General features: G+C 42.0%; 39 protein-coding genes (1 of these 39 running past the window's edge). 16 read left to right on the top strand and 23 right to left on the bottom strand.

Going from position 1 to position 57,671, the window contains the following annotated elements; translation table 11 throughout:
* The 6 genes from LPH68_RS10620 to LPH68_RS10595 all read right to left on the bottom strand — a co-directional run.
* Positions 1-186: the 5' portion of a peptidylprolyl isomerase gene (locus LPH68_RS10620; RefSeq protein WP_004301881.1), read on the bottom strand. Its footprint begins 1,956 nt before the window's first position; only the first 186 of its 2,142 coding nucleotides appear in the window; its start codon is at positions 184-186; its stop codon lies off the left edge, out of view.
* Positions 187-305: 119 nt separating this feature from the next.
* Positions 306-1,562, bottom strand: coding sequence for a hemolysin family protein (locus LPH68_RS10615; RefSeq protein ID WP_049703277.1), 1,257 nt, complete (start codon positions 1,560-1,562; stop codon positions 306-308).
* 57 nt (positions 1,563-1,619) lie between these two features.
* Positions 1,620-2,237 carry an LPS export ABC transporter periplasmic protein LptC gene (gene lptC, locus LPH68_RS10610; RefSeq protein ID WP_151923571.1) on the bottom strand — a complete coding sequence of 206 codons (618 nt, stop codon included), beginning with the start codon at positions 2,235-2,237 and terminating at the stop codon, positions 1,620-1,622.
* 43 nt (positions 2,238-2,280) lie between these two features.
* The gene (locus LPH68_RS10605; RefSeq protein ID WP_008017009.1) at positions 2,281-3,606 is read right to left on the bottom strand and encodes a hypothetical protein; all 1,326 of its coding nucleotides are present in this window, start codon (positions 3,604-3,606) and stop codon (positions 2,281-2,283) included.
* Between the two features lie 65 nt (positions 3,607-3,671).
* Positions 3,672-4,949: an OmpP1/FadL family transporter gene (locus tag LPH68_RS10600; protein WP_009039713.1), complete on the bottom strand. Its 1,278-nt coding sequence runs from the start codon at positions 4,947-4,949 to the stop codon at positions 3,672-3,674.
* Positions 4,936-5,724: a type III pantothenate kinase gene (locus tag LPH68_RS10595; protein ID WP_008020984.1), complete on the bottom strand. Its 789-nt coding sequence runs from the start codon at positions 5,722-5,724 to the stop codon at positions 4,936-4,938. Before LPH68_RS10595 ends, LPH68_RS10600 begins: the two co-directional genes overlap by 14 nt.
* Positions 5,725-6,377: 653 nt before the next feature.
* Here LPH68_RS10595 and LPH68_RS10590 point away from each other — a divergent pair.
* From LPH68_RS10590 to LPH68_RS10570, 5 genes are all read left to right on the top strand, one after another.
* Positions 6,378-7,565 (top strand): DUF4105 domain-containing protein, encoded by a 1,188-nt coding sequence (locus LPH68_RS10590; protein ID WP_151923572.1) that lies wholly within the window; start codon positions 6,378-6,380, stop codon positions 7,563-7,565.
* Positions 7,565-9,139, top strand: coding sequence for an alkaline phosphatase family protein (locus LPH68_RS10585; protein WP_087318634.1), 1,575 nt, complete (start codon positions 7,565-7,567; stop codon positions 9,137-9,139). Before LPH68_RS10590 ends, LPH68_RS10585 begins: the two co-directional genes overlap by 1 nt.
* Positions 9,140-9,336: 197 nt before the next feature.
* Complete coding sequence (gene secA, locus LPH68_RS10580; RefSeq protein ID WP_008645335.1) at positions 9,337-12,654, top strand: preprotein translocase subunit SecA; 3,318 nt, start codon at positions 9,337-9,339, stop codon at positions 12,652-12,654.
* Between the two features lie 241 nt (positions 12,655-12,895).
* The gene (locus LPH68_RS10575) at positions 12,896-14,002 is read left to right on the top strand and encodes a DUF6340 family protein (RefSeq protein WP_151923573.1); all 1,107 of its coding nucleotides are present in this window, start codon (positions 12,896-12,898) and stop codon (positions 14,000-14,002) included.
* A gap of 61 nt (positions 14,003-14,063) precedes the next feature.
* Entirely contained in the window at positions 14,064-14,510 is a 447-nt protein-coding gene (locus LPH68_RS10570; RefSeq protein ID WP_009039707.1) for a hypothetical protein, read from the top strand.
* Between the two features lie 132 nt (positions 14,511-14,642).
* On the opposite strand, the gene LPH68_RS10565 is transcribed toward LPH68_RS10570, so the two are convergent.
* From LPH68_RS10565 to LPH68_RS10545, 5 genes are all read right to left on the bottom strand, one after another.
* The gene (locus tag LPH68_RS10565; RefSeq protein ID WP_008645338.1) at positions 14,643-16,655 is read right to left on the bottom strand and encodes a DUF5689 domain-containing protein; all 2,013 of its coding nucleotides are present in this window, start codon (positions 16,653-16,655) and stop codon (positions 14,643-14,645) included.
* Positions 16,655-17,923, bottom strand: coding sequence for a hypothetical protein (locus LPH68_RS10560; RefSeq protein WP_008645339.1), 1,269 nt, complete (start codon positions 17,921-17,923; stop codon positions 16,655-16,657). Before LPH68_RS10560 ends, LPH68_RS10565 begins: the two co-directional genes overlap by 1 nt.
* A 22-nt stretch (positions 17,924-17,945) precedes the next feature.
* Complete coding sequence (locus LPH68_RS10555) at positions 17,946-19,697, bottom strand: RagB/SusD family nutrient uptake outer membrane protein (protein WP_008645340.1); 1,752 nt, start codon at positions 19,695-19,697, stop codon at positions 17,946-17,948.
* Between the two features lie 31 nt (positions 19,698-19,728).
* Positions 19,729-22,905 carry a SusC/RagA family TonB-linked outer membrane protein gene (locus LPH68_RS10550; protein ID WP_120143670.1) on the bottom strand — a complete coding sequence of 1,059 codons (3,177 nt, stop codon included), beginning with the start codon at positions 22,903-22,905 and terminating at the stop codon, positions 19,729-19,731.
* A 247-nt stretch (positions 22,906-23,152) separates the two neighbouring features.
* Complete coding sequence (locus tag LPH68_RS10545; protein ID WP_151923574.1) at positions 23,153-24,175, bottom strand: FecR family protein; 1,023 nt, start codon at positions 24,173-24,175, stop codon at positions 23,153-23,155.
* Positions 24,176-24,309: 134 nt separating this feature from the next.
* On the opposite strand from LPH68_RS10545, the gene LPH68_RS10540 reads away from it, so the two are divergent.
* A complete protein-coding gene (locus LPH68_RS10540; protein ID WP_151923575.1) occupies positions 24,310-24,885 on the top strand; it encodes an RNA polymerase sigma-70 factor in 576 nt (191 codons plus the stop codon).
* 313 nt (positions 24,886-25,198) lie between these two features.
* Here LPH68_RS10540 and LPH68_RS10535 read toward each other — a convergent pair whose 3' ends face one another.
* The 3 genes from LPH68_RS10535 to LPH68_RS10525 all read right to left on the bottom strand — a co-directional run bounded on the left by LPH68_RS10535 (position 25,199) and on the right by LPH68_RS10525 (position 30,550).
* The gene (locus tag LPH68_RS10535; protein WP_117808968.1) at positions 25,199-27,094 is read right to left on the bottom strand and encodes an ATP-binding protein; all 1,896 of its coding nucleotides are present in this window, start codon (positions 27,092-27,094) and stop codon (positions 25,199-25,201) included.
* Positions 27,095-27,210: 116 nt separating this feature from the next.
* Positions 27,211-29,847: a valine--tRNA ligase gene (locus tag LPH68_RS10530; RefSeq protein WP_074909410.1), complete on the bottom strand. Its 2,637-nt coding sequence runs from the start codon at positions 29,845-29,847 to the stop codon at positions 27,211-27,213.
* 64 nt (positions 29,848-29,911) lie between these two features.
* Complete coding sequence (locus LPH68_RS10525) at positions 29,912-30,550, bottom strand: hypothetical protein (protein WP_004315854.1); 639 nt, start codon at positions 30,548-30,550, stop codon at positions 29,912-29,914.
* 140 nt (positions 30,551-30,690) lie between these two features.
* On the opposite strand from LPH68_RS10525, the gene LPH68_RS10520 reads away from it, so the two are divergent.
* The 9 genes from LPH68_RS10520 to mazG all read left to right on the top strand — a co-directional run bounded on the left by LPH68_RS10520 (position 30,691) and on the right by mazG (position 39,590).
* A complete protein-coding gene (locus LPH68_RS10520) occupies positions 30,691-31,743 on the top strand; it encodes a DUF3810 domain-containing protein (protein ID WP_015532482.1) in 1,053 nt (350 codons plus the stop codon).
* Positions 31,744-31,822: 79 nt separating this feature from the next.
* Positions 31,823-32,725, top strand: coding sequence for a YafY family protein (locus LPH68_RS10515; protein ID WP_004315852.1), 903 nt, complete (start codon positions 31,823-31,825; stop codon positions 32,723-32,725).
* A gap of 393 nt (positions 32,726-33,118) precedes the next feature.
* Positions 33,119-33,676, top strand: a complete 558-nt coding sequence (locus LPH68_RS10510) for a PD-(D/E)XK nuclease family protein (RefSeq protein ID WP_008645402.1) — start codon at positions 33,119-33,121, stop codon at positions 33,674-33,676.
* Between the two features lie 2 nt (positions 33,677-33,678).
* Entirely contained in the window at positions 33,679-34,797 is a 1,119-nt protein-coding gene (locus tag LPH68_RS10505; protein ID WP_151923577.1) for a hypothetical protein, read from the top strand.
* Between the two features lie 6 nt (positions 34,798-34,803).
* Entirely contained in the window at positions 34,804-36,078 is a 1,275-nt protein-coding gene (locus tag LPH68_RS10500) for a DUF805 domain-containing protein (RefSeq protein WP_004315850.1), read from the top strand.
* A gap of 11 nt (positions 36,079-36,089) precedes the next feature.
* Positions 36,090-36,677 (top strand): hypothetical protein, encoded by a 588-nt coding sequence (locus tag LPH68_RS10495; RefSeq protein ID WP_008771153.1) that lies wholly within the window; start codon positions 36,090-36,092, stop codon positions 36,675-36,677.
* An 11-nt stretch (positions 36,678-36,688) separates the two neighbouring features.
* The gene (locus LPH68_RS10490; protein WP_004315848.1) at positions 36,689-37,459 is read left to right on the top strand and encodes a zinc ribbon domain-containing protein; all 771 of its coding nucleotides are present in this window, start codon (positions 36,689-36,691) and stop codon (positions 37,457-37,459) included.
* A gap of 135 nt (positions 37,460-37,594) precedes the next feature.
* Positions 37,595-38,764: an ATP-binding protein gene (locus LPH68_RS10485; protein WP_008771152.1), complete on the top strand. Its 1,170-nt coding sequence runs from the start codon at positions 37,595-37,597 to the stop codon at positions 38,762-38,764.
* Positions 38,765-38,801: 37 nt separating this feature from the next.
* Positions 38,802-39,590, top strand: coding sequence for a nucleoside triphosphate pyrophosphohydrolase (gene mazG / locus LPH68_RS10480; protein WP_008020955.1), 789 nt, complete (start codon positions 38,802-38,804; stop codon positions 39,588-39,590).
* A 218-nt stretch (positions 39,591-39,808) separates the two neighbouring features.
* Here the strand turns inward: mazG and LPH68_RS10475 are convergent, their stop codons facing one another.
* From LPH68_RS10475 to rpsA, 6 genes are all read right to left on the bottom strand, one after another.
* Positions 39,809-40,276, bottom strand: coding sequence for a hypothetical protein (locus LPH68_RS10475; protein ID WP_004315845.1), 468 nt, complete (start codon positions 40,274-40,276; stop codon positions 39,809-39,811).
* A 27-nt stretch (positions 40,277-40,303) separates the two neighbouring features.
* A complete protein-coding gene (locus LPH68_RS10470) occupies positions 40,304-40,681 on the bottom strand; it encodes a hypothetical protein (protein ID WP_151923578.1) in 378 nt (125 codons plus the stop codon).
* Between the two features lie 47 nt (positions 40,682-40,728).
* A complete protein-coding gene (locus LPH68_RS10465; protein WP_008016827.1) occupies positions 40,729-41,280 on the bottom strand; it encodes an RNA polymerase sigma factor in 552 nt (183 codons plus the stop codon).
* Positions 41,281-41,304: 24 nt separating this feature from the next.
* Positions 41,305-42,846: a L,D-transpeptidase family protein gene (locus LPH68_RS10460; RefSeq protein ID WP_230296926.1), complete on the bottom strand. Its 1,542-nt coding sequence runs from the start codon at positions 42,844-42,846 to the stop codon at positions 41,305-41,307.
* Positions 42,836-43,774, bottom strand: coding sequence for a ribonuclease Z (locus LPH68_RS10455; RefSeq protein WP_049703294.1), 939 nt, complete (start codon positions 43,772-43,774; stop codon positions 42,836-42,838). The genes LPH68_RS10460 and LPH68_RS10455 overlap by 11 nt, the downstream gene beginning before the upstream one ends.
* Before the next feature lie 342 nt (positions 43,775-44,116).
* Positions 44,117-45,916, bottom strand: coding sequence for a 30S ribosomal protein S1 (gene rpsA, locus LPH68_RS10450; RefSeq protein WP_008645692.1), 1,800 nt, complete (start codon positions 45,914-45,916; stop codon positions 44,117-44,119).
* 96 nt (positions 45,917-46,012) lie between these two features.
* On the opposite strand from rpsA, the gene LPH68_RS10445 reads away from it, so the two are divergent.
* The gene (locus LPH68_RS10445) at positions 46,013-52,054 is read left to right on the top strand and encodes a DUF3320 domain-containing protein (protein ID WP_151923580.1); all 6,042 of its coding nucleotides are present in this window, start codon (positions 46,013-46,015) and stop codon (positions 52,052-52,054) included.
* Between the two features lie 50 nt (positions 52,055-52,104).
* Here the strand turns inward: LPH68_RS10445 and LPH68_RS10440 are convergent, their stop codons facing one another.
* From LPH68_RS10440 to LPH68_RS10430, 3 genes are all read right to left on the bottom strand, one after another.
* Positions 52,105-53,235, bottom strand: a complete 1,131-nt coding sequence (locus LPH68_RS10440) for a retron St85 family RNA-directed DNA polymerase (RefSeq protein WP_049703296.1) — start codon at positions 53,233-53,235, stop codon at positions 52,105-52,107.
* Between the two features lie 207 nt (positions 53,236-53,442).
* Positions 53,443-55,650: a DUF5686 family protein gene (locus tag LPH68_RS10435; protein WP_032811709.1), complete on the bottom strand. Its 2,208-nt coding sequence runs from the start codon at positions 55,648-55,650 to the stop codon at positions 53,443-53,445.
* A 168-nt stretch (positions 55,651-55,818) separates the two neighbouring features.
* Positions 55,819-56,643, bottom strand: a complete 825-nt coding sequence (locus LPH68_RS10430) for an Rpn family recombination-promoting nuclease/putative transposase (RefSeq protein ID WP_008645685.1) — start codon at positions 56,641-56,643, stop codon at positions 55,819-55,821.
* Between the last annotated feature and the right edge of the window lie 1,028 nt (positions 56,644-57,671).

The raw sequence follows: 57,671 nt of genomic DNA, 5'->3' as shown, positions 1-57,671 counted from the left end.
ATATTCTTCTACCAAATTCTGATACTCTTGAGCGGAAAGAGCGTCTCCGTTCACCTCACCTACGTCATGTGCCTGATGCGGCTGCATCACCTTCCATGCGTCACCCGCAATGAAAGCAAACAGCGCCAAGCCGATAACAATCACCAATAGAGGTCCTTTCGACCTAATGTTTTGTAACGTTGCCATTTTGATTAATACGATTTATGTTTATTATTATTTCTTTCTTTTGTCGTTTTAGCGCACGAAGATACAAAAAATGCTAATATGCATCTATTTATTGGCTAAAAATTTCTTGATTATCGTCATTATTCCAAGACTTTTAATCGCACGAGTTCTATTTTTGTCGCTGTGACCTTAATTATCTTGAATTGATAACGTCCTACCCGGACCACTTCATGCAACTTCGGGAAGCTCTGATATTGGTTCAGGATCAACCCTCCTACTGTCAGATAATCATCCGACTCGGGCAAGTCGAGTCCGTACGTCTCATTGACTTTTTCTATCTCCAGGCGGGCGGACAACACATACTCGCGTTCGTCGATCTGCTTGCTGATATAGGAAGTGTTATCGTGTTCGTCTTCTATATCTCCAAAGATTTCTTCAACGAGGTCTTCCAAAGACACGATGCCGGACGTACCGCCAAATTCATCCACCACTACGGCAATCGTTTTCTTTTGCTGCATGAAGAGTTTCATCAGTTTGTTGGCGGACATCGTTTCGGGCACAATCGGCACTTGTTTCACATTCTCATGCCAGTTTTTCGGGGCACGGAACATTTCCGACGAATGGATATAGCCGACTACGTTATCGATATTCCCGTCATACACGATTATCTTGGAGATTCCGGATTCTATAAAGCGGCTTTTCAGCTCGTCCAGCGAAGTAGTCAGATCGACAGCCACCACTTCGGTACGGGGAACGATGCAGTCGCGGATTTTTATGTTCGAGAAGTCGAGGGCGTTCTGGAAGATTTTCACTTCCGTGTCCAACTCTTCTTCATTTTCGGCATTATCAATGCTGCTTTGTACGAAGTAATCGAGGTCGACTTTTCCAAAAGCTCTGTCGGACGCATCCTTATTAACCTTCATTCCAAAGAGGCGAAGGAAGATACAAGACAAGCCGGAGGCTAATTTGGAGATGGGATAGAGAACCACATAACAAACAATAAGCGGAATGGCAAAAACATTCAAAACCAGATTGGGATTGATTTTGAAGATTGTTTTCGGCAAAAACTCTCCGGTCACCAGAATAATCAGGGTAGAAATAACGGTCTGCGCCAACACCATCAGGAAATGATTGTCAATGAATCCCGCCAGCAGATTGTCGCCGATAATCTGTGCCATCAGAATACCATAGATGACCAGTGCGATATTATTCCCCACCAGCATGGTAGAGATAAATTCATTCGGGTTCTTGAAGAAGATAGAAAGGATGCGGGACGTAATTCCCCCCTTGCGTTCCATCTCAAAACGCAGTTTGTCTACCGACACAAAGGCAATCTCCACTCCTGAAAAGAAAGCGGAAAAGACCATGGTGATAATTAGAGAGATATAAATATTCATAAGTTTTGATTTACGATCAGACGATTTACGAGGTACGGTACAATGAAATGACTTCGCCTATTTCGCAGAATCTTTATTCACTGAATCCGGCAGTGCTTTTGTCTCCGGTTGGGGCGGACCGCTACTCGCTTCCTCGTCCACATAGAAAATACCTTCAATATTACGAATGGTATATATAGTCATTTGCTGGTTCGAGTCGAAGCCGTGTCCTGTGATAATTCTGTCCGGTTGCTGGATACGTATAAACTTGTCGGAATACACTTTTTGAGTGGCCTCATTCCAGTAGAGCAGTTCGGTATTAAAACGCTCTCCTTTGCGGTTCTGTATATCCACATTCCCTATCAGCTTCCAAAGCCTTTCTTTGTCATAATAATAGGCAGTATCTGCTTTAATACTGGCTTCTACATTAAAGATAGAGTCGAACTGCTCCATATACACCCCTTTTTCAAACGCCCAATACGAAGGCTTTTTACGGTCGTACATCATCCACTCTTCCGTGTTCACCCTATAACGTGTCACTCCGGAATCGGAAATAAGGGTAGTAACTCCCAATGTGGTCATCACCGGAAGAGAATCACGTTCTGTGATAGCCTCTCCCATAGCTTTCTGTTTTCCGCCACAGGAAGATAATAAAAGAAGCATAACAACCACCCCGAAGGTGATTGTTATGCTCATGCTTTTATGCAACAAACGGTTTCTTCGTTTTCGCAACATACGGTTATCTAATCGTTGTAGTCTCTCCTATCCAACCGCCGATAGTGATGCGGTCGCCTTGCTTGTAACCTAACATAAACAGGTCTTTAGCTTGTGGAGTATGACCAGAATATCTACCGATCAAGCTGTTAGCTTCTTCAGCTACGCTCGGATCTACTTGTTTTGCACGTTGCAGTTTGTCGATTACTGCAAAGTAAGTACACTTGTTCAAAGCTGACTCGTCGCTCCAGTTAGGGCTCATTGCATACAGATTGGCAATCAGGATATATGGAGCACCATAGTTTTCGTTGAACCCGATAGCTTTCTGGCAATATGCTCTTGCTTGAGACAGTTTTTTAGCAGAAGCCAATACTGCTGCGGCAGCGTATGCTTTTTCAGCTTTCTTCACGTTGTCAGTTTCCAATCCAATGGCTTCGTCGAAGAATTTGACAGCACCGTCGATGTCACCTTTCTTAAATGCCTGGTAAGCACATCCGGTAGCGGCATCTGCACTAGGTTCTATTTTGTACACATAGAAAGCAGCCTGTTGATAAGCTTCGCTTTCCGTACATCTCATCATTTTCATGATGTCAATTACTTTTTTCAAGTAAGCCAGGTCTGTTTGGTTAGCTTCTACTTTCGGTCCATAGATGTTTTGCAGTGATTCGCAATCAGCCGTTCCGCTGTTTACAAACAAAGCAACCAGATTATCTTTGATACCTTGCAAGTTTTTCTTCTTTGCTTCGTTCGTTTCAGCGGCAATAGCAGCATCAGCATATTCAGAAGCAGCCAGATAATCCTGAATGAATTGTTCCTTATGGTTAGGATCTGTTTTCAGTTTATCCAAAGACATTTGCAGGAAATAGAAGATAGTAGCGGCAGCAGATTCAGCTTTTACTGCATTTACCGACTGGCTCAACCATTGATAAGCCTGATTAACATCAATTTTAGGAGCGAAAGCGATGTAATCTACTGCTTTGATACCCAGAGCTTCATCAGCAGAAGACACTTTTGTACCTTTAGCCAAGAACTCATCTGTGTATTTGATACGCAAATCATGCGTATTCATCAGTTCATCAAAATATTTCTGATATTCCGGATTATTCCTATCCTTGATTTGTCCCATCAAGCCTTTCAGAATTTTATATCCGTCAGTAAAAGTATAGAAACGAAGCGTCGGGCAGTTTTCCAACACAGCTTTCCAAGGAGTATACGCATCTTTAAAGTTACCTGCACGCACAGCTTCATGCGAGATACTACTGTTCGAGTTACAGTTAGTCGCATCCTGTGCTACCACAGTGGTTGCCCCTGCCGAAAGGAACAACATAGCCACAAGCGTTTTAATTTTCATTGTATCTAAATTTTAGTTGTTATTATTATAGTCGTCTATTCTTTCTCTTCTTACATTCATCTCAATTACTCTACTCTGCGCTTGAAGAACCAACGTTCGTTGAACGTCAATCCGATGCTAACGCGGAAGATATTTTCGTTTACAAAGGTCGATTCCTGTCCACTTACACGAACAAACTGTCCGCTGATGCTAAGGATGGAACGGGAACGAGGCACAGGCAGACCGAAACCGGCAGTTACGCCATATTCGCGGGCTGCGTCTTTACCGCCAATCTTATAATACGGAGTCGTATAATAAGCTCCCAAACGATATTTGATGTGGGATAAATAGGAACGTCCAATCAAATTGGGAATATATTCCGCACCCACTGATATTTTATGACGGTCGCAATACGTGTATGTTTCATCAAAATCTTCACGTACAGCATCATCCGATGTATTTACGCCAAACTTTGTTTTTGACCATTGTTGCAAACTGTAATCCAGACCGACAGTCAAACGTTTGTCATAGTTATATGTAAAGCCGACGCCAAAAGTATTAGGCACTTCAAGCGTAGCATCCCAATCCTGACTGACAGTTGAGCTAGCTTGCGTCGTTACTGTATAATCATTATTCAGTTTATGCTTCGGAGAATATACTGCTCCGATAGTGGCTGAATGTTTTTTGTTAAATTCTTGCGTATATTGCAATCCAAAATCCAGTTTATAATCCGACACTGACACAGCATTCTGCCTAATGTAAGAATAAGCAGAAGCGGTATTCGGATAAAGCTGCGTCAACGAGCGGGTTATGTCTCCCCAAAAATAAGAAGCATTCACACCAACAGACAGGTTTTTCAAGACTTTTACACCCGCACCAACATACAGTTGATGTAAACCTCCCTCACCAGTAAGGCTTTTCGTGCTATACGGTGAAGTTTCTGTAGCCTCATTGCTTTCCGATACAGAATATCCCACATTGGAAAATGGCAACAGACCGATACTCATCGCTACCCTCGGATGCAAACGAAATTGCATAGCCAAATAGTCGAAGCTAGAGTTTTTAGCGTTCAGTTTCACACCACCGCCACTAATATTCATATTTTGCAGACTAACGCCTCCTTCAAAAATAAACGTCAACGAGTCAATGGCTGTATACGAAGCAGGATTCAGCGGATTGATCTGTGCTCCATCCCGAAGTCCAAAAGCAATCCCCCCCATCGCCTTGCTATTTCCGAAACTCTGATCGGACAAGTCGCCATAGCCATATCGTGTATAAGGAGAGTTTGTATTATTTTGAGCGATTGCCATTCCGGTAACCATCGTGAGCAAAAGCGCACAAAGTGTGTGTTTAAATCCTACCATTATTATAGTTTAAAATTCTATTTAATCCTTTCAACACTAAAAATCTATCTGCAAAGATGATACTTTTTACGCTGCTATCAAAAGAAAAATCATCTCCGCCCGTTAAAAAAACCAAAAGTTCAGGATATTTATGCTTCATAGACTCAATATAACCTGAAATTTCGTATTCCATCCCTTTCATCACTCCGGCGCGTATAGCCGTTTCGGTGTCCCGTCCCATCGGGAGTTTGCGCCCGTTGGTGTCTACCAGGGGCAAACGTCCTGTAAACTGATGCAGTGCCTTGAAACGCATCTGCATACCGGGAGATATATTACCGCCATGATACTGGCCTTTTGAGTCGATAAACTCGTAAGTAATGCAAGTTCCCGCATCAATCACCAATATATCCCGATGAGGAAACTGCTCATTAGCACCCACTACGGCAGCCATACGATCATATCCCAATGTTTCGGGAGTTTCGTACAGGTTGACAACCGGAAGCGGAGTCTGATGATTGAGCCAGAGCAAAGGAAACGGCAAAGCGGCCAAATCAGCTAAAACCTTTTCGTTTAAATCAATGACAGTAGCCACAATCCCCTGCTCAACCGGATATTGAGAACAAAGAGCTTTCAAGCAACCTAGAGACTGATTGGATTCAGCTACTACATCCACCATTTCTCCGCCGTCGAAGAAAGCAATCTTTGCCTTTGTATTTCCTATGTCGATTATTAAATTCAAATCTTTTGGTTCTTTAGCGGGCGCAAAGGTAAAGTAAAAAAAGAAAAGTTGAAGCATAGAAGAGGAATTATCTTCTTTTTTCATTTTAGAAATCCCCCAAAACAAAAATATCGAACTATCTATTTTTAAATAGATCAATTATCTTTTATTGTTTATTATGTATTCCACTTTGCGTTCGGCAGTCCTTTTTCATTACATCATAAACAGCTAATAAGCAATAGATTACAAGAGAAAAACAGCGTTCCACAAAGCGTTCCGCTATTTTGTAATCAATTTTCCGTTCAAACAGAAACATTATTTCATCCAAACAGAGGCTCCGTTTTATCTCATCTAAAGGCAAATTTCCTGAATCATCTTCATTTTTTCATTCACAAAACACAGAAAAAGTGTGTTGAGCGAACTATATTATATAGATTATTATATTTTAGTATTTATATATGTTCGGTTGGTGGTTCGCCTACTTTTTTCCGAGCGTTGCAAACGCATGACAGACAAGCAGTTGAGCCACCTTCAGGGGGTGTTCGTTTGGCTGTTCGATTTTTTAGCCCCAAAATAGAGGCTCTATTTGAGGGAAACAGAGCCTCTGTTTAAGCCATATAGAGCCTCTGTTTGTATGAAATAGAGACTCTATTCCGATAAAACAGAACCACCGTTTTCCCGAATCCAACAATTCTTCCTATATTTGCCACCAAAATAAAACGAGCCTGCTAATGAAACGTTTTTTCTTATATACAATCCTCTCCTTCTTCCTGCTGCTTCCGTCCGCCGGACAAGCACCTGCCAACAGCAACGACTCCATCCGCTTGAGCTTGTTGACTTGCGCTCCCGGAGAAGAAATATATTCCCTGTTCGGACACACTGCCATCCGCTATGAAAACCCGTCACAAGGGATTGACGCTGTGTTCAATTACGGATTATTCAGTTTCAACACTCCTAACTTCATCTTCCGCTTCTCGCTCGGAGAAACCGACTACCAACTGGGAGTAACGGATTATGAGCATTTTGCGGCTGAATACGCATTCTACGGACGCAGCGTGTGGCAGCAAACACTGAACCTGACTGATGAAGAGAAAACAAAACTAATCCAGTTATTACAAGAAAATTATCGTCCGGAAAACCGGGTGTACCGCTATAATTTCTTTTACGACAATTGCGCCACCCGTCCCCGGGACAAGATAGAAGAAAGCATTGCAGGAAAGGTGGTTTATCCGACGGAACCGCAGGATGGTTCGCGCACTTTCCGCGACATCGTACATCAATATTGCAAAGGACATCCGTGGGCGCGTTTCGGCATCGACCTCTGCATCGGAAGCGAAGCCGACCAGCCCATCACACAACGGCAAATGATGTTTGCCCCCTTCTATCTGATGGATGCTTTCGACGGCGCACAGATTTCCACAGATACCTATTCCCGTCCGCTTGTCAAAACCAACAAGCTGATAATCGACGTCACTCCCGAACCGGATGAAAGCGGCTGGATGCCCACTCCTCTCCAATGCTCGTTACTCTTATTTATACTGACAGCCGCCGCCACGATCTATGGCATCCGCCGGAGAACCGGATTATGGGGGATCGACCTTGTTCTTTTTGGCATGGCAGGTATCGTGGGATGCGTCCTCGCTTTCCTCGCCCTCCTCTCCCAACACCCGGCAGTCAGCTCCAATTTCCTGTTATTGGTTTTCCATCCGGGACAACTTCTTTTCCTTCCCTACATCGTATATTGTGTCCGAAAAGGGAAGAAATGCTGGTACTTGACCTTAAATCTGGTCGTTTTAACACTTTTTATAGTGCTTTTTCCTGTAATTCCGCAAAGATTTGACTTTGCTGTTGTACCTTTGGCACTCGTTTTGCTGATACGTTCAGCAAGCAATCTGATTGTGACATCTAAAAAGAAATAATGAAAGGACTACTAACTTCCCTCATCACCGTACTGACTTTCACCGGGCTACAAGCCCAGTCACTGCCTTCCGCCCCTAAATTAGTGGTAGGGCTGACTATCGACCAATTGCGTACGGACTATCTGGAAGCGTTTTCGTCACTCTACGGCGAGAAAGGCTTCAAACGTCTTTGGAAAGAGGGAAGAGTGTTCCATAACGCCGAATATACCTTCTGCGGCGTAGACCGCGCTTCTGCCATCGCAGCTATTTACAGCGGCACGACGCCTTCCATGAACGGAATCATCTCCCAACGATGGATGGACGCCTCTACCCTTCGCCCCGTCAACAGTACGGACGATACCGAATTCATGGGATATTACACCGACCAAACCGCCGCACCCACCAAATTACTGACTTCCACCATTGCCGACGAGCTTAAAATAGCGACCCAAGGCAAAGGACTCGTATATGCCATCGCCCCCGATTGCGATGCCGCGCTTTTCGCAGCCGGACATGCCGGAAACGGTGCTTTCTGGCTCAATCCCAACACCGGAAAATGGAGCGGAACGACCTATTATGGAGAATTTCCGTGGTGGGCAAGCCAATACAATGACCGGCAGGCGATTGATTTCCGTATTGCGGGTATGACATGGGAACCGGTATTCCCCCGTGGCATGTACACTTTTCTGCCAGATTGGCGGGATATACTCTTCAAATATAAATTTGATGACGACCGTAACAATAAGTACAGACGCTTCATCGCCAGCCCTTTTGTGAATGACGAAGTGAACGCACTTGCCGAAGAGGCATTGAACAAAAGCTCCATCGGCATGGATGACATTACTGACTTATTGGCACTCACTTATTATGCAGGAAACTACGCACATAAATCCGTACAGGAATGTGCCATGGAAATACAAGACACCTACGTGCGTCTCGACCGCAGCATCGAAAACCTGCTCGAAGCGCTCGACAAGAAAGTAGGACTACAAAACGTGCTTATTTTCGTCACTTCCACCGGATATACGGACAGCGAATCGGCTGACTCGGGATTGTACAAGATTCCCGGCGGAGAGTTTTATCTCAACCGTTGTGCCGCCCTATTGAATATGTACCTGATGGCTACGTATGGCGAAGGAAAGTATGTGGAAGCTCACCACAACCAGCAGATTTATCTGAATCATAAATTGCTGGAAAAGAAGGAACTGAATCTGGCAGAGATCCAACAAAAGTCAGCAGAATTCCTGATGCAGTTCAGCGGAGTGAACGAAGCATATTCAGCCAACCGACTGTTGCTGGGTTCATGGACACCGGAAATTCATAAAATACGCAACGGCTACCACCGTAAACGTTCGGGCGACCTCGTAATCGACGTCCTTCCCGGATGGACCATCGTCAACGAGAACGGCGGCGAAAACAAAGTGGTACGTCATTCTTATATCCCTTCACCGCTGATTTTCATGGGACATTCCGTAAAACCGGCCATTATCCAGACACCTGTAACCATTGAACATATTGCGCCCACACTGGCACATTTCATGCGCATCCGGGCTCCCAATGCCTGTACTTCTGCTCCTATTACCGACCTACGGTAAAAATTTACTCACAAAAACAGGGAGCAAAACATAAATAAATCAGCATTTTAATGTAACTTTGCGGAGATTATTCGCCACAAATCCCACAGATTCACACAGATTAAAAAGAAAGATCCGTGTTCTATATGAAAAAATCTGTGTAAATCCGTGGAATCTGTGGTGCAGAAAAAGATAAATAATAAACTAAATAATATAACATGGGATTTAATGAATTTTTAAGCTCGATTTTCGGAAACAAATCCACACGAGACATGAAAGAAATCAAGCCCTGGGTGGAAAAGATCAAAGCTGCCTACCCGGAGGTTGAGAAACTGGACAACGACGCCCTCCGTGCCAAAACGGAAGAACTCAAAAAATATATCCATGAATCGGCTACTGCCGAACGTGCGAAAGTGGAAGAGTTGAAGGCAAGCATCGAGACACTGGAACTGGAAGACCGCGAAGAAGTCTTCGCACAAATCGATAAGACAGAAAAAGAAATTCTGGAGAAATATGAAAAAGCACTGGACGAAGTACTGCCCGTTGCTTTTTCTATCGTGAAAGCTACTGCCAAACGTTTCACAGAAAATGAAGAAATCGTTGTTACCGCTACGGATTTTGACCGCCAACTGGCTGCAACGAAAGATTTTGTACGCATCGAAGGCGACAAGGCCATCTATCAGAATCACTGGATAGCCGGTGGTAACGATACGGTATGGAACATGGTTCACTACGATGTACAGCTCTTCGGTGGTGTCGTTCTGCACAAAGGTAAGATTGCGGAAATGGCAACCGGTGAAGGTAAAACATTGGTGGCTACCCTCCCGGTATTCCTCAACGCACTAACCGGAAACGGTGTGCACGTGGTTACCGTGAATGATTACCTCGCCAAACGTGACTCCGAATGGATGGGACCTCTTTATATGTTCCACGGCTTGAGCGTGGATTGTATCGACCGCCATCAACCGAACTCCGACGCGCGCCGTCAGGCATACCTGGCAGACATCACGTTCGGTACAAACAACGAATTCGGTTTCGACTACCTGCGTGACAACATGGCTATCAGCCCGAAAGACCTTGTACAACGTCAGCACAACTATGCCATCGTCGATGAGGTCGACTCGGTATTGATTGACGACGCCCGTACTCCGTTGATTATCTCCGGTCCTGTACCGAAAGGCGACGACCAATTGTTCGAGCAACTCCGTCCGTTAGTAGAACGTCTGGTAGAAGCACAGAAAGTATTGGCTACCAAATATCTCTCCGAAGCAAAGAAACTGATCGCATCCAACGATAAGAAAGAGGTGGAAGAAGGATTCCTCGCTTTATACCGCAGCCACAAGGCATTGCCGAAAAACAAGGCTTTGATTAAGTTCCTTAGTGAACAGGGGATCAAGGCAGGTATGCTCAAAACGGAAGAGATCTACATGGAACAGAACAACAAGCGTATGCATGAAGTTACTGATCCGCTGTATTTCGTGATCGACGAGAAACTGAATAGTGTAGACCTGACAGACAAGGGTGTAGACCTGATTACCGGTAACTCTGAAGACCCGACATTGTTCGTTCTTCCGGACATCGCCGGACAACTTTCGGAACTGGAAAACCAACATCTGACTAACGAACAACTGCTTGAAAAGAAAGATGAACTTCTGACAAACTATGCCATCAAATCGGAACGTGTACACACCATCAACCAGTTGTTGAAGGCTTACACCATGTTCGAGAAAGATGATGAATATGTAGTGATCGACGGACAGGTGAAGATCGTAGACGAGCAGACAGGCCGTATCATGGAAGGTCGCCGCTACTCTGACGGATTGCACCAGGCTATCGAAGCCAAGGAACGTGTGAAAGTGGAAGCTGCTACGCAGACCTTTGCAACGATTACTTTGCAGAACTACTTCCGTATGTATCACAAACTGTCCGGTATGACCGGTACTGCTGAAACGGAAGCAGGCGAACTTTGGGACATCTACAAATTGGACGTAGTCGTGATCCCGACCAACCGTCCGATTGCAAGAAAGGATATGAACGACCGCGTTTACAAGACGAAACGCGAAAAGTATAAAGCTGTTATCGAGGAAATCGAAAAATTGGTTCAGGCAGGACGTCCGGTATTGGTGGGTACTACTTCGGTAGAAATCTCCGAAATGTTGAGCAAGATGCTTGCCATGCGCCATATCGAGCACAAGGTATTGAACGCCAAACTGCACCAGAAAGAAGCGGACATCGTTGCTACTGCCGGTTTGAGCGGAACAGTAACCATTGCTACCAATATGGCTGGTCGTGGTACCGACATCAAGTTAAGTCCGGAAGTAAAGGCTGCGGGCGGTTTGGCAATTATCGGTACGGAACGTCACGAATCCCGTCGTGTAGACCGCCAGTTGCGTGGTCGTGCAGGACGTCAGGGTGACCCGGGTTCTTCTGTATTCTTTGTGTCACTGGAAGATGATTTGATGCGTCTGTTCTCCTCCGACCGTATCGCCAGCGTAATGGACAAACTTGGTTTCCAGGAAGGCGAAATGATCGAACACAAGATGATTTCCAATTCTATCGAACGTGCCCAAAAGAAGGTGGAAGAAAACAACTTCGGTATTCGTAAACGTCTGTTGGAATATGACGACGTGATGAACAAGCAGCGTACAGTGGTTTACACCAAACGCCGCCACGCTTTGATGGGTGAACGTATCGGTATGGACATCGTGAACATGATTTGGGACCGTTGTGCCAATGCTATCGAAAACAATGATTATGAAGGTTGCCAAATGGAACTGCTTCAGACATTAGCGATGGAAACTCCGTTCACTGAAGAAGAATTCCGTAACGAGAAGAAAGAAAAGTTGGCCGAAAAGACTTTCAACATTGCGATGGATAACTTCAAACGCAAAACTGAACGTCTGGCACAGATCGCTAATCCGGTTATCAAACAGGTATATGAAAATCAGGGACACATGTACGAAAACATCCTGATTCCTATTACAGACGGTAAACGAATGTATAATATCTCTTGTAACCTGAAAGCGGCTTACGAATCGGAATCTAAAGAAGTGGTGAAATCGTTCGAGAAATCAATCCTGCTCCACGTTATCGACGAAGCATGGAAAGAAAACCTCCGCGAACTGGACGAACTGAAACATTCCGTACAGAACGCAAGCTACGAACAGAAAGACCCGCTGTTGATTTATAAACTGGAATCTGTGACTTTATTCGACGCCATGGTGAACAAGATCAACAACCAGACTATATCTATCTTGATGCGCGGACAAATTCCTGTACAGGAAGCTCCGGACGAACAGGCTGCCCGTCGTGTGGAAGTGCGTCAGGCTGCTCCTGAACAACGTCAGGATATGAGCAAGTATCGCGAAAACAAGCAGGACTTGAGTGATCCGAATCAGCAGGCTGCTGCCAGCCAGGATACTCGTGAACAGCAGAAACGTGAACCCATCCGTGCAGAAAAGACTGTAGGACGTAACGATCCTTGTCCATGCGGAAGCGGCAAGAAGTATAAGAACTGTCACGGTAAAAACCTTTAAGAAGTTGAGAAGGGAGAGTTGAGAGTTGAGAGTTAAAAGTTGGGTAAGTAGGAGTTTCTATTTCTTTGCGCTCATTTTTGAATCAGCTTCGCTCAAAAGCCTTATTTAATTTTTAACATTAAGGTATAATCTCAAGTTTCAATACACAAAAGAAAGTCTCAAACGGTTAAAAACTGTTTGAGACTTTCTTTTATTCCTCCAAAATTGTACTTTTGTTCAAATTACTAAATAGAACAAAACTATGGCAAAATCTTATTCACTGGCTTTCGTCACTATCTTCCTGCTGACACTGGGTAGTTGTCAGAGTTTGGAACAGATTTCCATTGATTATCTGCAACCTGCCGACTTGAGCTTTCCTCCGCAACTCCGGAAAGTAGCTATCGTGAATAACACCAGCAATATCCCGGATAACAAACTAATAGCAACGACTGAAAAGATCAAAGAAGGTACACCGCTGGTAAGTCGTGCAACGGCATACGCCAACGGAGATCCCAAGATTGCCACCGAGTCACTGGCTGAAGAAATCGCACATCAGAATTATTTTGAAGAAGTAGTCATCTGTGACTCTGCTTTGCGGGCAAATGATAAACTGGCCCGCGAAAGTACGTTGAGCCAGGAGGAAGTCCGTCAGTTAGCCTCTAGTTTGGGAGTGGATTTTATCATTGCACTGGAAAATCTGCAACTCAAAGCAACTAAATCTGTCCGTTTTCTGAATGAGTTCAACTGTTTTCAAGGAGCAGTAGACGTAAAAGTATATCCCACGGTGAAAGTGTATCTTCCCGAACGTAGTCGGCCGATGACTACGCTCCATCCTAATGATAGCATCTTTTGGGAAGAGTTTGGAGGTACTGCCGTAGAAGCTGCCACCCGCATGATTCGCGACAAACAAATGCTGGAGGAAGCGGCGGTATTTGCAGGGACAGTTCCGGTGAAATATCTCGTCCCTATGTGGAAAAAAGGAACACGGTATCTGTATACCGGAGGTTCGGTTCCCATGCGTGATGCTGCCATCTATGTACGCGAAAATTCATGGGACGACGCATACGAACTTTGGAACCAGGCTTTCGAAGGTACCAAGAACCAAAAGAAGAAGATGCGGGCAGCTCTCAACATAGCTGTTTATTATGAAATGAAAGATAGTCTCGCTAAAGCGGAAGAATGGGCGGAAAAAGCACAGCAACTAGCCAAGAAAATTGATAAAAAGAATATCACAGATAGTGTTCAGGCCAGCATTGACGATGTGCCGAATTATTATCTTACGTCCTTGTATTTAGCCGAATTGAAGGAGAGAAACGCTCAATTACCTAAGTTAAAATTACAAATGAGCCGATTTAATGATGATTTTTAAGGAAATTGTGTATCAAATCTTATTTTTTTTATACCTTTGAACTTATAAAAAGAAGGAACCCATGAAACTAAGCCAACAATCACTATCCATTATCGAATCGGCTATCCAAAAGGCAGTCGCTAAATATACATGTAACTGTGAACAAACAGTTGTAACCGATATCCATCTCCAACCGGACCAGACATCGGGACAACTTAATATTTACAATGATGATGATGAAGAACTGGCAAACATCATGATCGAAGAATGGGCTACGTATGAAGGGGATGATTTCCTTGAAAGTGTGGAACCTTCTCTACGCAACATTCTTTGCAGAATGAAAGATGCCGGAGACTTCGACAAGGTGACTATCCTGAAGCCTTACTCTTTCGTTCTGGTGGATGAAGAGAAAGAGACCATAGCGGAATTGTTACTGGTGGACGATGATACGATCCTGGTGAACGATGAATTGCTGAAAGGGTTGGATAAGGAATTGGACGAGTTCTTAAAAGAGTTGTTGGAAAAATAAAATACAGCATTTTTAGGATAGAGTTCGTTCAGGATTAATATAAATATCCGAAATCATTATATAAAGAGAATCGGAAGCAAACAGGGTATTTCCTGTTGCTTCCGATTATTTTTATAGATACTTCCCTATTGGTTATTTATTATATTTGATCGAGATATTAGCAAGTCGAAGCGGCATGAAGCTCGATACGCCGGACGGAAGTCGAACAGGTCGCAATCTGATACAGATATTATCGCGGTTCAATAAGGCATCCGGCAACTTAAAGTCATAGACTTTATAACCAGGAATGTTCTTCTCCGTCTGTCCACCTGCAGCAGTTCTGTCAAACTGTCCCAGAATGGTAAACTCTGAATTATCTACTTTCACCCATTCACCACTCATCGAATAAGCATATTCAACTACTGCAACAGGGCCACCTCCCCAACTTGCATTCATTTCAACCTGAAGAGACAGGGATGTAGAAATACCTACTGTCGATATTTTGTCTACGTAAAAATATGAACTTGTAGACCACGGTTTACTATTGAAGGCTCCTCCTCGCATACGCCCATAATATCCATCTGTGGTATTAAGATTCATATCTCCCCGGAAATCATCCTGGAAACCTAATATGTAATCTGCATAGGTTTGCTGGAAATGCTTATTCCCGTCTTTATTAAGAATAGCATTTGACTGCGATGCTTCTCCGCCTGTCGGATGATACTCCGTAAATGTAGAAGCACCTATTTCTTTCCAATCGGGCACATTACAATCCCACTCCACGAGCACCGAAGTGATCTCGTTCATATCACCGATATTGATATCCTCTCTATGAAGCGGAAGAATACACAACCGGCTTTCGGAGATGTCAAAATTGGTAAGCTTGACTTTCGCTACGATTCCGGTGATGGTTCCTGAACCTTTAGGAAGTGTCTCATGCGCATAAGGAGCATCGAGCGAAGTAAGCATATATGTATTAGAGCCGTTTTTATCTCTGATGCAGGTTGGATAGTATCTGTAGTATGCCGGGAATCTCTCCACCCAATAATTTTTATTCGCCTTACGGTCGGCAGCCCCCGGATCGGTAGTCTTGAAATTAGTAAATGCACCTACCGGAGAGGCAATCTCGACATCTTTTAAGGTCACAAGGCTGAATACCATATTATCCGTTAGTTCTGCGATTGTTTTTTCAGGAATCGTGAAGGTGGAAAGTTCCGAACTGATTACATGGGCGGCAGTGATACCGCTAATCAGTCTGTAGGTAAAGCTGCCCTCTGATTCTTCCTTTATCGTTCCATCTTTCAAACACAATGAGACTTTGGCAAATTGCGCAAATGTAATCAGAGACTCTGATTCAAATACCACTGTCTCCCCGGTCTCATTCTGAATGACATAACGATTGTTCGGGAAGTTTTTCGATGTACCAGTAGCAACGATCGTTCCTTCAATATATACATTGTTAGTAATTCCACCGACAGGATAACCATAAACGGTTGGATAGCTGACAAGTTCTGCATTCGCATATTCAGAATATGCTTGCGACAGGTTGATTGTAGTCGTGGCTTTACGTTGGTATTGATCGTCATAACTCAATACGATACTTCCTGTGCGGGGTGATTGAGAATTTGTTTCCGTATTGAAATAAAGTTTTCCGTCACTTATCCGATACTCTTTCACCCATTCCACTGTCGGCGTAATCACAATATCCGTTTCAGGCACATTGGTCGAAATATCCATATTATATTCGCCTCCTTTGGTAAAGAGTTCCATATTATCACTGGCAGGAACTATAAATGGATAACGGGATAGTTGTTTTATCTTGATTACATCCGAAGTCTTCCCATCTTTTGTAAACACACGAATATCACAGAAACGTTCGGAATCACTGATATTTTCATCATAAGTCACTGTGAAATAAGTTCTTGATGACTGGGCTCCACGTATATCTGTAGAAAACCAGGTTGATTCTGCAAAGTCTATGCGCCACTCGGTATTGGATTTCACTTCAACCTGAACCGGAGCACCTTCAGCCTGAAGAATAATCTCATTATTTGTTATTTCCAATATGCCGGCTTCATTTTCGTCAGAGCATGACGGAAACATGATAATTGCCATCACAGCCCCAAAAGCTGCCCAGGCTATTGAATCTTTAATTTTCATATTCATCAATTATTAGATTTAATTTCACCTGTTTTATATAGTATCTCATAAGCTTCATTTCGATCATTCAACACAAAGATCTGAAACTTCTCTCCTCCCGGATAAACACGTGTAACAACATGTCCGGCGGGTTTTATCTTCAAACCGTCTTCACCCAGCCTGCTCCTGTTACTGTCTACCATACCGGCGGCAAAAACCGACCGTTCACCGGCATAAAGGCTTTGAGACAGCATCCGGCTTAGCGGAGCCGGTTGAGGATGATAGTAATCCCACACGGGAATCACGTAGGCTTGCGCTTTCACTTGGGAAATGTAGGTATCACACATAGCGTCAGAGTATGCATGATGATTGGCCACTACCACATCTGTTTCGCCCAGCAATGTAGCTACAGGTGTTTCTATGTCAAACCATTCCGGCGCTTTTTCCACTCCAAGGATATCTCCGCCCGAGAAGTAATCGAAATTACCGTATGTGATACGTATTCCGCAACTGCAACGGTTCTCGTTCAACTGTTCGCTCGAAGAAGCGGTAGATGGCACAAGCTCTTTGGAAGTCGTTCCGCTGCCTGTCCAAATTTTACCGTTACCCACAATATTACGTACTTCGAATGTAGGATAGGAACCCGGAGCTTTTAATAGTTTGATTTGTGTGTTACTTCCTGTCACAAACCCTTCATTCTTTTTACCTTCCCGGTCACGAGCGGCAACATATAATTTATAGTTTGAGATATGGGCACCCGTAACTTTAGCCGCTGTCGGATAATCGTATGTAGGGTAGCCACGATCTATCAATGTGGAAATATCCAGAAGATTACCCACATGAGTTATTCCGGTAAGTTTGTAGTCCAGCCCTACTTTTTCGATTGCCAGTTTTCCATTCTGTCCGATATGGTCTGTATCGAAGTGAGTGAGCAAGGCATAATCAATAGCACCGTTATTTTTCAACGGCAATGAGAAATGTTTTATATATTGGGCAATCCATTCAGCAGGCCGTTTAGAGTCATTAGGAACTGCTTTCATAATCTCCTGGGTACCGGTGTGTACTCCCAAATCTCCTGCATCCAGCAACATGGTAGTCCCGTCCGGGAAAATAAGATAGGCTGCATTCCCTCTTCCCGTGCTAATCTGATGAATGTCCAAATAACCAGCCTGCCACTCCGGAAGGTATTCATACACTTTATCTACAGCATCATCCGGAAAAGGCTTTTCCTGTTGGCAACTAGCGAATGTAGGCAGCATCATAACGGCTCCTAGAAATAATATCTTACTATTCATTGTTTTATTCTTTAATGTTCTATTAATCAATTTGTTTAACACTGTATATACCGGCTTCCTCTTTCGTCATTTCATTGCCGCCTCCATATCCCGGATTCTGTCTCAAGACGTTGCTGACGGAAATTGATTTTTCCGGAATAGGAAAGAGTTCATAATGATCGTCATTAGTAGCTTTGTGATCCCACCAGGTGCCTGTTGTATATAAGCCCCAGCGACGAAGATCGGTACGACGACGCTGCTCGCCAAGAAATTCGACCATCCACTCATCGAGAATCCGATACTTGTCAATATTCGTTTCAGTCACCGGATCAGGGTCTACTTCATTCTCAAAGTTGCGTTTACGCACTTCGTTGAAAAGATTGGCTGCTTCTTTCTTATATCCGCTTCTGTATTTACATTCGGCAAGCATATAATAGATTTCTGCAAAACGAAGAACCGGATAGTCAGGATTAAAAGCAAGTGTCTTGTCTGTATTGTCCGGCACCGGCAGTTTGCACAAACGTATTCCCGAATTCTCTTCTCCGGTACTTATATTGGAAGGAAGTTCATTTACGGAAGAATATTCTCCGTCTTTCACTTTCTTAAATTGTGCTACCTGGTCAACAAATTCAAGAACCTCACCCGGGTATTCATACAGTCCCGTACATTTCACCTCTGTTCCACTTCTTGATATACGTTGTAATTTTCCGTAAAGAAACATTCCTTCGTATTTGCCATTTCCTTTATATACATACAATTTCTTACGAAGGTCTTTCGCATGAAACTTGGCAAAAGGACGTCCGAGTTTGTCCGTATAGGGATCACCATTGGGTTTCAGAGATGGTTGAAGATGCATACCGTTCGTAGAGGAATAGCCACTAAGATCGAAATAGTTCTTCGCATTATAATGATTATAACGTTCGAACTGCCACTGAAACAGAGTTCCTTTTGCATATTGCGACTGAACGGACCACATCACTTCTTTCGACTTGTTATTTTCGAAGGTGAAAGGACCGAACCAGTCTTCTTCCAACTCGTAATAGCCGTATTTACCGTCTAGTAAATCCTGACAAATCTGCGCACATTCAGCAAAGCGACTTTCCCCTGTATAGACTTCTGCATTAAAATATAATTGAGCAAGTAGAGCAGCCGCGGTTCCCTGGCGTAAGTAACCTTCTTCCAGCATATCTGCTGTTTTTTTCTCTAGTTTGGGGATGGCGGCAAGCAGGAGTTCTTCCACATAATTAAAGGTTTCCCGTGCTGTGGAACGTGGAGATTCCTCTGTGGTAGAACGTCGGTAAATAGGCATACCGCCATAGAAATCAAGTCCTCTCAAATAGAAATAGGCCACTAATGTCTGGAGCTGCATCTGATGATCTGCCTTCAGTTCTTCCGTCATACCTAATGAAACATAGTCTACACCAGCTAAGTCTTCTTTACAGGCTAAAGCCATGGCTACTCCCATACCTACTCCACGCCATGTTTCTTCGTTGTTGGGGTGAAGTGGTGTCCAGTCATGGTGTTGCAGCTGGGCGTATCGGACATCATTGTAATGTATTCCTTTTTGTGTGACACACATCTCGTCTGTTGTACATTCCTGAAGAATGGCACGGTCGAATCCGTGAAACCAACGCCAGTGCGTGAAAGAGCGTACCAGAAAAGAGTAGACAGTTTCCTTAGATGTGAAATAAGTATCCGGAGTTACTTCGGAATACCACTTCTCATCCAGATTAGTACAACCGGAGGCCACCAGAAGGGTGAGGAAAGAGATTATAATTAGAATATTTCGTCTCATATCATTATATTAGTTTATAGGTACTTTACTATTAGAATTGGATTTTCATACCAAAGGTATATCTACGAGTTTCAGGATAAATATTATTAAACCATTCATAACCGGGATCCAAACCGTTCACATTCACTTCCGGATTCAATCCTGAATATTTTGTAAAACAGGCAACGTTACGGACGGTCAGGTAAAGATCAATCTTATCTATATACTTTTGCCATTTTTTCATGTTAAGAGAATACCCCAGGCTAATGGCATCAATCTTCAAGAATGTACCATCCTCAAGCCAGTAATCGCAAAGTTGCTTTACTTCTTTGATGTGCCGGTTATCAATGTATGCGTTGCGAAGAACATTCTGGCCTGCCACTTCAGAAAGTCCATAGTACATATTTATGGTATTGAACACATCGAAATCGATCCAGCTACGCAGGTTGATGCCTAAAGAGAGATTTTTGTAAGTGAAGGTATGATCCCATGATACCATCAATGCAGGAATGGCATTGCCGATATATCGTTTGTCGTCATATGTTTTTTTATCGCTAAGGATTACATTGTCATTCTTATCATACAGAAGCCACCTGCCATTGTCCGTGATACCGGCATATTTCCAGATGTAATAGCTTCCGATTTTTGTTCCGGCCTCAATTCTACCGGCTGATCCGTTTGTACCCGGTGACGGAAATCCTACACGATCCTGATAGGTATTATTGCCCCACAAAGAGGTAATTTTGGAGGAAGAGTGTGATAGGCGCATAGTAGTTGTCCAATTAAAGTTTCTGGTTTTGACGGGTACTCCTCCTATCTCGAACTCCCATCCGGTATTCTCAAGATTACCGTAATTCATGGTGGTTGTTTCATAAACAGCGGGAGGATTGGGAACGTTGATATTATATAACATTCCGGAAACTCTTCTCTTATAGATATCAAACTTACCAAAAAGACGGTTATTCAGAAATGCATAATCCAAGCCGATGTTAAGCTCTGCTTTCTTTTCCCAGTGCAAGTCATAATTGACGTTACGGGCCGGTCCATAAGAGGTGATCCATGTACCGTTATAAGGCCACATTGAATTGGAAGAATACATGGCAGTGGATGCTCCTGCAGAGAAATTGTTATTTCCCGTTACACCGTAACCAACGCGTACTTTAAGGTCATCGAGAAAACTGACGTCACGCAGAAATGCCTCATTGGATATACGCCATCCGCCTGATACTGCCCAAAATGTTCCCCAACGATGATTCTTTCCGAATTTTGACGAGCCCTCGTGGCGAACACTTCCTGTAAGCATATAGCGGTCTTTATAGCTATAATTCGCCCGGCCAAAGAATGAAATAAGACGTTCACGGGGATATTTGTGGGAAGACATTGCCGCCTTTCCGTCCGAAAGCCAGCTACCTGTCCCCATATCCCAAGCCCCTACTCCATCCACAGGAAAATCGTAGTTAGTCATATTAAAGTTTTCAGAGTTATTTTCCCAATAACTATATCCGGCTACCGCACTAACCGTATGGTCGTCTGCAAAAACACGCATGAAATTGATGGTAGGTTCAAAAGAGACATTGACTGTTTTGCTATATGCATGAAATCCTCTTCCTTTATAACTTCCATTTAAAGAGGTTCTGTGTAACGCGGACGTATAATGTGTCTGCTGATACTGGCGATCTTCCCAGCCAAGAGTGGCTTGTGCCGAGAATCCGGCAGGCAAATTGAGCTTTACCGTCGCATCCGCCTTCAGCCATTTATCAACATTATCTGCCTGTTTCAACATTACTTCTGCTAAAGGATTGTAATATTCACTACCACCAACCAATACATTATATCCTGTTTCACTAGTGCTGTCATATACATGTTCCGTCGGATTCATCTTCAATGCCATGTCGAAATAGGAACTACTGCTCCGCTGATCCCGGTGTGCTTCCCGGTATTCTGTGTGCAAGCCTATTTCCAGCAAATCATCGAGAAGGTTAAAATTTGCATTGATGCGCCCCGAATAGTCTTTACGGTTGTCACCAATTGCGATACCTTTTTGATCCTGTGCCATAATAGTAGCATATATTTTAGCTGTATGGCCGCCGCCCGAGAGGTTGACAACATGGCGTTGGGAGAGTGCTCCTTCATTCAAAAGTTCACCGTACCAGTCGGTGGATGCACCTAAATCTGTTCCTACTCCGAACCTAACGAAAGCATCACGATCAAGGACCTGCGGTCTCCTGGAAACTTGCTCGGTAGAGAGTTCGCCCGTATATGATAAGGTTATGGGACCTTCTTTTGCTTTCTTGGTAGTCACTAAGATGACACCACCGGCTGCTCTTGTTCCGTAAATAGCACCTGCAGAGGCATCTTTCAAAACATCAATAGACTGAATATCTTCCTGACTGATAGAACGTAAATCACCTCCGGGAATTCCGTCTATCACAATCAAAGGAGAAGAAGAAGCATTGATGGACGCTACTCCACGCAGCTGGAAACTGGCAGAAGCATTCGGACTGGAAGTCTCGGAAACATTCATACCGGAGATTTTACCCTTTAAAGCTGTCGCAATAGTGGAGCCTCCCATTCCAGTCACTAAATCTTTGGATGATATGGAAGTGATGGAACTGGTCACTGCACGTTTCTCCATCGTTCCATAACCGATAACGACTACCTCATCCAGCAACTGATGATCTTCTTTCAATACCACTGACAAGTTTGTACGGTTTCCCACCTTTACTTCAAGAGACTGAAAGCCAATGTATGAAATCACCAATATGGCATCGGATGCAACCGTCAACTTAAATTTTCCATCCAAATCGGAAACTGTACCTTTCCCGACTACTCCTTTTTCCTGAATACTGGCACCTATTACCGGCTCTCCCTGTACATCCGATATGATACCAGATACAATCATTTTCTTTTCCTGTTGCGGTGACTGTACCTCAACAGACAGTATAATCTTCTTGTCTAGCACTGAATATCGCACATTAGTGCCAGCAAAAACTTCCTTAAGCACACTAAATATATTACTTCTATCAACTGATATAGATACGCGGCGATTCAAATCCACATGTTTGTTATTGAAAAAGAAATCAAAATCAGACTGCTCTTCAATCTCTTTTAAAATATCCTCCACCCGCTGATTGTGTACATCAATACTGATTAAAGTTTTTTGTGCATAACTATCGGACGCATAACATAGCCCGATAGAGCATACCAAGAATAAAATCAAAAGTCTCATAGATAATGGGATTTTGTTAGAAACTCGCCAAAGCGACTTTACCACCCATAAAAATTGGATGCTAAAATAATTTTGCATAAATTTGTGATGACTTAAAGTTAATAAAAAGTTTATCTAAGCTTGTCGCCAAACAAGCATCAAAAAGATTTACCGATTTCCATACGGGAAGATACGCCAATATCATCCCGTATGTTTTTTAATTAAGGGGCTCTGTCTTTCATTGCATTTTTGTTTTAAGGTTAATCAATCAGTATATTTCTATTTTGCTCTTTTCATCCTTCATATCCGGCGAATCAAGATACCGCCAACGGATTTGAGAAGAAAGCCGAAAATATTCCAAAATACGTTCCAAACGCTGATTAGTGAATGTTCCCGTAAACGAATCTCCTTTCAAACGATTGTTTTTAATAATGAATTCCACATTATACCGTTTTTCCAACATTCGCAGGCCTTCTTCCAAAGGAGTATTTCTGAATATAATCTTACCTTCTTTCCAGGCAATCTCCGATTCTCCGGAAGTGGCATAAAGCTGAACCTTATTATCTTTTGAATCATAGACCAATTTCTGTCCCGGATCCATCAACACTTTTTTCGAGACATCATTTGATTTATAAATAAAACCGATCTTTCCTTCTACCAATGTCGCTGAAATCCGAGCTTCTTTTTCGTATGCCTCTACATTAAAATGAGTTCCCAGTACTTCTATTTGTGATTGATGGAAAGTGGAAACTATAAATTTCTTTTCCGGATTCTTAGCCACTTCAAAATAAGCTTCTCCCTGTAAAGTCACATTTCTTGTATCATTATCGAAACGTGAAGGATAACTTAGTGTTGATTCCGAATTCAGATAAACAAGTGTACCGTCGGGCAGGGTCAATGAGGTCATCATCCCAGGATTTGTTTTCACTTCTATGATTTGTGCCAATTCCTGTTCGTTTCCTCCCCAATATTGGAGCATCAATGTAACGAGAAGTGGAATGAACAAAATTGCTGCCGCACGTTGTGCCCATTGCCACCACATCGTTCCCTTGTGTCTGTTACCCGACATTCTACTTTTCACCTTCAACAATGCTTTCTCCGTATCGACTTTCTTCATAACATTAACTGTATCCGTGGCAAGATAAAGAGCATGTATCTGTTTTGCCATCCGTCGATTTTCGTCCGATTCGCTCATCCACATCTCAACTTGCAGACGTTCTTCTTCCGTTGCCACCCCTTCACAATAACGTGGAAGCAGTTCTTCTATCGTATTTCTATCTGTTTTATCCATATCTTTTTTTATTGCCTTTTACTATAAGACAAGGGAGAATAGGAAGACTCCTAAACTAAAAACCATTTTTTTTAGAAAAATCTTTGTTTCTATCTAAAAAAGCTATATTTGCAGTTAAATTATGGAGCTAATACATGAAAGAAACTTATCAATCAGACAATGATTTTCTATTATCAGCCGTTCAACACGGAGATCAAAAAGCGTTCGATACACTGTTTCGGAGATATTATCCGATGCTGTGCGCGTATGGTCACCGGTTTGTCGAGTTGGAAGATGCAGAAGAGATTGTAGAGGATTCTCTTTTATGGATTTGGGAAAATCGGGAAACACTGGTTATCGAGTCTTCTCTTAATTCTTATCTTTTTAAGATGGTGTATCGCAGGGCTTTGAACAAGCTTGCACATATCGATGCCACCCAACGGGCAGATACCCGCTTTTATGAAGAAATGCAGGAAATGCTGCAAGATACGGACTATTATCAGATTGAAGAACTTGCAAAACGGATTGAAGATGCTGTCGCGGCACTGCCCGAAAGTTATCGGGAAGCTTTTGTGATGCACCGATTCCGGGATATGAGTTACAAGGAGATTGCAGAAACACTGGGGGTATCGCCCAAAACAATAGATTACCGTATTCAACAAGCGTTAAAGCAACTGCGCGTGGATTTGAAAGATTACCTCCCGTTACTACTACCTCTCTTATTTCCCTAGAGAGACGAAACATATAAGTAACCACCAATATTATTCCATTTGGCTATTACCTGTCAGCTAAAGTATTAATAGACAACTTACGTTGTATTAAAGATAAACTTACGTTCCTCTAAGGCAAAAGTTCCCTTTGACCTGAAACAAACTATAAACGAAAGTTCCAATTATATAAATGCAACCTTCATTTTTATAAATGCAAGTTTCATTTATAAAAACAAAGCTTCCGTTTATAGATTTCTCTTAGACAAAAACAACTTTGGCAGTAAGGAAAAGGAAGTTTGCAATAAGGAGACAGTAACTTATCTATTAACTAACTTCATCTCTTTCTATAAGGAAGTGTAAACCAGAAAGTAGATCCTTTACCTTCTTCTGAATCTACTCCTATTTTTCCCCCGAGACGCTCAACAATCGTACGACAAATGGAAAGTCCTAAGCCGGTACCTTGAATGAATGGGTTATATTTTACGAATCGTTCGAAAACATGTTCACACTGTTCGTTTGACATACCACAGCCGGTATCTGATACATAAAAATAAATAGTATCGGTGTCTGTCATACGATACCCCATACAGATAGTGCCTGTTTGAGTAAATTTGATAGCGTTATTGACAAAGTTGGCAAGCAATTGTATCAGTCGATTCTTATCAATATAAAAAAGACAACCCGGCAAGCGTTCGGTAAATGCAAGGGTAACATCACTGTTTTTCAAACGTAACCGCATACTTTGTTCGATTTCCTCCATTGTCTGATTAACATCGATCGAGGAAGGATAGAAATCAAATGTTCCGGCTTCAATCTTCGACAAATCCAGAATATCATTAATTAATTGGAGCAATAAGTCGGTATTTGTTTCGATGATATCTGCGTACTCGCGCATTTCGACAGGATCTTCTGTATGGGGAAGCATATTTGAAAAGCCCACGATTGCGTTCAAAGGAGTACGTATTTCATGGCTCATGTTCGCCAAAAAGGCAGATTTCAATTGATTAGCCTGCTCCGCTTTCTCCACCGCTTCACTCAAACGGCTATACGCTTTCCGAAGAATACGAATATAATAGACAATAGCAGCTATCAAAAGTAATAGAAAAACAGAACTAGCAATAATCTTAACATAGTGTTGCTGAAAAAAAGTTTGAGGTTTATCAATATATACTGCATCGTCGGGATAACGACTTGACGGAATATTATAAGACTTTAATACAGGATAACAAAGATAGGAATTTCCTTCCCCTCCCACTCCACCCGGGATATTGCGGGCTTGTTCTCCATTCAATATGCGATTCAGGATTTCCAGCAAAGAATCGCAAAAAGACTCCGTCGATACATAATATCCTCCTGCGAAAGTATTGTTCGATAAATTTTCGGGAGATAGCAAAAACAGAGGTGAGGGAGTAAAATTGGTTATAATTTCCTGTATGTGGTCGAAAAGGTAGTTGTTATCATTTTCATTATGAGACTCAAACCAGGAATAGTAAATAATCCCTGTATTAGGTTTATAACTATGCAGGGTATCCAGCAACATTTCTGTCGATAATTGAGTGGTAGAAAGCAGATCCAGACGTAAATCCGGAAAATTCTCTTCGACGGCTTCCTTTACATCTCTACGGGTTTCTTCACTAATATATCTGTCGTCCGAAATAAATGCCAGACGTTGCATATCCGGTATTAGTTTATAAATCAGTTCCACTGTTTCCTTCACATAATAATGCTGCTTTAAAAGTGTCAGATTATAGCCTCTTCTCCATTCTTCACCGGGAACGCTATTGGTTTCTGTTAGTGGAGCATGAGACAGCAAAACGTCGAGAGAAGCAGGCAGGCGGTCGCGGGCATTTGTCACTATTACCGGAACATCTTTCCATACGTCATCAAACAGTTCACGGCCAACAATCCATCCCGGATCTCCAATCAAGACGATGGCAGCGGGAGCTACCGGGTATTTCTCCCGTAAATGGGTGACTACGGCATCTGCTTCCATCTTATTAGCCAAAGCTGGTACGGAAAGAGATTCCGCTTTGGCAGATATCCCCTGCTTCTGAAGAGCATCGTGTATACACCAATAGAAATTTTTAGCCCAAGGCAGATTAAAATTAATGGAATTCAAAACCAGTACTTCTTTATTTGTTGTTTCAGTTCGGGCTGACACAGATAATAAGAATCCTTCTATAAAAAGGAATAAGCCTAAGAATGAGATGGTTCGGAGTACTTGTTTCATTTGTGATGTTCTATAATAGCTACGGCAAAGGTAGTATTTATTTCCATTTCGCAAAAAAAAGGCATCTCAAAATTAATTGAGATGCCTTATATTATATAAAACCAGGTATCAAAGAGTTATTTCTTCAACAAGATAGTAAGGCTTTCTTTCAAAGAACGAATGATACTTTCCGCATCCGCCTGTTTCTTGCGTTCAAGTTCTATGACGGCTGCCGGAGCATTGTTCACGAATTTCTCGTTGCTCAATTTCTTCACGATGCCTTGCAGGAAGCTTTCCTTATGTTTAAGTTCGGCCAACAGACGAGTGATTTCCGCATCTATATCAATCATGTCAATCAATGGTACGGCAAATTCTGTCGTTCCAACCATGAAAGAAGCAGCACCTTCTGCTTTTTTGAATACTACATTAATAGCAGAAAGGTTACACATCTTGATAATCACCGGATTCATTTTTTCTACCGGATGACTATCCACAACCTGCAATTCGAGTTGTTCCTTCAAAGCAATATTCTTCTGCAAACGAATGCTGCGAACATTGCTGATAATTTCCTTAGCCAATTCAAATTCTTGCAGGAATTTCTCGTTTACCTCAAGAGGCTCCTTCATGAGAGTAACCATCAAACTTGCACCCGGTTCGCGCTCACGCAGTTGTTGCCACAGTTCTTCTGTGATAAACGGCATGAAAGGATGCAGCAACTCAAGCAGACGTTCGAAAGAACTAAGCACCATACTATAAATAAAGCCATTAATGGGCTGTCCATAAGCAGGTTTCACAATTTCCAGCAACCAAGAAGAGAACTCATCCCAGAACAGTTTGTAAACCAACATCAATGCTTCGCTCAAACGATATTTAGAGAACAAATCGGCAACTTCAACCGCAGCTGCATCCAGTCTCTGGTCGAACCATTGAACAGCCAGATGAGCCTCGGGTGGAACCGGAATGGAACCTTTGCCATTAGTCCATCCTTTAATCAGACGGAAAGCATTCCATATCTTGTTGCAGAAGTTACGTCCCTGTTCGCAAAGGGCGTCGTCGAAAAGAATGTCGTTTCCGGCGGGAGCTGAAAGCATCATACCCATACGTACACCGTCGGCACCATACTTTTCAATCAGTTCCAATGGATCGGGAGAGTTACCGAGCGATTTAGACATCTTACGTCCCTGTTTATCACGAACGATTCCTGTGAAGTATACGTTCTTAAACGGCATCTGTCCCTCGTATTCGTAGCCTGCCATAATCATACGGGCTACCCAGAAGAAGATAATGTCCGGTCCTGTCACAAGGTCGCTTGTTGGATAGTAGTATTTGATTTCTTCGTTGCCCGGGTTGTTGATTCCGTCGAACAAAGAGATAGGCCACAACCAGGAAGAGAACCAAGTGTCCAGGCAATCTTCATCCTGACGAAGGTCTTCCATTGTCAGAGCGGCATTACCCGTCTTTTCTTTTGCTTTTGCCAGAGCTTCCTCGGGAGTAGCGGCTACTACATAGCCACCTTCCGGCAGGAAGTATGCAGGAATACGATGTCCCCACCACAACTGACGGCTGATACACCAGTCTTTGATGTTTTCCATCCAGTGACGGTAGGTATTCTTGTATTTTGCAGGGTAGAATTTCAGATCGTCGTTCATTACCGGAGGCAATGCCATATCTGCGAAATGTTGCATCTTGAGGAACCATTGCATAGACAATTTCGGTTCGATCACAACGTTGGTACGTTCCGAATATCCTACCTTATTAGTATAGGCTTCTATTTTTTCGAGCAATCCGGCAGCTTCGAGGTCTTTCTCTATTTGTTTACGAACATCGAAACGGTCCATACCGATATACATACCGGCAGCTTCGCTCAATGTACCGTTGTCATTGAAAATATCGATACTAGGCAAGTTGTATTTTTCACCCAGCATATAGTCGTTTACATCATGGGCCGGGGTTACTTTCAGACAACCCGTACCGAATTCGATGTCTACATAATCATCCTCAATCACAGGAATGACACGGTTTACCAGCGGAACGATCACTTTCTTTCCTTTCAGCCATTCGTTCTTCGGGTCGTTCGGATTGATACACATAGCCGTATCACCCATAATTGTTTCAGGACGGGTTGTTGCAACAACCGCGTAGCGACCTTCCGGATCACCTTCTACTTTATAGCGAAGGTAATACAATTTTCCGTGTTCTTCCTTGTAGATTACTTCTTCGTCAGAAAGGGCAGTCAAGGCTTTCGGGTCCCAGTTTACCATGCGGACGCCCCGGTAGATCAATCCTTTATCGAACAGATCGACAAATACCTTGATTACACTTTCACTACGTTTCTCATCCATAGTGAAAGCAGTACGATCCCAATCGCAGGATGCGCCGAGTTTACGGAGTTGTTTCAGGATAATACCACCGTGCTCGTCTGTCCATTCCCAGGCATGTTTCAAGAATTCGTCACGAGATAGATCGGTTTTCTTGATACCTTGAGAAGCGAGTTTGTTTACAACTTTAGCTTCGGTAGCAATAGAAGCGTGGTCAGTTCCCGGCACCCAGCAAGCATTCTTGCCTTCCATACGGGCACGACGAACTAAAATATCCTGGATGGTATTATTAAGCATGTGTCCCATGTGTAACACACCGGTGACGTTCGGGGGCGGGATGACGATGGTGTAAGGTTCACGGCCATCGGGTTTTGAACTGAATAATTTGTGGTCCAGCCAATACTGGTACCACTTTCCCTCCACGTCAGCGGGATTGTACTTACTTGCTAATTCCATATTGTTTTATGTATATGATAATGTATATTCTAAAAATAACGGGTGCAAAATTAATAATTTAAATTCAAATCTTACCACCCTCGGGGTGTTTCTGTGCACGGAAAGAGAATTTATATCCCTCATAAAGAGCGAATCCGTAGAACAGGGCAGTCATCGACATTACATTTTTCAACAGAATAGAGAATATCTCTCCATAGTCTACACCTGCCAGGACTTGAAAATAGCCCATTTCATAATCTTGGGAGATATACCCGATAATAGACAAGAAATCACCTAAGATGCAACTAACCAGAGATAATGCCGCACCGGTAATTCCGAAAATGGGACGTATTCCCTTGCCCTGCCGCATCGCAAAACCTACCATGAATCCGATAGCAATGGGCATAAATCCTATCTGACGACCTGTAGAAACGGAGATCAGCCCCCATGCCACCGCACCAACGATGCATGCGACAACTGCACACAATATTCCTTTGGGCAGATTCTCTTCGGCAAGCATTTCCTCTTCTGTCATGAATACCGGAAAGTCTTCCGGCTTGGGAGGCGCTAATCTTTCCAGTTCCTTATCTTGCTCAAAACTGTCACATTCTTCTTCAAAAGCGGGAAGTTCTCCGGTACGTTTACAAACGAGTCCTTTTCCGTTCACAAAATCACGTGACACGCAATTCCTGCAATACTTTTCTATTTCTTCTGATGTAGCCATCTTATCCGGTTTATGTTGAATAACTTTCTCTGATTACGCAGGTACACAAAGTCACTGTTAACAGATTTTTTGCAAATATAGAGGTATTTTTTCGCGCGACGTTTATTAAATGCATATTTTTGTTGACTGATTTTATACAAATGATGAAAAATAAGCCAAATGTAAGATATGTAGCCTTAGGAGCATTATTAATCCTGGTGTGGCTAACGCAATGGATTCCTGCTCTGGCAACGATCTATTCTCAAACAATCTATCCCCTTATCTCCTACGTCCTGTCGTTTTTTTCCGGTTTATTTCCTTTTGCCATAGGGGATTTATTTATTTTCCTTAGCATCACAGGCGTGATTGTTTATCCCTTTTATGCCCGTCTCCGCAAGAAGTTGCCTTGGAAGAAAATCTTATTGCGCGACGGGGAATACTTATTATGGATTTATGTATGGTTCTATCTGGCATGGGGACTGAACTACTCGCAGAAAAATTTCTATCAACGAACAGAAATCCCGTATACCGCCTATACTCCCGAGATTTTCCAAGAATTCGTAGATGATTATATTACTCAACTGAACCGTTCGTATACTCCTGTCAATAGTATCAATCAAGATTTGATACGAGAGGAAACTGTGCGAATCTATCATCAGTTAAGTGATAGCCTGGGCGTAAATCGCCCTCCACACGAGCATCCGAGGGTAAAAACAATGTTATTCACTCCCTTCATTTCGATGGTAGGGGTAACGGGTAGCATGGGGCCTTTCTTCTGCGAGTTTACACTCAACGGAGATTTGCTTCCCGTTAATTATCCGGCCACTTATGCTCACGAACTAGCCCATTTATTAGGTATCACCAGCGAAGCGGAAGCTAATTTCTATGCTTATCAGATTTGCACCCGTTCAGAAGCGATGGGAATCCGTTTTTCCGGATATTTTTCTATATTGGGACATGTATTGGGAAATGCGCAAAGATTACTCCCGGAAGAAAAATACACCCGACTGTTTAAACGCATCCGACCGGAAATTATCGAATTGGCTAAGAATAACCAGGCGTATTGGGCTGCCAAGTATAGCCCTGTAGTTGGTGCTGTGCAGGATTGGATATACGATCTTTATCTGAAAGGGAATAAGATAGAAAGCGGACGGCAGAACTACTCGGAAGTAGTGGGGCTGCTGATTTCCTATCAGGAGTGGAAAAAGAAATAAGTATAGATTGTGCCTTGTTTTGGCACATAGTTTCACGATATTTGCAGCACTAATATAAAACGGATAAACTGATTTCTTTATGGCAAAAGATCTCTTTAATAGATATCTCTGGTTAGTAGACACAATCTATCGGGCTGGAACAATAACACTGGATGAAATTAATCGTAAATGGCTGCAGTGTGAAATGAGTAATGGAGAGGAAATCCCCAATCGGACTTTTCATAATCACCGGAAAGCTATTGAGGAACTATTCGACATTAACATAGAATGCGATAGACATAACGGATGTAATTATTACATAGAAAACACTGAAGAACTTAAAAAGGAAGGACTCAGAAAATGGCTCTTGAATACATTTGCAGTCAATACAACCCTCAATAAAAGCCACAAATTAAAGGATAAAATTCTACTAGAAGACTATCCCTCAGGAGAACAATATCTGATACCAGCCATTGAAGCTATTCATAATTGTATAACGTTGGAAATAACATATCAAAGTTATTGGCAGGACAAATCATATACATTTCAAATTGAACCTTATTGTATAAAAGCCTTCAAACAGCGTTGGTATATCGCAGCACGAAGTCCGTATTACAACAAAGTGTTGATCTACTCCCTCGAGCGAATACTCGAAATGGAACAAACAGATTTATCATTTGAGTGTCCTCAAACGTTCAATCCTAAAGTCTACTTCGACAACAGTTTCGGAGTTATTGTCGATGAAGAATATGATGTAGAAAAAATCAGAATAAAAGTCTACGGAAACCAATGTAAGTATTTCCGTTCCCTCCCGTTACACCATTCTCAAAAAGAAAGTGAAACACATAGTAACTATTCCATTTTCGATTATTCATTACGTCCTACCTATGATTTCTGTCAAGCTATACTATCGCATGGAAATCTTGTAGAAGTTCTAGAACCTCAATGGTTCAGAATTCAAATCGGAACAATGATTCAAAAAATGAATCAACTATATCAATGAATATTATCATAAATGTAATGAAGTGAGTATTCATTAGTAAATAATAAAGCAGTCCGGTCATCTTTTCTGATAAAATTCTTTTAATTCTAAAAAATGTTTCTTAGTTTTGTGATGTATAATCATTAAAAAGAAGTAGTAAGAAACAGAGAACTAAAATTTTCAGACATATTGATTGAACGTTAAGACGTATTATTTCGATTAGGTAAATCTGGTAAATTTATTCAATGATCCGAAATAATAAGTTGAAGTGACGTTCACACCCGAATAGGGCGTGGACTGCTTTTACTTATTTGGATCATAAGGTTTACCAGAACCTACCTAATCAAATAAGCTAAAAGTTAGTTTTACGCTCTTTTTTTTGTACCCATACATTCATTTTAAATTATATAAAACATGGAAAAAGTATCATTACTAATGAAAGATTCTTCCGAAGGAGATTCTCAAAAAGAAACCATGATAGACTTTATTCTTTCATGGACATTACGTAGATCTATACAGCAATACAGTGAAGAGAAACCTATCCTTTATCAATATTGTAGAAAGATTCTCGGCAAACTGATTGGCATCGAAATGACAGACGACGTGCAAGTCACTTCTGTTGAAACTTGGAAACAATGGAAATATATTGACCTATGGGCAAACATACGGATTACATGCAATGGAAAAGAAGAATTTCATGCTGTTTTGATTGAGAACAAAGCGTATACACCAACTCACCATAATCAATTAGCAAGATACAAGGCCATTTTCGACCAAGTATGTGAAGAGTATATGCCTAATACTAAAAGGCATTATATACTAATCACCGCCTTGGATGAAATGCCGGCTATGCTGGCAAACGAATGTAAAGAGAACGGATATATTCCATTCTGCTTGGGAGATTTAAATGATTATGAACAGCAAGATTCGGAAAGCGATTTGTTTAACGAGTTTTGGTTAAGATATTGGTAACTATGGGAAAATTTCTATTAATATGCCTATTCCTCTGTACAGGAATATGTAAGACAAGTGCACAAATAGTAGACTTATCAAAATTCGTTAAGGCAAAGAAAAGCAAGACAGAAGTATTCTCTCAAAAATTACAAAATACGAGAGATTCACTTCTAAGAATCTGCAAAATATATAAATTAGAAGATTTCAAATATAAATTTCCAACTATTTACTTAGGTGAATCAATGGAAAGTTTAAAAGCTAAATCAAAAGAATTCGAAAAAAGCAAAGTAGAAATAGAAAATGCTATTAGCAAGAAAGAGTTAGAACAAAAAAGAGTAGACTCCATCCAAAAGGTCAATGATGCCGAAAGAATAGTACAAGAAAGAATAGCTGATTCTTTATATTTAATTCGGGCCGCCCAAACATGGGAATGGTTACATGATAAGAAAGGAAAATGGGAAACAATAGACCGTTCATATCCTAAAGAAGAGCATTACCAAGTAAATTCACTATTTCCCCAATATCAAGTAATAGACCAAAATGCCTATCTGAATGGAAAATTAGTAGGAGTATGCCATCCGGCTAAAAACAATAAAAACAATAGCGAAAAAGAACGTTGTTTTCGCATAGACGTGATGACTTTTTTATGCCAACAAGATTTTCTGAATAACAAATATGAGATACAAAAAGAATCACCTAAAACCCAAGAATACATAAAACAGAAATTAGGACTTAAAAAACAGCTGGAGCCGACTGACAGTCCTGTATATAAAGAAATGATAGCCAATGCAAGCAAACTCCGTATAGCACAAGAAAGGCTACGCAAAGGAGAAATTGATTTGAACACCTACAATAGAATTAAAACAAAATTGGGTGCCAAATTCACCGGAACGGTATATCAAGAAATGGCGGATAGCAACAGTCCGGAAATAAATGCAGGGAAAAGATATCTGGAACAATTACGTACTGATAACAAATCATTAATTGGGGAATATACCATTCAAAGAATAGATGGAACCAACTTCACCTATCAATTCCGTAATAATGAAGGAAAAAAAACGTTTAGCGTGAAAGTTTCATTCTTTGTCAATGAGAAAAAAAATGTTTTATATACAATTTCTTCACTTCAAAAGAAATAAGATACTATGGAAAAAGAAACAAAAAAATGCCCTTTTTGCGGAGAAGAGATTTTGGCTGTAGCCAAAAAATGCAAATACTGTGGTGAATGGTTAGAAGAAAAGCAAACGGTAACTAAGAAAATGGTTGCCTGCCCTGTTTGCACCGAACAAAGAGAAGAAGATGCCACAAGCTGCGAGAACAAAGAGACCCCACAGCCCTCTTTCTTATCCCACTATTTCATCCGTGTCATATGCAAGCAATATGCCGACTTTAACGGAATGGCCACAAGAAAGCAATATTGGCTTTACATCCTATTCTACAACATCATAGCTATTGCCGCATCATGCATAGATATATTATCGGGAATCGACTTCCAACTATTTGGAGAAAGCCTCGGCTATGGTTGGCTATTCACAATCGTCTCACTGACTCTCACCATTCCTTCACTCGCCATCGGTATACGTCGCTTGCACGACATTGGAAAAAGCGGATGGTGGTTTCTGATTGTCCTCCTCCCCTTAGTCGGTATCTTTTGGCTACTCTTCCTGCTGTGCAAGAAAGGAAATGCAGCTAACGCCTCCACTCCTTTAACCATTACCGACAAAATTGTGCTCAATGCGTCGATAGTAGTTGTAGCCATTCTGGTTGTACTCACCTATTTCAAATCTGCCAACCATCTCCAAATGCCTCAACTTCAACACAGCGATTGGACTCTTGACGGAGACACCGCAGGAGTGGATACATTGGGCAATATAGGTTATTCAAAAAACAGGCAAAGCATCAATAGCGGAAACAATGCGGAAATAAAAAAACGCATTATACACGATTTCTCTTGCTATTATGCCATTTATACCTTCTGCTACAACATGAAACAAGCCATAACTAAAGGATACAAAGGAGAAGGTTTGCTAACCCTCACCGAAGAACTTGTAGAAAATGACGATTTACTTGTCATCTCCAATACCGAATTTAAATGGTTATTGCAACAATTCGATTTCTCAAACTTCTCTCGACTATTACAGGCATACGCAAGTGGCAACAGGAGCTTCAGGAGTGATTTCACCGAGAGTGACTTGGGGCATACAGCAATAGAATGTCTTAAAAAACGCAAAGTTGTTTTCAACAGCCAATGGTTTGAGATATTCGACAACTATTTGCCCCATGACGAAGTACAAATAGAAGAGTTTCATAATTTGGGAAATAAAGAGTATCAGGTTGTATTCGATGGTTTTCACAACATATCTCCCAATTTCGTATATAACGTCAGCTATGCCAACGGACTTACCATTACAACGAATTAAATTTTACCATCATGAAACATAACAACTTACTTACATCATTCACTCTATTATCTCTTTTGTGTATCTTCTGCACCTCATGCAACGATATGGAAATGGCAAAAAAAGCGTGCGGCACATGGGAAAGCATCCGCATAGTCGAAGAAGACGGATGCAAAGAGAAAACCTATTATGATTTCGGTTCTGTGAAAGGGAGTATTCCTGGAGGAGACTTAAAAGAAACAACCTACTTCACCGAATGTGGAGAAGTTGAAGACGGACAAGAATATAATATGCAATGCAAAAGTATCATTGAAGGTACATGGAAGATAGAAGTCGGTGACATCTATTTCACTTACGACCTGTCGACTCTGAAAGTCACTTTTGAGGGGATTAGTTTCCCGGGCGCAGATAGATTATCCGAATCTCTTGCACAAAGTTTTATTAAAAACTATGGGCAATCACTCATTCAAGAATCAATAGAAGAATTGAAAGAACATCTCTATAATTGGTATTCAGAAAACGAAAACAACGAAGACTGTTACCAGAATGTGAATATTAAAGGAGACAATATGTCGTTCGATGCAACAGATGGAGTTATTAAACTGATAAGAATAAAATAAAACTTGAAAACATGATAAACAATACCAAACAATGCCCTTTCTGTGGCGAAGAGATACAAGCAACTGCAAAGAAATGCAGGCACTGCGGAGAATGGTTGGAAGACTCAGTTTCCAATACAAAAAATCAAGCCACTACAGAAGTGTCCTTTCAAAGGGATTCAAATAATCATAAAACAGAAGTGAATCATTTAAAAACTCCCATTTCTGACTTTGTCCTAATCCTATTTTGGACAGGAGTCATTGCGACATTCATTTCAATGTCACATCAAAGTGGAGTATGCCACCTTACCAATCCACACAAATGGCTACAAATCATGCAGTGGGCAACCTATATTCCAGAATGGGTGGCTGACTTATTGTCTGGCTTGGTCGATATAATATTCGCTTACGCCTTATATATAGGGATGAAACAACAAACCAAACCCATGAGCGGCTTATTAATTACCAATATTATAATCACTGTAGTAGTATCTTTTTTGATTTTATGTATGGATTTAATCTCTATTGCAGACGAAGATTACATTGGAATACTTATCTCTCTTTTTGTTATATTAGGTATGCTTATTACATCAACCATAATTGGAGTCCAATTTATCCGACACTTCAACGGACTATTAAATAAATTAGGATGGGGAATGTTGGCATCTCTAATCATAGTTATATCTGCCGCCGCTCTAATATCAGAAGATGAATTTAGTATGACTAATACAATTATTTCTTTTATTGAGTTTTGGATAATCAGCTATATTCTATATATACAAGCGGAATTATTAACGGATTGAGCCAACTAAATCCCTCAAGAAGACATTTTCATTTGATTAGCCTTACCAATTGCACAACAAAAGTGCAGAAAATTATAGTTTTCTGCACTTTTGTTGTGCAATTGACGTATATTTGCATATAAATATATACCAACCATGGACAGATTATACGAAAACTTCAATAAACTCCTTAAAGCTACAAGTACCGATTTCATCCGATACAAGTATACTGAAATAAACTGGGATAGCCATATGCTCGGACTTGTTGGGCCACGCGGGGTAGGTAAAACCACCATGTTCCTTCAACATATCAAGCAGAACATGAATCCGAAAGACACATTGTATGTTTCAGCAGACAATATGTACTTTGCCGATAATTCCCTGATTGACCTAACAGACAAATTCAGCAAACGAGGTGGCAAGCACCTATTTATTGATGAAATACACAAATACCCTAACTGGTCTCGTGAATTGAAGCAGATATTCGATTCTTATCCTGATATGCAAGTTCTTTTCACCGGTTCCTCTATTTTGGATATTTATAAAGGAACGGCAGATTTAAGCAGACGTGCCCCCATCTATGAAATGCAAGGGCTGTCTTTCAGAGAATATTTAAGTATGTTCCATCAAATTCATGTACCAGTCTACACATTAGAAGAGATACTGGAACATAAAGTTGAAATTCCGGGAATAGCACATCCACTTCCGCTATTCGCTGAATATATACAACACGGCTATTACCCGTTTAGCAAAGATATCACTTTTGAAATCGAGTTGAACCAAGTAATCAACCAGACTATGGAAAATGACATACCTCAATATGCTAATATGAATGTCTCCACAGGACGTAAATTGAAACAACTGTTGATGATTATTGCCAAAAGCGTTCCATTTAAGCCTGTCATGCAAAAACTTGCTGACATCATTGGAGTTAGTCGTAATTATTTAAGCGATTACTTACTTTATATCGAGAAAGCGGGGATGATAGCTCAAGTTCGCGATGACACAGGCGGGGTCAGAGGTCTGGGCAAAGTAGAAAAAATATATCTTGATAATACTAATCTCATTTATGCATTAGGAAGAGAGAATTCCAATATCGGTAATATCCGCGAAACATTTTTTTATAACCAAATGCGAGTTAAACAGGATATTATATCTTCCAAAATCTCAGATTTCCAAATAGGAGAAAGAACATTTGAAATAGGCGGAAAAAACAAAGGACAACAACAAATAACCGGAGCCAAAGAAGGATACATTGTAAAAGATGATATAGAAACCGGATACGGGAATATTATTCCACTTTGGAATTTCGGAATGAATTATTAATAATAGCCTTATAACAATTTTAATACAAAATATATTTATGTCACATACCAGACAAGAACAGATGGAAGCCTTCGGACGCTTCCTGGACATTCTCGACGAACTGCGTGTTAAATGTCCCTGGGACCGCAAACAGACCAATGAAAGTCTGCGTCCCAACACCATAGAAGAGACTTACGAACTTTGCGACGCCCTGATGAGGGATGACAAGAAAGAAATCTGCAAGGAATTGGGTGACGTATTATTGCACGTTGCTTTCTATGCCAAGATAGGCTCGGAAACAGGAGATTTTGACATCAAAGATGTTTGCGACAAACTGTGTGATAAACTGATTTTCCGTCACCCGCATGTATTCGGAGAGGTAAAAGCAGAGACAGCAGGACAAGTTTCCGAAAATTGGGAACAGTTGAAGCTAAAGGAGAAAGACGGCAATAAGAGTGTATTGAGCGGTGTACCCGCTGCCCTCCCCTCGCTCATCAAGGCTTATCGTATTCAAGACAAAGCCCGCAATGTAGGTTTCGACTGGGAAGAGCGTGAACAGGTATGGGATAAAGTGAAGGAAGAAATCGGAGAGTTTCAAGATGAAGTGGCTAATATGGATAAGGACAAGGCGGAAGCTGAATTCGGTGACGTCATGTTTAGCCTTATCAATGCAGCGCGTCTCTACAAGATCAATCCTGATAACGCTTTGGAACTTACCAATCAAAAGTTTATCCGTCGCTTCAATTATTTGGAGGAACATACTATCAAAGAAGGAAAAAGCCTGAAGGATATGTCTCTTGAAGAGATGGATGCTATTTGGAATGAAGCAAAGAAAAAAGGACTGTAAGACCCATGAGTAACATTGATTTAAATGCCATCATCGAAAGATGATTTGGAGTTCATAACACATGCCAAACAGGATATTCCACTATTGATTGCAGAAATAGAATACTTAAAATCAATGCTGTCTAAATAAAAAAATAGAGGCTCTATTCCGTGCGAGTAGAGCCTCTATTTTACTCAAACAGAGCGTCTATTCATACAAATTAGACGCTCTATTTTTCTTTATTTCTTCTTCGAATCGTTTCCTTTATCCTTGCCACGATTCATTCCTTTTATCATCTCCCGGTGGAAGCGCATTTCCGCACGCTGCACGAGAAATATCTTCTTACTGGAAAGAATCTTTTTGAACTTACCCAGATAAGTCTTATCAAGCTGATCGGCAGCAATACGATTGTTGGCTATCTTATCGTTGATTTCTGCATATTGAGCTTCCGTCGTCTTATCATCTTTACCTTTGCGCATCAAATCCCACGATTCATCATTCAGCTTCTTCTTCTTATCCTGGAGTTCAAAATAGACGGGAAAGAACTTGGCTGCCTCCTTTTTACTCAATCCTGCCTGTTCGGTAATGAATTCCTTTTGTTTTGCCCTGAACTCCTCCCGGGATAAATGCTGATCACATCCGTCAGCAGCCCAAAGAACAGGCATAAAGCCACACAACAAAACAACCCATGCGATTAGTTTTCTCATTTTCTGTATTCAATCAGTTTTAATAAATCATTCTACACTTGCGTCACTCAAATAAACATATAACGAATAATCATCCAGCATAGCGCGGTCTAGTGCCACATCCAGCATTTCGTCCGATACAACTTCAGTATCCACCTCCGTCACCGCCACTTCATCGATCGCAGCAGGTTTGTGATCTGTCGACGCTACCCGGATAATCAGGGCCGCACCCACAAACATAGCAGCGAGATAGAGCAATGGTTTCAGTCTTGTCCATGTGCTGACAGATTCTTCCTTGAAAACAACTTTTTCTTTTTCAGGAAGTTTATTCATTACCTCCGAAGTCAGGTTTTCAAAGTAACCATCAGGCACTTTGAAGGAATTTTCCTTACCAAGCTTCTTCAATAGGATATCTTCTTCTTTCATACGTTTTTCTCCTCTCTTTTACTTAGACAACGTCCAATTTAAAAGGTTTAATCTATTTCTTCTAAAAACTTCTCTATTTTCTTCACCGCATGATGATATGACGCCTTGAGCGCACCAACCGATGTGCCGAAGATTTCCGACATCTCTTCGTATTTCATTTCCTGATAATATTTCAGGTTGAACACCATACGCTGTTTTTCCGGCAAAGTCAATAGAGCTTTTTGCAGACACAACTGTATTTCGTCGCCCGAAAAATAGGAGTCACTTTCCAACTTCTGCACAATCGCAGCTTCAGGATCGTCAATATCCACGGTAGTCATAGCGCGCTGCTTGTTCAGAAAGGTAAGACATTCGTTCAGCGCGATGCGATAGAGCCAGGTAGACAGTTTCGCCTCGGCACGGAAATAATCGATATTCGTCCATGCCTTGATGAAAGTGTTTTGCAGGAGATCGTTCGCATCCTCATGCGACAGTACCATCCGGCGGATTTGCCAATATAATTGCTCGCTATACTGCGCCACAATCATTTCAAATCCTTTCCGCTGTGTACTCTCCTCCTGAAGGAGTTTCAGAACTTCGCGTTCGTTATAAGGAATCATAATCTCTTGTATCTGTATGTTTATTTATGGTTTCAAATTCAAGTTGTTCATTGCCTCTAGTAAAGACGAATCATATTTATAAATGTCCTCACAATACCTCAAATTATTATCGGCAGACAGATAAACCGTCTGATAATCTATAAATAAAGATATATATTTCTCTAAACTATAATGTTTCAGTTCGCGATAGGCCGCACTGACAGGCAGCTTCTTCCCCTCTTCACTCACCGGTTTGATATCCATTGCAATGCGGATACGGTCTTCCAATAATTCATCCGGTTCTTTCAACAGGAAGAAAGCAAAGTCGAGTGCTTTCTGAAGGCGGACGCAACCGTGGCTCACTGCACGATTGTTTCGCGTGAAAGCCCACCGGGAAGGAGTATCGTGCAGATATACAGAATGAGGATTAGGAAAGCGGAAGATGATGCGTCCCAATGAATTCCCCGTTTTATTGTCCTGCTTCACTGTATAAGGTACACCTTTTCCTGCATATTTAGCCCAATTAACCTGATGAGGGTTTACTTGTAAGCCGTTCTTATCGTATACCTTCATGCGATTACGGGTGAAATAGGTCGTATCTCTGCGATAAGTAGGGATGATTTCTTTCCTGATAATACTTTGAGGTACATTCCAATACGGATTCAGTTCCATATAATAAATCCTGCTCGACAACAGAGGAGTTTTATTTTTCACACTCCCCACACAGATACGCATCTCCAGGATAGAGTCCGTTTCTTCGTTGATTGCCTGCAACATGAATGCCGCCACATTGGCTATCACATATTTCTGTCCTTTGTCCAATGCATATTGCCAACGTGCCCGCTCCATATTTACCAACAGACGATTCCGGTAATAATCCGTAGTATCCGTTTTCCCCCAAGCATTTACACGAACCAGTTCTTCCTGCATCTTGCGATAAAGCGGAGAAGAAGGCTGTGCTCCATGAAGAGCAGCAATTGGATTTGCACGCAATGAATCGAGGGCGGCATTTGCAAAAGTAACATCACAATGTTTTAAGGGAATACGATTGATCGAATCATTCCATCTGCGTTCCGAAGGCAAGAAACCAAACTTCAACTGGCACACATACGAAAGATATGCGGCTGTCAACTGATATTCCACATCTGCCAACAGACGGTTCATTGTCTTTCCTTCCTGCAACTTCAAAGAACGTATTTGTTGCAATCTCTCACGGATGCTATCAACCGAATAAAGATTCGGGTTAATGCCATGCCGTGAGATGTCTCCCAGCCAGAACAACATAGAGTCCGCCACCTGTGCGGCAGGTTTATCGGACACGAGCGAGTCATTCAACCAGAAGAATTCATCCTTTTCCCGATAATGGGCCAACAAAGCCGAATCCCAGGGAGTTACAGGGTTTTCGTTCAAATAGGAACGGATCATCAGACGAATACTGTCGGCATCTATTTGATAAGCAGGGTTGAACAGTTCTTGCAGGGAAGCCAGAGAGTCCGGTATCGGAGATTGGGGTTTCTCTTTCTTACAGGCTGCCAAACAAACGACGAACAGGATTACCGCTCCCCAAAGCAGGCGTCTATTTCTCATACACAGTTCCTCCATCAACGTCAATACACATATTCTCTTTCGCTAAAATGGTTTGCGGGAAAATGGCGGATGCTTCATCAAATAGAATAGATTCATCCTCGTAACGGGCTGAAAAGTGTCCGATCACCAATTGTTTCACATTGGCGTCCAAAGCTAGTTGTGCGGCTTGCGCAGCCGTAGTATGATAAGTTTCCTTGGCACGTGCCTGCTCTGTCTGCGCAAAGGTAGCCTCATGGAAAAGCAAATCTACATTGCTGATTTGTTCGGCAAGCGACGGGCGATAGATTGTATCGGAGCAATAAGCATATTTACGAGCCGGAGCCGAAGGACGGGTCAGACGCAAATTGGGTATTACTTCTCCTTCGGGAGTTACAAAGTCTGCTCCGTTCTTGATACGGTTCAGTTCATAGACGGGGACTTTATAAAAGTCCACCATGTCTCTGATAATATGGTTCGGACGCTGTTTCTCTTCAAAAAGGAAACCGCAGCAGGGAATTCGATGTTTTAAAGGGATGGTGGTCACAGTCACCGAACGGTCATCGTAGATAAGCATCGGCTCTTTCGTTTCGAATTCATGGAAGAACACCTTATAAGTCAAAGTCTTACAAAAGAAAGCAAGCATCGGTGCAAACAGTTCTTCCAGTCCTCGTGGAGAATGAATATGCAAATCGGCTGTTCTTCCCAATAATCCGAATGTAGAAATCAGCCCCAACAATCCGAAACAATGGTCACCATGTAGATGAGAGATGAAGATATGATTCAATCGGGAAAATTTCAGTCGCGAACGGCGTAACTGCATTTGTGCTCCCTCGCCACAATCAATCATAAATAGTTTTTCACGCAGGTTTACGACTTGAGAGGTCGCAAAATGTCGCGTAGTAGGCAAAGCGGAACCGCATCCCAATATATGTAACTCAAATTTTTCCATGGTATGCAAAGATAAAGCATTTCAGATTCAATCTTGCAAAGGAAGAAACTTTTTTTTCTATTCACCACAGAGGACACGGAGGACGCAGAGGGTAAGAAGGGTAAGGAGCATATGGAGAGGATGCGGAGGAGAAGAAGAGGGTAGATTTATATAAATAAAATATATCGCCATCGTTAGTTTGTTAAATCAAACCTTCACACCCTCTGTATTCTCCATATCCTTCCTGTCCTCTATATCCTCTCCATATCCTCCCTACCCTCTGTGTCCTCTGCGTCCTCTGTGGTGAATAGAAAAAGGCGCCCCCAACCGGGAGCGCCTTCATCAAAAAATATTCTGTTCAGATTATTTCTTTCCTTCCAACTGTTCTTTCAATGCAGCCAGAGCGTCGATGTCGCCCAGAGTAGTTGAAGCAGCTTGGTTTTGGATCATCGGAGAATCTTCTCTCTTACCAGAAGATGCTTTCTTTGCGCCAGAAGCAGCTTTCTTTTCTGCTCTTTCTTCAGCTTTAGCTACATCTTCGAAGATACGGCTGTGAGACAAGATGATTCTCTTAGCGTCTTTGTTGAACTCGATCACTTTGAATTCAAGTTTCTCATCCAACTGTGCTTGTGAACCGTCTTCTTTTACAAGGTGTTTCGGAGTTGCAAAACCTTCTACACCGTAAGGAAGAGCTACAACAGCACCCTTATCCAACATTTCGATGATAGTACCTTCGTGTACAGAACCTACAGTGAACACAGTTTCGAATACATCCCAAGGATTTTCTTCGAGTTGTTTGTGGCCAAGGCTCAAACGACGGTTGTCTTTATCGATTTCCAATACCTGAACTTCGATGTCAGCACCAATCTGAGTAAATTCTGACGGGTGTTTCACTTTCTTAGTCCAAGAAAGGTCAGAGATGTGGATCAAGCCGTCTACACCTTCTTCGATTTCTACGAATACACCGAAGTTAGTGAAGTTACGTACTTTTGCAGTATGCTTAGAACCTACAGGATACTTTTCTTCGATTGTTTCCCATGGATCTTGTTTCAGTTGTTTGATACCCAAAGACATCTTACGTTCTTCGCGGTCAAGTGTAAGAACAACAGCTTCTACTTCGTCACCTACCTTCATGAAATCTTGTGCAGAACGCAGGTGTTGGCTCCAAGACATTTCTGAAACGTGGATCAAACCTTCTACGCCAGCAGCGATTTCGATGAATGCACCGTAGTCAGCCATAACAACCACTTTACCTTTCACCTTGTCACCAACCTTCAAGTCAGTATCAAGAGCATCCCATGGGTGCGGAGTCAGTTGTTTCAAGCCAAGAGCGATACGTTTCTTTTCGTCATCGAAGTCAAGGATAACAACGTTGAGCTTCTGATCCAGTTCAACCACTTCTTTCGGATCGCTAACACGTCCCCAAGAAAGGTCAGTAATGTGAATCAAACCGTCTACGCCACCAAGGTCGATGAATACACCGTAAGATGTGATATTTTTAACAGTTCCTTCAAGAACTTGTCCTTTTTCGAGTTTACCGATGATTTCTTTCTTCTGTTGTTCCAGTTCAGCTTCGATAAGAGCCTTGTGAGATACAACAACGTTTTTGAATTCCTGGTTAATTTTAACCACTTTGAATTCCATTGTTTTGCCAACGAATACATCATAGTCGCGGATCGGTTTAACGTCGATTTGAGAACCCGGCAAGAATGCTTCGATTCCAAATACGTCTACGATCATACCACCCTTCGTGCGGCACTTGATGTAACCCTTGATAATTTCTTCATTTTCCAGAGCAGCGTTAACGCGATCCCAAGAACGAGTAGCGCGGGCTTTTCTGTGTGACAGAACGAGCTGTCCTTTTTTGTCTTCCTGGTTTTCGATGTATACTTCTACAGTATCACCTACTTTCAGGTCCGGATTGTAACGGAATTCATTCAAAGGGATGATACCGTCTGATTTGTAACCGATGTTCACAACTACTTCACGCTTGTTCATTGCGATTACGGTTCCGTCAACAACCTCACGGTCGTTCACTTTGTTAAGCGTACCGTCGTAAGCTTTTTCAAGTTCATCGTGGCTAACGTTGGTTACTGTTTCGCCATTTTCATAAGCATCCCAGTTGAAATCTTCAATAGGAGCTACGTTCTTTAAGTTTTCCATTAATAATAAAATTGTTTAATACTTTAATTAAATAAGACATTATATTATCTATAAATCGGGCGCAAAGGTAGAAATATTTTCTTGATTGACAAAAGAATGGCAGAAGAAAAGAGATTTATATCCGTATTTTTTGTAATATTGCAATCTTTAATTTATACAGTTTTTGCCATGGACGAGAGATTGGACAAAGTCAAGGTGCAATGCGACTATTTACCGCTTATTAATTTTGCGATACAACAAAACGGAGCATCGATCATTCATCAGCTTTCTATTGAGAACACGACACCTGTCCCACTGAAGGACATTCAAGTAGTAATCACGACAGAACCGACTTTCGGAAACGCCGCTCCGATGGCAGTTGAACAGATCCCGGCCAACGATTCGATCCGTCTGTCGTCATTCAATCTCACTTTGTCCGCCAACTACTTCACACAACTGACCGAACGTTTATCCGGCAACCTGAAAATTGAAATTACTGCTGAAGCAGAACCGATATTCTGCCAAACATATCCTATCGACATCCTGGCATACGACCAATGGGGCGGACTCAACGTATTGCCCGAAATGCTGGCTGCTTTCATCACTCCCAATCATACGGCTATCTCACCGATTATCAAAAAAGCAGCTTCCATCCTGGGGCAATGGACCGGTAACCCGTCTCTCGATGAATATCAAAGCCGCACTCCGGACAGGGTGAGGAAACAGATGGCTGCCATCTATACGGCTATCGCGGAGCAACAGATTATATATAGTACCGTTCCCGCCAGTTTCGAAGAATATGGGCAGCGTGTCCGGTTAGCCGATTCTGTGATGGCACAGAAATTGGGAACCTGCCTGGATATGGCTTTGCTCTATGCTTCCTGTCTGGAGGCAATCGGGCTGAATGCTTTAATCGTCATCACGCAAGGGCATGCCTTTGCAGGAGCCTGGCTGGTGCCGGAAACTTTCCCGGATCCTACGATTGATGATGTTTCTCTATTAACGAAAAGAACAGCGGAAGGAATCTACGACATTACTTTGGTTGAAACGACCTGCATGAATATGGGACATTCGTCCGATTTTGACGATGCGGTGAAGAAAGCAAACGGAAAGTTGACGGACGGGAATAACTTCCTTCTTGCAATAGACATCAAAAGAGCGAGATATTCGGGCGTACGCCCCATCCCTCAACGTATTTTGCACGGACAGGTATGGGAAGTCGACGAAAAAGAGACCAACATTCAGAAAAGTGCCGTTCATGCCACCCCGCAAAGTATCAATCCGTATGATTTATCGGGCAATGAAACCCAGACCGTAATCACCAAACAACTGTTATGGGAAAGGCGGTTGCTGGACTTGAGCCTTCGCAACAACCTGCTGAATATCCGGATTACCAAAAACACGCTCCAACTGATCCCAGCTAATCTGGCTTGTCTGGAAGATGCATTGGCTGACGGAGAAGAATTCCGCATCCTGCACCGCCCTGCCGATTGGGAAAGCCCGGCGATGGATTTCGGAATTTATTCCTCTGTACCGGAGTCTGATCCGGTGGTTGGTTTCATCAACTCGGAGCTTTCACAGAAAAGACTGCGTTTTTATCTGTCCGAAAACGATTTAGGCAAAGCACTGACTCACCTATACCGTTCCTCGCGTACCTCTATTGAAGAAAACGGAGCCAACACTCTTTATCTGGCTCTCGGACTTTTGAAATGGTACGAGACTCCTTCCAGCGAACGTCCCCGCTACGCTCCCATCCTGCTAATGCCGGTTGAAATCATCCGTAAATCGGCAGCTAAAGGCTATGTGATCCGTTCACGGGAAGAGGAAACGATGATGAATATTACGTTATTAGAAATGCTTCGCCAGAACTTCGGAATTACCGTATCGGGATTAGACCCGTTGCCCACCGATGAAAGCGGCGTTAACGTCAAACTGATCTATTCCATCATTCGTAACAGTATCAAAAACCAACGCAAATGGGACGTGGAAGAGCAGGCCATCTTAGGCATCTTCTCTTTCAATAAGTTCATCATGTGGAATGACATTCACAATAATGCCAATAAACTGGTTCAGAACAAAATTGTTTCAAGCCTCATCAACGGAAAGATAGAATGGGAAGCCGCAACAGAAGAAATAGACGCAACGGATATGGACAAACAACTGTCGCCAACGGACATCGTATTGCCTATCATCGCCGATTCTTCGCAATTGGAAGCCATTTACGAAGCCGTACACGATAAGACTTTTATCCTGCACGGCCCTCCGGGAACGGGTAAATCGCAAACAATTACCAATATCATCGCCAACGCGCTTTACAAAGGGAAACGTGTCTTATTCGTTGCGGAAAAAATGGCTGCCCTCTCCGTTGTTCAAAACCGACTGGCAGCTATCGGTTTGGCTCCGTTCTGTTTGGAAATTCATTCCAACAAAACAAAGAAATCCGCTGTTATCTCACAACTGAAAGAAACAACGGAAATTATCAGGCAGACACCTCCCGAAGAATTCAAAAAGGAAGCGGAGCGTTTGCTGAATTTGCGGGCAGAACTGAATCAGTATATTGAAGCCCTGCATAAAGAATATCCGTTCGGAGTTTCACTATACGACGCCATTATCCATTATCAATCTGTAGACGTCGAACCTTGTTTTGAGATTCCACAACCTTATCTGGATACATTAGACAAAGATACATTTGCGCAATGGGAAGAGGCTATCGAATCGTTAGTCAGAACCGCCAATGCGTGCGGACACCCTTATCGGCATCCATTAACAGGCATCTCGATTTCCGAATATTCATCTGCCGGAAAAGAAGAAGCCTCCCAATTACTTACCGCTTTCATTGATTTATTAAATACCATCCGGCAGAAGTTGGATGTATTTTCCGTACTTCTGAAAGATACGGATATACACCCTACACGCAAGGATTTCCAAACGATTGCCTGTATCATCCGGAGAATACTCGATATTCCGGAGCTGACTCCGGGATTGCTGACTCTGCCGTTATTGAATGAAACGCTGAATGAATATCGTGAAGTGGTGGTTCATGGGCAAAAACGTGATGAACAAAGAAAAGAAATAGAGGCAGGATTCACCAAAGAGATTCTGTCTATCAACGCAAAGCAGACGGTAGCCGAATGGAACCGGGTATCCGATCAATGGTTCCTTCCCAGATATTTCGGTCAGCGAAAAATCAAAAAGGCTATCAACATCTATGCTTTAAAAACCATTGAAACAGAAGACATCAAACCGCTACTCCACCGGATTATCCGGTATCAGGAAGAAAAGGACGCTGTTCAGAAATACACTGGCCAACTCCCCTCTTTGTTCGGACGATTCGGCAAGAATGAGGATTGGACTGCCATTGAGCAGATTATCAATGATATGGCTTCTCTTCACTCACATTTGCTGAATTACGCAAAGGACATTGCCAAGGTGTCACAAATCAAACAGAATTTGTCTGTACAGCTCACAGAAGGGATTCAAACATTCAGAGATATTCACGCTCACTCTTTCAATGAACTGTATCAGTTGTCGGATACACTCACAGTCATTGAAAAGAAGTTGTCCGGCACGTTGGGTATATCAACAGAAGAGCTTTATACCTCTTCAGCCGACTGGATAACGATTGCGCTATCAAAAGTCCAAACCTGGAAAGATAACCTCGACAAACTCAAAGACTGGTATCAGTGGTTACAAGCATACCAAACTCTGAATAAACTGGGAATCGGATTTGTCGCGACAGAATATAAGGAAAAGAATATCCCTACCGACCAACTGACAGACATCTTCTGCAAGAGTTTCTACCAGGCGGTTATTCAGTATATCATTGCCAAAGAACCCACGCTGGAATTATTCAACGGCAAAATTTTCAACGATATTATTGCTAAATACAAACAAATATCCGCCAAATTCGAAGAAACGACCAAAAAAGAATTGTTTGCGCGGCTGGCTTCCAACATTCCGTCTTTTACTCACGAAGCTATCCAAAGTTCCGAAGTGGGCATCCTTCAAAAGAATATCCGCAACAATGCTCGTGGCATATCCATCCGCAAGCTGTTCGATCAGATTCCTACTTTATTGTCGCGTATGTGTCCGTGTATGCTAATGAGCCCGCTTTCCGTCGCTCAATTCATTGATACGGATGCTGACAAATTCGATTTGATTGTCTTTGACGAAGCGTCACAGATGCCTACTTATGAAGCGGTGGGCGCTATTGCCCGAGGCAAAAACGTGATTATCGTGGGGGACCCGAAACAAATGCCTCCTACCAGCTTCTTCTCGGTCAGCACCGTAGATGAAGATAATATTGAGATGGAGGATTTGGAGAGTATTCTTGACGACTGCCTTGCTTTGTCTATCCCTTCCAAATATTTATTGTGGCACTATCGAAGCAAACATGAGAGCCTCATCGCTTTCAGCAACTCCGAATATTACGATAACAAACTGATGACTTTCCCTTCTCCGGACAACATTGAATCGAAAGTCAGGATAGTCAACATCAACGGTTATTATGATAAAGGCAAATCGCGCCAAAACCGGGCGGAAGCTCAAGCGGTGGTAGACGAAATAGCCAGAAGATTGAGAAGCGAGGAATTGAGAAAGAAAAGTATCGGTGTGGTGACTTTCAGCATCGTTCAGCAAGCCTTGATAGAAGACTTACTTTCCGACCTCTTTATCTTCCATCCCGAACTGGAAACTCTTGCTCTGGAATGTGACGAACCGTTGTTTATCAAAAACCTGGAGAATGTGCAGGGAGATGAACGGGACGTTATTCTCTTTTCTGTGGGCTACGGTCCGGATGCGGAAGGACGTGTCAGCATGAATTTCGGCCCATTGAACCGGGTAGGTGGCGAAAGAAGGTTGAATGTGGCCGTTTCCCGTGCCCGGTATGAGATGATTATCTATTCCACTTTAAGATCGGATATGATTGACCTGAACCGGACTTCCTCTATCGGAGTAGCCGGATTAAAACGTTTCCTCGAATATGCGGAGAAAGGAACTAGGAATACAATCAACAGTGTGACAGCCCAATCAACGGAAACAGCAGCCTCCATCGAGAATATCATTGCCGATAAACTGCGTTCATTGGGATACACCGTGCATACAGACATCGGATGCTCCGGTTACAAAATAGATATAGGTATCGTTGACACCGAAAATACCTCCAACTATCAATTAGGTATTATCTGCGACGGCAAAAACTACAAACGTACCAAGACCGCACGTGACCGGGAAATTGTGCAAAACAATGTACTGAAAGCACTCGGCTGGGATATCTACCGGATATGGACTATGGACTGGTGGGAAAAACCGGACGAAGTAATAGCTGCTATTCAAGAGGCTATCGCACGCAAAAAGAGTTCAAAGGTTAATGCCCAAACAACGACAACCACCGAAATTGATTCTGCCCCAATGACAGCAGAAAAAGAATCTGTGAACAAAGAGTCGACAGACAAAGAAAAAATAACAAAAGAAGAGCCAATAAAAGAAGAGTCAATAAAAGAAGCAGTACCGACTGCAGAGAGAGATAACAATGAAATTTCATTTGTACTCAAAGCATCACCTGCCACTTCTGAAAAGCAAACTGCTTCCGCATCTTCCGCACAAAGCGGAATACAGCAAAAGTACCGATCGGCAAAGATCACTCCAGGCAGCTATTCGCCGGAAGACTTTTTCTTTAGTGAAAGCTATTCTATCCTCACTTCTCAAATACGGAAGATTATAGAGAATGAAGCTCCGGTCAGCAAATCATTGCTTTGCAAGAAGATTCTGTCTGAATGGGGAATCAGTCGTTTGGGAGCACGGGTAGAATCACAGATAGAGACAGCTTTAGATGCACTAAATATCCATCGCACCGAACATGAAGGATTTGTTTTTTGCTGGAAAAACAGAGAGCAATGCATCTCCTACTCTATTTATCGTCCGGTTTCCGAGCGGGAAGCGACAGATATAGCTCCCGAAGAGATAGCCAATGCCATCCGACAACTGTTGACAGACTCCATCAGCCTGCCTGTGGCAGATTTGATAAAAGCATGTGCACAACAATTCGGCTTTGCCCGTATGGGATCGAACATAGACGCTGCCATGCAAAGAGGTATTCGCGAAGCCGTGAAAAGGAATTATGCCAAAATTGAAAATGAACGGGTGACGATTGCGGATTAAATGTTGGTTCGAGTGATCCTGTCTAGTAGATTCAGGTGACAGAAATTAGATCAATACCCTTTCTCCAAACGTTTCAGGGCAGCAATAGAATCGGATACATAGCTATTGTCCGGTTCTATTGACCGCCAATAACAAAGCTCTCCAATCAGCCGTTTCAGATAGACAGGATCACTCGAACCAATCCGTCGCTGATGTTCTGCCAAACCTTTCGTCAGGATGAAATAGACATTCTTTCGGATTTCCCTCTTTCTGGCTTTAGGGATAGTCAGTTTCACACCGGAAGAGATGGACACTCCCGTGATAATCTTTCTACCATACTCATTGATGAAACGGGTCTTTTTATGATTCGGTTCGAATTTCTCATCACGAATGATTTGTTTAATACGGGGAATAATCTGCTCTTTGGGAAATACATCTCCCGAAAAAGTCAGGTCATCGGCATACCGGGTATAAGTCAGTCCGTATTCCGCTGCCAATGCCGCCAACTTCCTATCCATCTCATAACTAACGATATTACTTAACGACGGACTTGTAGGCGCTCCCTGCGGCAAATGTCTGTGCAAACAACACAACGTTCCCAATACTTTAGATACATTTTCCGGATAACCGATCTTCTCAAATGTCTTTTTCACTCTCGGACTCCGTATAGAAAAGAAAAAATCATGAATATCCATTTTCAACACATACCGCTTTCCTAAATGAGGATTGGCATTGTCGACTACAGAATGACCGTTCCGGAAACCTACCGCTGCCGGATGAATCATCGTTACAGGTGATAATATACGTGAATTAATAGTCGCTTGAATGGATTGCATTGTTTTGTTAGGAGCAGAGATCATACGATACCCTCCTTTTCTTTTTCTCATCCAAAATTCCCGGTAATGTACTGAAACGTTTCGTAGTATTTCCTTCAATTGTCCCGTTTCCATTCCCAACAGATTGGCACACCAGACAACAGCCGATTCATCATACTTTTGAACATACTGTGCTCTTGAAACTGTCGCTCCCAAAGCATGCCTAAGCCAGGCTCCATGCTCCCATTTTACTTTAGTAGTCTTTTCTTCCTTACTACCGTCTGTCGCTTTCCATCTTTTATACCCCTCTTGTTTTCTGCTTGAGGAAATCATCTTATAAATCAGAAAACCTGTGACAATAAGTATCGTTATTAGAATTCCGTCCATTTTGTATTATGTATATAAACAAAGAGAAGAGAGGATGAGTTATTTACTAAAATAAATTTAGGTATTTATACCTTAGAATTTATTTTCTAGGAAAAACACCTGTGCTTACGAGGCGACTACACCTCTTTGATGCTAAATTCGGCCCTCATCCTCTCTTATACAAAGATAAGTATAATCTTTCGATAAAACAACCGGAACGGGGAAAAACTATCGGTTGAACAACTCAAACGTGAACTTACAGCCTATTCCTCCGAATTTCCAGTTTTCGCTGCTTACGAAGACTCCCACGTCGAAAATATGCGTACCGATGCCATATCCGACTTCCAGATAAGGTTGAAGATGCGGCATAGAAAGTGCACTGATGTAAATACGTTCATTCTGCACATAACGGGTGTACTTCATCAGATGCCGGAGAATAAGGAATGGAGCTTCGTAGGTGAAATGTCCCCGCACATAACGACGGGAGGAGTTATACCAACGTGAGTCAAGCACCTGAAATACTCCGCCGATTTCATCATTCCAGCCTACGGGAAGATTATGGCGGGAGAAATTGGCAAAGTCCACAAAATACAGTTCATCCTGATTGGTGAATGCCCCGAATCCGAAACGATAATAAATATTACGCATCAATCCCATCCGGATTTGATGCTGAAGGTCAAACTCTATTCTTTCATATTCGCCCGTACTTTTAAATACTCCTTTAATTCCCCGTTCATAATCGACCGAGAAGGTTGGATAGATAGAATGCAAATTTATCTTTCGCTTTCCGTTCATATAATAATAGAGTCCCGGCGTCCACTCTATCCGGATGCGGGGAGCGAAACTGATATAAGTGTTCTTGAATTTATCCATAAACTCCGGAGGCGGCATCGGATAATCACCGGTAATCACAAAACGGGAAGGCTCTACGGCTGTTCTTTTATGGGCAGAGAACCCCAGACCGATATCCAGTCCGTTGACTATCTCAACTGTATGGCGGAAGTTAAAATACAAGTCCTTGAAATAATCAAGATGAATTAAATCGAAATTAAAGATACTATCCGGCATGGCTTTCAGTTCGTCGAGCACCTTACTGCTATAGATACGGTTACCATTACCCACATTCAACCGGAAGAATCCCCGTTTCTGCGGCCAGTATTCAAAGTCGGCATTCAACGACCAGTAGAACTCTTTACGCGTGAAGTTGTATCCGAGTTTCGGCACAATACGAAGTAATTTATCCCCTCTGAAAAGACGGTTGTAACGGAAATCCTGTCGATAAGACAAACCGTTGCTTCCGCTATAACTGAATAAAAGCGGATTTATAAACGGAGAGAACCGTACGCTTCCGATATTGGACAAATTGAATTTATAATCTTCTACCATCAAGTCCCCCATCGTTCCCCAAAAGGCCTGACTCTTGGATGGCTTTTGTATGGTAGCCGTGTCACGTCTAAGCGCATTGTCGAAATATAGTTTTTTCTCGCTCTCGTTCAAAGGGATCGGGCGCATGATAGCAAAGGTAGAGGCGTCCGTTTTATAAGCATTCGTATCACACTGCAAGGAGAAAGATTCCGAAAGATTATATTTCCTCTTCTCTTTCTTACGTACCTTCTTTTCTTTCAGTTCGATGGATTTATAATCTAAAGAAGCTGTATAATTACCATCTACCTTATTTCCGAGGAATTTGAAAAGGGCTTCTACATCATAACGCACCGGCAGGAATTCATTTTTCTTGCCGACATCTCCCATCTGAATCCAACAGGTAAATGTTATCAGTTCCGATCTTCCCGAAAAACGGATTTCACGAACACTCCAGACGTTGCTGCTAACCACCATATATCCACCTACCAACTGATCGCTCTTGGTACGGGGAATAAAGCGGACTCGATAATCCAGATTATTAGGATCTCCCATCACACTGTCTATCTGGTATTTATAGTATTTCTGTCCGTTTTTAGCCAGTGGTGATAACAAGCGTTCATCATTCAGCAGAGACGAAGAGTAGATATTTACATTAAAGTATTCGAGCAAGCCCGGCAATCCCCTGTTTCCTCTCACCGTTCCCTGGGAGGCTTTTACTTTCTGGTCGTAAATATTGGGAGCCGTATAATGCAAGTCACTGTACGTTTCAAGCAAATATTCGCGAACGCCCTTTTGCAAACGAAACATGGAAGGCACATAGCGGAGAATAAAATTCTTCTTCTGAATGTCCATCTTACCTTTTATATATAGGTTCGCTCGATATTCGCTGACTATCGTTTCATACAAAGGCGCAAAGGTCATCACACGTTCTATGATGGAGTCGGCAGAGATTTCCTGATGAGTATAAGGATTCATTATATAATTATTGGCTGCCCCCTTTGATATAAAAGAGAACAGACACAATATGCATCCTATCAATATTTTATCTCTCAATTGTCGTATCTCCTTCATTAACGTAGGCAAATATAAAAAAGAATATCGAAAAGCAATGGAATTAAGCTACTAAAAAGAGTTATCAGGGGAAGGAAGCTTTTCACACCGGATTAATATAAATATAAGAATAAACAAAAACGACTCATGTTTGAATGCATGAGTCGTCTATTAATAATAGGAGAAAGATTATAATTTCTCTATTTCTTCTTTCGAAATACCCGTAGATTTTATGATAATATCATTATCCACTCCTAATTCTTTCAATTTACGGGCTGTTTCCCGTATACCTTTTTGTATACCTTTTTGTTCTGCAAAGTCCAACGTATTAAAATAATCGTTGTAAACTTTCCATTCTTCCTCGTACTGCATTCTTTCCTCCTGGGTCATATTCGCTTTGGAGGCTAACTTTTCCAGTCGTTCAAAAACGGCTTTACGAGCCTTGAAAGGCATTCGATCAAGTGTATCCATGTGCTTTAATATATAAATCCAGCGTTCAAAATCATTTTCACATTCATCCTCTTCTTTATTAAAGTTCGGCAATTCAATAAAAATCTGCCGGAACTTACTATTGAAAAGCTTACCTGTATCCCTGTCAGAAAGGACAACATCCGTTCTGATTTTAGAGGGTATATCCTTGTCCATCACGAAGTTCATGAAGAACACTCCGTACACAGCATCTAATTGAAAGTTCCAAATCCCTTTTCTCGCTTGTTGGGTAATAGCCCTAGAGAGATAGAAAAGGGCACGGTCTTTAAAGTAAGGCTGTTCCCGGTTCTGCATTTCTACGATAATATGCTCCCCCGTATTGGTTCTACAATATATATCATAGATAAGTCCTCGTTCTGTTTTTACTTCCGGCTGCTGTTCGTTGTTTAGGAACTGGATGTCGGTAATTACATGCTCTCCTACGAGCAAATCATTCAAGAAGTCGATTAATAACTCCTTTTCTACCTCTCTGCCGAATAAAAACTTAAAGCCAAAATCGGTAAAGGGATTGATAAATCTTCCCATTATTTCTTGTATCTCAATTATAGAACAAAGATAGAGTTTTTTTGTTGAATAGTGTCAAGTATGGGAGGATAAAATAAAATAAAATCAAACCAATACCTAACATGAAGTATATGGTTTGATACTACGTAATATCGACTCTATATCACGATTTTAAAGTTGATTTATGAATAGACAACTAAAGTCGTCTGTTCGGTCAACTAAAGTCAGCGACTTAGACAACTGCAGTCGGCTGTATGGTCAACGGCAGTCGGCTGATACCATGTTAACTATTTCAATCTGTTATACGGTCATATTCATCTTCTTATATCCTTCCATATAAGGAAACGCCTAAGCTTTTGTTTGAACCGGGGGAGCTTTTCGTTAGAGTGTGAAGGGTGTGAAAAGCTAAAACGAGGTCATTAAATCACAGCAAACATCTGTCATACTACAACTTACGAGTCTGTGAAACTTGTGGAAGGCAAAAGTAAACTTTTATTTCTAAGTTGACAGAGAAGTTGATATACTTTATTTTACCATGATTTTTGAAAAGAATCAAACCACCGCTAGTTTGATTCATAACGGTACATAAATGAACTAAATGATAATTAAGCCCTTTCAGGGCACCCCAATAAATATATAATTGTAAGGCTTTCAGCCTAACTGCAAAATTCCCATTTAACCGATAAATTCCCATTTAATTAAGAACTGCATAAAAAAGAGAAATGCTTACTCTTACCTTTTTATTTCTCCTTTTATTTTTGACAAAGAAGAAAATTGTCGTATCTTTGTGATACTCTTCATATCAACCAGGCAGGGAACCTGCCTCGTTTTCGTGGCAGGCATTTTTATGCCTGTCCTGATGCTTCATATGGCGGTTTCGTACCCCCGTGTGGAGTGTTAATGCACCCACTGCCTGGTTGGTGAAGAGTAACGGGAAAGGCGGAACCGCTCTTATTTCATAGAAAATCTTCGGGCTCAGTTGTAATTCTTGGGGGATTAAGTTTAGTCAATTCCCTTCATGCATATACCTTTGCTAGCCTAAAAAGGAA

This window comes from Bacteroides sp. 1_1_30 (assembly GCF_020982715.1).
GTDB lineage: Bacteria > Bacteroidota > Bacteroidia > Bacteroidales > Bacteroidaceae > Bacteroides > Bacteroides xylanisolvens.
Note: the sequence above shows the minus strand (reverse complement) of the source record. Positions and strands in the feature narration are given on the sequence as shown.

Coding starts and splice junctions, on each gene's coding strand:
- LPH68_RS10615 (WP_049703277.1), bottom strand. CDS start 1,562: ATGAATATTTATATCTCTCTAATTATCACCATGGTCTTTTCCGCTTTC.
- lptC (WP_151923571.1), bottom strand. CDS start 2,237: ATGAGCATAACAATCACCTTCGGGGTGGTTGTTATGCTTCTTTTATTA.
- LPH68_RS10605 (WP_008017009.1), bottom strand. CDS start 3,606: ATGAAAATTAAAACGCTTGTGGCTATGTTGTTCCTTTCGGCAGGGGCA.
- LPH68_RS10600 (WP_009039713.1), bottom strand. CDS start 4,949: ATGGTAGGATTTAAACACACACTTTGTGCGCTTTTGCTCACGATGGTT.
- LPH68_RS10595 (WP_008020984.1), bottom strand. CDS start 5,724: ATGCTTCAACTTTTCTTTTTTTACTTTACCTTTGCGCCCGCTAAAGAA.
- LPH68_RS10590 (WP_151923572.1), top strand. CDS start 6,378: ATGAAACGTTTTTTCTTATATACAATCCTCTCCTTCTTCCTGCTGCTT.
- LPH68_RS10585 (WP_087318634.1), top strand. CDS start 7,565: ATGAAAGGACTACTAACTTCCCTCATCACCGTACTGACTTTCACCGGG.
- secA (WP_008645335.1), top strand. CDS start 9,337: ATGGGATTTAATGAATTTTTAAGCTCGATTTTCGGAAACAAATCCACA.
- LPH68_RS10575 (WP_151923573.1), top strand. CDS start 12,896: ATGGCAAAATCTTATTCACTGGCTTTCGTCACTATCTTCCTGCTGACA.
- LPH68_RS10570 (WP_009039707.1), top strand. CDS start 14,064: ATGAAACTAAGCCAACAATCACTATCCATTATCGAATCGGCTATCCAA.
- LPH68_RS10565 (WP_008645338.1), bottom strand. CDS start 16,655: ATGAATATGAAAATTAAAGATTCAATAGCCTGGGCAGCTTTTGGGGCT.
- LPH68_RS10560 (WP_008645339.1), bottom strand. CDS start 17,923: ATGAATAGTAAGATATTATTTCTAGGAGCCGTTATGATGCTGCCTACA.
- LPH68_RS10555 (WP_008645340.1), bottom strand. CDS start 19,697: ATGAGACGAAATATTCTAATTATAATCTCTTTCCTCACCCTTCTGGTG.
- LPH68_RS10550 (WP_120143670.1), bottom strand. CDS start 22,905: ATGAGACTTTTGATTTTATTCTTGGTATGCTCTATCGGGCTATGTTAT.
- LPH68_RS10545 (WP_151923574.1), bottom strand. CDS start 24,175: ATGGATAAAACAGATAGAAATACGATAGAAGAACTGCTTCCACGTTAT.
- LPH68_RS10540 (WP_151923575.1), top strand. CDS start 24,310: ATGAAAGAAACTTATCAATCAGACAATGATTTTCTATTATCAGCCGTT.
- LPH68_RS10535 (WP_117808968.1), bottom strand. CDS start 27,094: ATGAAACAAGTACTCCGAACCATCTCATTCTTAGGCTTATTCCTTTTT.
- LPH68_RS10530 (WP_074909410.1), bottom strand. CDS start 29,847: ATGGAATTAGCAAGTAAGTACAATCCCGCTGACGTGGAGGGAAAGTGG.
- LPH68_RS10525 (WP_004315854.1), bottom strand. CDS start 30,550: ATGGCTACATCAGAAGAAATAGAAAAGTATTGCAGGAATTGCGTGTCA.
- LPH68_RS10520 (WP_015532482.1), top strand. CDS start 30,691: ATGATGAAAAATAAGCCAAATGTAAGATATGTAGCCTTAGGAGCATTA.
- LPH68_RS10515 (WP_004315852.1), top strand. CDS start 31,823: ATGGCAAAAGATCTCTTTAATAGATATCTCTGGTTAGTAGACACAATC.
- LPH68_RS10510 (WP_008645402.1), top strand. CDS start 33,119: ATGGAAAAAGTATCATTACTAATGAAAGATTCTTCCGAAGGAGATTCT.
- LPH68_RS10505 (WP_151923577.1), top strand. CDS start 33,679: ATGGGAAAATTTCTATTAATATGCCTATTCCTCTGTACAGGAATATGT.
- LPH68_RS10500 (WP_004315850.1), top strand. CDS start 34,804: ATGGAAAAAGAAACAAAAAAATGCCCTTTTTGCGGAGAAGAGATTTTG.
- LPH68_RS10495 (WP_008771153.1), top strand. CDS start 36,090: ATGAAACATAACAACTTACTTACATCATTCACTCTATTATCTCTTTTG.
- LPH68_RS10490 (WP_004315848.1), top strand. CDS start 36,689: ATGATAAACAATACCAAACAATGCCCTTTCTGTGGCGAAGAGATACAA.
- LPH68_RS10485 (WP_008771152.1), top strand. CDS start 37,595: ATGGACAGATTATACGAAAACTTCAATAAACTCCTTAAAGCTACAAGT.
- mazG (WP_008020955.1), top strand. CDS start 38,802: ATGTCACATACCAGACAAGAACAGATGGAAGCCTTCGGACGCTTCCTG.
- LPH68_RS10475 (WP_004315845.1), bottom strand. CDS start 40,276: ATGAGAAAACTAATCGCATGGGTTGTTTTGTTGTGTGGCTTTATGCCT.
- LPH68_RS10470 (WP_151923578.1), bottom strand. CDS start 40,681: ATGAAAGAAGAAGATATCCTATTGAAGAAGCTTGGTAAGGAAAATTCC.
- LPH68_RS10465 (WP_008016827.1), bottom strand. CDS start 41,280: ATGATTCCTTATAACGAACGCGAAGTTCTGAAACTCCTTCAGGAGGAG.
- LPH68_RS10460 (WP_230296926.1), bottom strand. CDS start 42,846: ATGAGAAATAGACGCCTGCTTTGGGGAGCGGTAATCCTGTTCGTCGTT.
- LPH68_RS10455 (WP_049703294.1), bottom strand. CDS start 43,774: ATGGAAAAATTTGAGTTACATATATTGGGATGCGGTTCCGCTTTGCCT.
- rpsA (WP_008645692.1), bottom strand. CDS start 45,916: ATGGAAAACTTAAAGAACGTAGCTCCTATTGAAGATTTCAACTGGGAT.
- LPH68_RS10445 (WP_151923580.1), top strand. CDS start 46,013: ATGGCAGAAGAAAAGAGATTTATATCCGTATTTTTTGTAATATTGCAA.
- LPH68_RS10440 (WP_049703296.1), bottom strand. CDS start 53,235: ATGGACGGAATTCTAATAACGATACTTATTGTCACAGGTTTTCTGATT.
- LPH68_RS10435 (WP_032811709.1), bottom strand. CDS start 55,650: ATGAAGGAGATACGACAATTGAGAGATAAAATATTGATAGGATGCATA.
- LPH68_RS10430 (WP_008645685.1), bottom strand. CDS start 56,643: ATGGGAAGATTTATCAATCCCTTTACCGATTTTGGCTTTAAGTTTTTA.